The organism is Paenibacillus sp. GL_099_B (assembly GCF_057835695.1).
In genome coordinates this window covers 5,763,610-5,821,280 of the sequence record NZ_CM174430.1, presented here as the reverse complement: position 1 = coordinate 5,821,280, position 57,671 = coordinate 5,763,610, and the positions used below count along the sequence as shown (strand labels likewise).

The window sequence follows — 57,671 nt, the reverse complement described above, 5'->3', positions numbered from 1 at the left end:
CTGCTGCTGCTGGCTGTTGTATATATCGTTGCCCTGCGTATCCCTCTGAAACATCGGGTTTCATGGGACCGTCTCATTCAGGTGGAGCAGGGCCAGGCTGGACGAGTGATGCGCACGCTGGGATGGTTCGTAGATGTGCCTTCATCAGGCCAAAGAGTAAGTTCTCGCCGCTGGCTCAGCAAATGGGGGAGTGGCCTCCCGTGGAATGCAGGGAAAGCCTATCGCTATCTGATCACCAAAACGTTCATCCGAACTGAAGTGTTCTCTATCGTAGTGCGCTTGGTCGTACTGGGTATGTTGCTGTCCTGGTGGACGGCAGGCAGTTATTTCGGTATTGGTGTATACCTGTTCTTCCTGCTGCTTGTGGGTGTGCAACTGGGTGCACTGCGTCGCAGTCATGGTGAATCGTTCTGGATTATGATTTATCCCATCTCGGGAGAGAGTCGTCGTTCCCAGGTGCTGGGGTTCATCTCAAATCTGCATGCACTGACTGCCTTGCTCATGTGGCTGCCGATGCTGGTTGCGGGATGGAATGGACTGAGCATGACCGGAGCAGCACTGGTCCTTGGTGTGCTGGTCATTTACTTGATGCGACGTTCTCAGGGCAACAAGTGGTTGAAGGAAGAAGAGGATGAATGAACGGTCGAGCGTCTGACTAGTTAACGTTCAATGGCAACGCCGACTAGGGACGCTTGCGTAACATAACAAAAGAAGGGTATTCCGAGCTGTATCCCGGAATACCCTTCTTTGTGCTACAGTCAGCTTACCTTGTTCCGACTCCTGGTGAGGACGTATGAACTAACAGAGGAACGATTTTGTGATAATGACGAGCAAGATGAACAGAACGAGAATGGCACCTGTATTTGTAAATCCTCCTCCGTAACCGCCGCATCCATAACCGCCTCTTGTTTCTTCAACTACTCCAGACATGGTCATTCCCCTTTCAAGTGGTGTTGGGCACGCCCTTGCGTACATCGTATATTATGTGCTTTGGGGATAGGCTGATTGGGCCGTTGCCCGGTAGAGCCTGAAAATCATCGTTTTGGGCATTTGCCCGTCAAGATAGCCGTGTACGTTTTCAAAGCGGAACACAAAATACCCCTTTATATCGAGAGACATTCATCACGATACAAAGGGGGTCATATTTGTCAGGAAACGAATGCAAGTCCGCTCCCTGACTTATTTATTTGGATAAGCATTACTGTATATAAATTAAGTTGTCTGTAGATCCAAAACTCCACGATAGATCGTATCGAACAGATCTTCCAGTCCGGATTCTTCAATACAGGAGAAGGCAATCCGAAGATCAGCCTCACCCAGAGCAATGGTACCGACGCCGTATTTCTGTAGCAAATGGGTCCGGAGTTGCTCTGCGCCCACATCCTTCAGCTTCAGACACATAAAGTAACCGGAGTTGAACGGATAGTAATCCCATACCTCACCGTATTTATCGCTATCGAGGATGGCTTTTACTTTGTTGGCGCGGCCTTTCATGATTTCAAACTTTTCCAGCTTCTGTGCTTCGAACTCAGGTGCCTTCAGCGCATCCAGTACAAAAGTTTGGGAAGGATGCGGACCACTGGAGATGGTTGCCCGGATAATACCGAGTGTTTTTTGCTCCAGAGCATGGAGAACTGCAGCATCTTCATGGGCGTACGTGATGAATCCAACGCGGAAGCCCCATACGAATTCTTCCTTCGTGGCACCGTCAACTTTGACAGTCAACACACGTGGGTGGAGGTTCGCCAGTTTGCCAAACAGGGATTCGTGAATGGAATCTTCGAAAAAGAGACCAAAGTAGGCATCATCTGTCACAGCAACAACGTTCACACCAGCCTCAGCCGCTTGAAGAATCGTATCCACGATCGCATCTGCTTCTTCGGCTCCAGGCGTATAACCTGTCGGGTTGTTCGGGAAGTTCAACAGCACGATCGCTTTGCCTTTGTCCTTCTGCGCAAGCAACGCTTCGAGTAGGCCTGCACTGTTGAAGTTCAATTGATCATCGAACAGGGGATAATGAACTAACTCGCCGTGACGACGAATTCCGAAGGTCAGCTCGTAATTTTCCCAGTTTTTATCCGGATATATAATAGCGTCCCCTTCTTCGGCGAACAGGTCGGCTACGATACTCAGTCCATGAGTTAATGCATTAGTCACAATGGGATTACCAAACGTTTTACCTTCAAGGGAAGGTGTCTCCTTCAGCATCTTGTCTCTCCATACGGTCCGCAACTCAGGCTTTCCTGCAGGCGGAGCGTAAGGGTACAAATCCTTCGGTTGGTATGCGGACAGCTTATCCTGAATAACAGCTAAGTGCATTGGCACACCGCCCTCAAGAGCAATACCAATCGTAGCATTGTAGGTTTTGGCCAGACTTGCTGCTTCAGCAGACTGACTCAAGATACCTTCTTTTGGAAAATAGATTTCTTTGCCGAGCTGCGACAGCATGGAGTAGACGTGACTGCTGCCTGCCTGAATACTTTCGTTCAACTGTTCAGCCAGTGGATTCATTCTTTTCATCCTTCCAAGTCTTTGGGATTCAACTGCCTAACATTATAACACCTTGCCTTGCCCCCGTCACGGAAATTACGCATAATGACAGTTTTATCACTTCACCGCGTTGTTGCAGGTGTTTTTGAGTTAGGTTAATGTCACTTTTCTCGTTTGATTATACTATGGAAAATGAACGTTATTTCTGATGAAAAGGACAATATTTCCGCATCATTTCGGCAGTTTCCGCATCTCGTCCTTCGTTACGCTGTTCCAGTTCGCCGCTAATATGATCAAAGCGTTCGGACGAGAGGTTCTGTCCAAATTTGAACTTGGCACTCATTCGTTCAGGAACAATGCGGACCACTGCAACGGCTTTGAGATTACCTTTATAGCGGGGATCAGCTGCATCAATGGGGATATATCCGCCCTGCGGCTGGAGTTTCTCCATGAAGCGTTGCAGAACCTTGCCCTTGATGTCCAAATCCTGAATCGGCTCTGCCTGACCGAATGCCATTACACTTTTGAAAAAAGAGGTTGCCGGACAAGCTAACTCCGGATCACTGAAATAAGATGGAATCAGGGAAAACTCTTCTGCCACGGTAAAACTGACAGAGGAATCCTGCTTGATCTGCTTCATCTTCTCTCCGGCAAGACTGCCGTGGAAATAAAAACAACCATCCATATATACGAAGTTTAGCGGTGTCACCCGTGGCTGCCCATCCGGACTGACCGTTCCCAGGAAACCAAAGGAGCATTGGTCCAGAAATGTTATCATTTCCTGCTCTTCATCTACATTGAATTCTTTTCTTCTCATCGTTGTTCCCCCTTGAAAGGCATGTGGATTAGATCGCTGTACTTTAGCCATAACAATAGAACCTACATTGACATATAAAAAGATCCAATTTACATTCACTTTAATAGACCAATTTTTCAGAAAAAGAGGTGCATGATGGAATTGTGGCTGCCTATGGATTCATACGAGCTTCAACACCGCTACAAATACGAGGCATTGTACCATGCTTTGCGTGATGCCATTCATGCTGGGACGCTGGTTGGAGGCACAAGACTGCCTTCCACCCGAGAGCTGGCACGTCAATATGAAATGTCACGCGGCTCCGTAGCCCAGGTATATGACATGCTGCTCGCCGATGGTTATGTGCGGGCACATAGGGGAAGAGGAACTTTTGTTTCGGACACCATAACAGCGCAGGAACATGCGGAACAGGAGGCAATCATTCAACTTTCTCCATGGGGAGAGCGGGTGAGTAAGCTGAATATCCAGAATCAAAAGGAGAAACTGTCAGCCCTTGACCGGGAGCAAAGGGTCATCAACTTCCATGTACAGCGTATGCCAGCCGAGCATTTCCCACAAGCGGAATGGAAAAGTGCGCTGGCCGCTGTTCATCGGAGCGGATCGCATGAACGAAGTGGTGCTGCCGGAGACCCTGAACTGCGTGAGGCCATCGCATCACATCTGAGGTGGACACGGGGCATCCAGGCTGAGGCATCACAGATTGTGCTGTTTAGTGGTTCCATGCAGGGCATCACTTTGCTGGCACAGCTGCTTATCCCTGAGGGGGCCGCTGTCGTATTGGAAAATCCGGGATATCAGGGAATTGCTCATGCCGTTAAGTCCTGTGGAGGAAAGATTATTCCAGCGGAAGTAGATACCGGGGGGATTATTCCGCAGTCCTGGGAAGCACAGACGTTATTTGTGACACCAACCCGCCAGTTTCCTACAGGAGCTGTTCTAGGTCTGGACAGACGGAGAGCCATACTTGAATGGGCCTCGGAGCGAAATGCCGTCATTATTGAAGATGATTATGATAGTGAATTTCGCTGGGGAGGTAGGCCGATTGAACCGCTCAAAGTACTCGATCGTGAACAACGGGTCATCTATGTCGGATCGTTCTCACAAACGATGGTTGCATCCTTCCGGCTTGGTTATGCGGTTCTGCCACCCAGTCTGGTGCAGCCACTGATCGCTGCAAAAGCACTATACGAACCCGTACCTCCTGCCCTTCTGGAGCAGCGTGCACTTGCGAAGTTTATGGCCCGAGGAGGGTATTTGCGCCATCTAAGAAGGTTAACCCGTCTCTACGGGGAACGGCATGCTTATTTTGTCAATGAGATGAAGCGGGAATTACCGGAACCCTTCATCATGCAGCCTGGGGATGCTGGATTGCATATTTATGCTGCATGGAAAGGGAATATCGACAGTTACGAGCGGTTCAAGGCACTGGCTCAGGAAGAAGGTGTCGTATTCCGCGATGCGGTGCGTTATCGGCTGACTCCTGGTCCTCCGGCTGTGTGTTTTGGCTTTGCACATCTGGAGAAGGAGGAGATTCAAGAGGGGATAAGGCGAATGAGGTTAGCATGGGAGAAGTGCACATTTTCGTTTCGGTGAATTCCGCTGTATAATGGAATAAGGCGTTTCGCTCCAGCAGGAGCAGAAATCATATATAGACACATATCGCATCATTATTGATGCAGTATGCAAAAGAGATTAACTTTCAAGGGGGAGTGGCGACATGCTGCAGGCATCGCCGTCATCTTTTGTTATTTTGCCCGCCGTCGCCAAAATTGTCTGCGAACCGGGATGGAAGTGGCAGAAGCGGGAAAAACCGATGCAAAACTATGACTTATTTTATGTATGGAGTGGTGAAGGGACCGTTGTGCTGAATGACCGGTCGTATGAAGTTGGCAAGGGTAGTTGTTTTCTGTTCAGGCCAGGCGATCATCCTACTGCAACACATAATAAGCAAAAACCGTTGGTACTTACGTATATTCATTTTGATGTAGATATACCCGTTAATGATGTTCCCCAGTCCTATCGTGAGGTACTGGAAACGGTGGAATTTGAGCACTTGCTGGCTCGGTATGTAAGACTGTTCCTATCCGATGTATATGGGCGGGATGAAGAGAGCCGGCTGATTCTGAAACAGTTGATGATTCATTTGCTACGTGCAGATACAGAAGCTCCTGTGGAGAAAAAGGTGAGCAACCAGTTGTCTGATGTCATCCAGGAGGTTGCTAACTATGTTCGTCAACATCCGGGGATAACACATCGCGTGGAAGACCTCGCTGCAAGGGCTGGATTATCGCCTCGATACTTCTCGATCAAGTTCAAGGAATTGATTGGTTCGTCCGTGCAATCCTATATCATCCGCATGCGCATTGAGCGGGCTGAGCATCTGTTGGTGCATACCGGCATGAATGTAACCGAAGTGGCAGATGCCCTTGGGTACCGCGATATCTTTTTCTTCAGTCGTCAGTTCAAGCAGTACACCGGCAAAAGTCCGTCGGAGATCCGTTAGGGCCTCTCTGTCCGGTAGAATATGGCAACGTTTCAATTCTGGGAAGCGGGGGTAAGTATGTAGCATTCCAGACGATCGAAAGGGGGAACTTGTGATGAACGGAAAACGTCGGGTCCGCAACCGGGGATGCTCTATCAGGGGCTTTAATATTTTCCGGAACCGTCTGCGCCGCTCCAAACCGGCAGAGGAAATGCAGGACGTATGGTTTTAAGGAACGGTCAGAAAACCAATATGACGAAGCTTAGCTTCGTATTGCATGTATAAATGGAATGGGAACGGTAATCATCCTGACTTCTACATAGCTCTGAAGCGGATAATCGGATTCTCTGATCGGCAAAAGGTACTCATAGCCTGGACACTTTACCCTAAAAAGGTGTTCCGGCTGTGAGTACCTTTTTATATTTTTTTATATAGGTCAAAGTTCTGTGTAATCTCTTTCTTGAGATCTGAAATTAAAAAAGATGACTCCTGTTATTCAGGAATCATCTGCGCATTGCTCAATGGATTGGTTTTAACCGACCGAGCAATTCTCCCATTTTGACGGAGTCGCCAGGCTGCAAGCCTGGGTCCGGTTCGAATGTGCCGCTCTGTGTTAACAGTACGACGGTGGAACCGAATTCAAAATATGCGAGATCATCGCCTTGTGCCCATGAACTTACATCCGTACCAGCGTACTGTATGCTGCTCACATTCATTGCGCCTACTTTCACGACAGCAACTTCTCCATAATCATGAGCAATATACGTAATGAGCCGTTCGTTCCGACTCAGCACCGATTTCATATGGGTCAGACCAAAATCATTTACGGGATAAACCTTGCCCTTAATATGCTCACTCTCAATGCGGCGACCGCTAACAGGCGCGTGAATGCGGTGGTAGTCGCGTGGGCTGAGATACAGGACAAAGGCATAACCGTGCTTGTACTTCTCCAGATGTGGTGAGTGGTTTAATAATTCAGCAAGTGTATAATTTTGTCCCTTAACATTCAGGAGCGTTCCAGCAGATACAGGACCGGCTGCCGTGATTTTGGCATCTACCGGACTGATCAGTGCATGTTCTGAAAGTTCAAGCGGGCGCATGCCCGGTTTAAGTTTACGGGTAAAGAAATCATTCAAAGAACGATATTCCTTCCAGTCTTTCTCAGCTTCCTGAACAGGGATGTCGTAGGTCCGGACAAAATAAGGGATAAATGCCTTGCTTCCCCGGCTCTTGGAGAAGGCTCCCACAGTCCGGGAGATCCATTTGCGAGAAGAAAGCTCGGTCATTAACCGCAACAGCGTTTTTGCCATGAATATCCCCCTTAGGGTTAGTGCGAACTTCAAGGCCGGCAGGACCGGCCGTTCTGCATAATATTGACACAGAATGCCCACGAAATCAATATAGGCCACGATCATACGTCTGGGGTTGCCGCGGTATGCGCGAATTCTGCTCCAGCAGGAGACGTCCGTAAGCCATGGGTTGCCGGTAGCTGGCTTTCCAATGCTCCTTCATCCCGGCCTTGCGGAAACCGTAGCGCTGATCCCTTCCGTTGCATTCGATAAAATAAATCTGGCCCTTCTCTGTTATGCCCAGATCAAGTCCAAGGTCCGCAAGATGTGGCAGGCTCGAAGCCAGAGTCCGTGCGATTCGGAGTCCGACAGACCGGATTCTGGCCTCCAGTTCAAGTACATGCCAGTCTGTTGTCTCCAAGTCAACGGCTTCAGCCAGCGTCAGGACTTTGCTGCCTTGGGCGATATTCGTGACAAACGTATGAGCCGGAGCCACCTTGGCGAATATGCCCGTGATCCCCCACAAACCGTCACTTCCACGTTGCACAGATACCCGCAGATCTACGGGTCTTCCTTGATAACGAACCAGAGGTATACGCTCTTCAATGAGATAGGCATGACGGAAAATACGGCGCAGGGTGGCTGATGGCAGTTGTCCCTTACTCAGTCGAAAGGTGGCCCATCCCTTACGTGAAGTCCTTGTCTCACATGTCAGTTTCCATTGACCATCCTTTTGGAAAATCCGCATGATGCCGTGACCGATGCTTCCGCTGCATGGCTTGATCACCAGATCATCGTAATGTTCCATCATATATGCCAAAGACTCAGGTGTAGCTTTGACCGCGCGGGGGAGATGTTGCCTGAGACCGGGGTCCTGATAAAGCATCTCGTGAATGTGGTCTTTGCGGTATCGATTACGTACATTGTATACCTGTATGCCCTGCAACAGCAGTTTGGTCACCTGATGCTGCTCCGTACGGCGAAGCTGGAGAGCCCGGTTATGAATAACGGAGGGCAATGGCATCCTTTGACGAACGTATATGCCCTCTTTTTTTACATAAGCAAAACAGGTTTTGTTGTCCGAATCCACATCCTCCAGCCGCAAAAAACAAGGGGTTAATCCATAACAGGCCGCTGCCTGTTCATAATTCGCGAGTGATTCCTGACCCGTCCTTCCAGCCGGTATCCCCCGGTACATGCGTGAATCGAACATAATGCCGATCGTTTCTTGTAGCATGACCGTTCCTCCTTCAATGTTATCGCGACCATGGATCATCCATTCATGGAATGCCGGCCTGTCACCGCATGATGGACATCACGATAACGTAGACCGGAATCATGATGCATCGATATGCACCGACATGTTCTTGTTAGCCTTCCGCTTCCGTTCAATCCAGATAGAGGCGGGTTTTACAGTGCGGATTGGAAGTCATTTTACGGATTTATACGAAATGCTTATGGAGTATCGTATGACATTGCTGGATCAAGGGCGTGGACAGCCGCCTTTCATCTATAGCCGGGCACAGCCTATTTCGCCATGGACAGGTACATCATTCGCATGTTGACTCCTACATTCATCCAATGTTATCAGCAAAAGTCGTGATTTGAAGTGGCAGATGCCTATATCGAAGCATATGATGCCGGAGACGAACGTCAGAGGAAGGAGCTAGCTGCATGAGTAAAAAAGGCAATAAGAAGGTTCCTACGCCGAAACTGCGGCATGTGAGTCCCAAATTTAAGGAACTGGAACTGACCAATCGACGGTCAGATACAATGAACTCAGGTTTCACTCTGAATAGGGAAGAACGCTTGAATACAAATAAACGAGTTTCGAGGGCCATTCAGGCATCAGAAGATTTCCTATCCGAATCAACGGAACTACCTGCTACAACGAACGAGCTGGAAGACCTAGAGATCGTAGACAAAATCATCAAGCCGGAACCCGTAGAGTCTGATAGCAAGGAAGTCGAGACGCAAGATAGCCCGGAAAAGCAGATTCAGGTCAGCAGCGTGGCTCCGCTTGCTCTGGAAGAAGAGCAGGGCATCAACAAACAGGAGACAGTAAGCAAGGACCGGCTGCAGATCCTGAACCAGAACCAGATGCCGGGTCATACCGGACACTATATCTACACGGATGACTTGAGTGAATTTGCTGTTACGGAGAGCAAACTGGCTCCGTTCTCTGTGGACGCTTCCAAGCTGAAACCGGATGCGGTCGGCAGTGAAGCATTGCAGGATTATGCGGTGACCAGCATTCACATTGCAGACGGGGCAATTGTTTCCGCGAAACTTGCGGAAGCGTCTGTATCCGAGGAGCACCTGATTGACGGCTCCGTGTCCGGTCACAAAATACGAAATGCTTCTATTGCTGGTGAGAAAATCAGAGATGGCAGCATTACTTCTCAGAAGCTTGGCAACCAGGTAATCGATTCAGCCAAAATTGCCGACGGTTCCATCGGCACAAGACATCTCAGCCGCATGCTGGTTACGGAAGAATTAATCAAGAATCATTCTGTAACTGGAGACAAGATCGCGATTAGCGGCGTGGATACAAGGCATCTCACGGGAGGAGCTGTGCATACCTCCAAACTGGCTGACGATGCGGTGACTACATCCAAAATTCGTGAAGGTGCTGTCACAGGCAGCAAAATCGAAGAACTATCCATCGAGTCTCACCATATTCAGGCAGGTGCTGTTAAACAGACACATCTGGCAGAAGGGGCTGTCGGTCGTTCACAACTATCTAATGGCAGTATTGGAAGTGACCAGATTGAGGATGGTTCCATACAAACAAGACATTTAGCTGAGGGTTCGCTAAGTGGAAGACATCTACTGGACGGTTCAATCGGTTCAAGCCAGATTCGCGCTCATGCAGTTGGCAAGGAGCAGATTGGCAATGGAGAAGTGGGCAGTGAGCATTTGACGGAAGGTGCAGTAACCAGCAGCAAACTGGCAGACCAGTCTGTTGGAACAGCAAAATTGCTGGAACAGTCAATTACGGCCTCCAAGATCTCTGATCAGAGCGTCATTTCTTCCAAAATTGCGGATGAAGCCGTACAGGGTAAACATCTTGCCAAAGGGTCTATTCGTGCGGAACACATTGCGAATCGTGGAATCACGCCGGTACATGTGGACAATTCCGCAATTCACTCCATTCACATTGCAAGTGGAAGCATCGAGGCAACCCATCTATCTACTGGAAGTGTGTCCGGAGATGCTCTCGCAGATGGCGTGGTGTCTGAGCGGCATCTTGCAGAGTCGGCCGTAGGTACGTATGAATTGCAGGAGGCTGCCGTTACAGACGTTAAGCTCGCGGATGGAAGTGTGACAACAGAAAAACTTGGAACGGCATCGGTTAGCAGCAGAGTGCTTGCCCCGGGAAGTGTCATATCCTCGCATCTTGCGAGCGGTGGAGTCACAGGTACACATCTGGCTCCAGGCAGCGTGGGATCCGAGGCCCTGAGACCTTATGCAGTGAAATCGGAGCACCTGACAGAACATGCCGTAGGTGTACCTCATCTTCAGCCGGGCAGTGTTGAAACGGACGCTATTGCACGGGCGGCGGTCACAGCAGACAAATTGGCTCCTGGTAGTGTAACTTCAGTCCAGCTGGCTGGTGGGTCCATTTTTCCGCCACATCTGGCAGATCATGCGGTTACCTCCCCCAAGCTCTCACCAGAGAGTGTTGCTACAGATAAACTGGCGGATTTTGCTGTCACGTCAGCTAAATTGGCAGACGGCAGCGTAACTTCTTCCAAGATTATGGCAGAAAGCATTAACGCCAAACATATTCCAGCAGGAACCATTCGCGGTTATCACCTGAAGCAGCATGCCGTTTCACTGGAACATTTGTCGGAGGAAATACGTTCACCAGAATTATTCGCCGATGGCAGTATTACTGGCAACAAACTGCGGCATGGGTCCGTAACTGCGGATCATTTGACAGCAGACTCGGTATCCGGGACAGAATTACAACAGGCTGCTGTAGGTAGCGAGCACTTGCAGCCATCCGTTGTGCAATCCGTCCATCTGGTTGAAGGAAGCGTGAAGTCTGAGCATTTGGGAGCTCAAGTAGTGAGCTCACAGCATCTGAAGGCAGATATCATTCATGAGGAGCATATTGCTGAACAGGTGGTCACATCCCATCACTTGGCACCTGGATCTGTCGAAACAGACCATCTGGCACCTTTATCAATTACAGCGGCTCATCTTCAGCCAGGTTTGATCAGTGGTTTGCATCTTCAGGCAGAGTCGACAAGTGCTGTTCACCTGCAGCAAGGAGCTGTACATTCTCGTCATATTCAAGATGGTGAGATTCTTCCTCATCATATCCATGAACGCAGCATCGGAACGTCTCATCTGGAAGAAGAAGCGGTAAGTACGATTATATTACAGGATGAGTCTGTAACACGCTCCAAACTGGCGAGTGGTAGTGTTGATGGCAGCAAATTAGCCGCAGGCACAGTATCGGCTACCCACATTGCAGACGAAAGTGTGCAAACCCGCCATATCCAAGAAGGAGCAATTCTTGCTGATCATATTCAAGAGTGCAGCATTGGCTCAATTCATCTGGATGAGGAGTCAGTAAGTGCGGTTCATTTGCAAAATGGATCTGTAACGAGTGACAAACTGGCGGACGGCAGTATAAACGGCAGTAAATTGCTCGAAGGTACGGTATCGGGGATCCATATCGCATCCGAAAGCGTGCAATCCGGGCATATTCAGGAAGGGTCCATCCATGCTGACCATATTCAGGAGCGAAGCATAGGCACAACCCATCTGGAAGAGGAAGCAGTAAGTGCGATTCACCTGCAAAATGGGTCCGTCATAAGTGCCAAACTCGCCGACGGCAGTGTAAACGGCAGCAAGTTGCTCGAAGATGCGGTGTCAGGGGTCCATATCGCGTCCGAAAGTGTGCAGTCCCGCCATATCCAGGAAGGAGCGATCCTTGCTGACCATATTCAAGAGCGGAGCATAGGCACATTTCATTTGGAAGAGGACGCAGTAAGTGCCATTCATCTGCAAAATGGATCTGTAACAAGTGCCAAGTTAGCCGACGGCAGTGTAAACGGCAGCAAGTTGCTTGAAGGAGTGGTATCGGATATCCACATTGCAGACGATAGTGTGCAATCCCGTCATATTCAGGAGGGAGCAATCCTTGCTGGTCATATTCAAGAGCGCAGCATAGGCACAGCCCATTTGGAAGAGGAGTCGGTAAGTGCAATCCATTTACAAAATGGATCTGTTACGAGTGCCAAACTTGCGGACGGCAGTATAAACGGCAGCAAGTTACTCGAAGGTACGGTATCCGGGATTCATATCGCATCGGAAAGTGTGCAATCCGGGCATATTCAGGCGGGAGCCATTCATGCTGATCATATTCAGGAGCGGAGCATAGGCACATCCCATTTGGAAGAGGAAGCAGTAAGTGCGGTTCATCTGCAAAATGGGTCCGTAACGATTGCTAAACTGGCCGACGGTAGCATAAACGGCAGCAAATTGCTCGAAGATGCTGTATCGGGGATTCATATCGCATCGGAAAGTGTGCAAACTCGCCATATCCAGGAAGGAGCGATCCTTGCTGACCATATTCAGGAGCACAGCATAGGCACATCCCATCTGGAAGAGGAAGCAATAAGTGCAATTCATCTGCAAAATGGGTCTGTAACGAGTGCCAAACTGGTCGATGGCAGTGTGAGCAGCAGCAAATTGCTTGAAGATGCGGTGTCGGATGTCCATATTGCAAATGGAAGTGTGCAATCCCGTCATATCCAAGAGAGAGCGATTCATGCTGACCATATTCAAGAGCGCAGCATTGGGATCTCCCACCTCAAAGCGGAATCGGTAAGTGCGATTCACCTGCACAATGGTTCCATAACAAGTGCCAAACTGGCCGACAGCAGTGTAAACGGCAATAAATTGCTTGAAGGTGCGGTATCGGCTGTCCACATGGCAGACAAAAGTGTGCAATCTCGGCATATTCAAGATGGAACGATTCTTGCTGATCATATTCAAGAACGCAGTATTCGCACAACCCATCTGGAAGAGGAATCGGTAAGTGGGATCCATCTGCAAAATGGGTCCGTCACAAGTGCCAAATTGGCAGATGGTAGCGTGAACGGCAGCAAACTGAGTGAACAAAGTATTACCTCTAATCACTTGAATGCGGGCATTGTAGGTCCGGCGCATTTGAGCGAAGAGATATGGAATGCGATTCGTCAGTTCAGTGGAGAAACGCTGGGGCAGCTGGCAGCTATCAAAAGACAAGAGGCATTGCTTCAAGCAGAAAGTGAGGCTGTACAGCTATCACAGCAAGCAATCGTCGAGGCACTGCCGAGTGCTGGTCTGGAGGAAACACAGATTCACCAGACATCGAATCAGGAGCTGGGGGAACAGCAAGAGCAGCTGGGTCAGACGGAGCAGTGGATAGAGTCATTGGCAGATTCATTGACGACAGATGATACAGCTCAGACTAATCCGTCTTATATCGAACAGCCACAAGAGACTGGCAATATTGTAGAGTATAAGCTCGACCCTCAATCGGTTACGCAGGAACATTTGTGTGATGAAGCGGTGGGTAGCAATCAGCTGCAATCCGGAGCCGTTCAGGCCAAACATCTGGCATTCCAGCCTGTACGGAGTGTCAGCCGTCAGCCTGTCGTGCAGCAGTTCGGTATGGAGGCCTTTATATTGCCTGAGAATGAACAGAGCGTGGAAGTAACGGTAGCCTTTGAAGAGTCGTTTATATCAGAGCATTATGTGATTGTAGCCATGTGTAATGATCGGGGATTCCAGGTATCACTCCTCTCCCAGAGTGAGGATGAAGCCGTGCTGGAAGTGTCACGTACTGCAAGCTCCACACACACCTACGGACTGTTGTCATGGATTGCCGCTGGGCCTTCTGTGTAAAAGTGCGAGATCATGTGTCTTCATTCAAGATAACTGTAGAGGAATGATTTCACATGTTTAAATAGACAAAAGCGGTTCCCGGATATGTCCGGGACACCGCTTTTTTTCATATATAAGCTTGATCCGTTCGGACGATGAGGGGTGCCTGAACGATTGAATATGAGTTCAACAACGAATAATTCTTACAGTCCTACAGCTTGATAAGCTTTGGTAATTGCAGTAGCTTCAGCAGAAGTTGCTCCGTACAGATCTTTAGCGGCTTGGATTGTCGCTGTTTTGGCAGCAGCGAATTTGGATGTAGGCGTCAGATAGTTCACAAGTGTGCTGTAGAAAATCTGAATGGCTTTATCACGCCCGATTCCTGTTACAGTCACACCATTATGTGTGCCCCCTTGGGCTGCAAGATAGTAGGCTTTGTTGATGATACCGCTGTTGATATGAACACCACCGTTGTCGGATGTTCCGGTATAACGATCACTGTATTTGTCAGGTTGTCCATAGAGTGTAGGGTTGGACAAGGAGCGCAGTGCATCACCTGCAATGTTAGGAGTGTAGACATCGTCGCCAAGCAACCAGTTTTTGCTTTGAATCGTATTTCCGAAAATATCAGCGAAGGCTTCATTTAATGCGCCTGGCTCATTGCGGTACTCCAGATTGGCTGTATACTCAATGACACCGTGTGTCAATTCGTGGCCTACTACATCCAGATCGCCAGATAGGGAGCGGAAAGTCGTTCCATCACCGTCACCAAATACAATCTGTACTCCGTTCCAGAAGGCATTATTGTAGTTGGAGCCGTAATGCACCGTGGATTTAATTAGCAAACCGTTGCCATTAATACCGTTGCGGTTGAATTTGCTTTTGTAGAAATCATACGTGGCAGCAGCATGGGCGTGAGCATCTACGCCGGCACGATCAGTCCATACGTTATCTGAATCTGTCAGGAGTGTACCTGGAATGGAGGAACGATTGTTTGCAGTGTAAGTTTCAATGCCATTGCCGCGAGTGGTATCTTTCAGTTGGAAGGTACTGCCGGATTGGGTGGTTGTAAGGGTTTTGGTATCACCAAGTACACCTGTACCTGTTCCTGTTGCGAAATTGATGAGGTCATATTGAGATACGATACTGCCGTCAACGGCATTCACGAAATATTTGGTACGTAACGGGGCGGGGTCCAGCACATTGACTTCGGTAATGTAAACAAGGTAGGTTTGGCCATCTTCCTCATTGTGGTAAATGTTCAGTTCCGCTTCAGGGGTTTTCTGTGGTTCGCCAAGCTCTCCAACGCGGGAAGTGGCTTCTTCGGATGCAATCTTGATCGCATCTTCTGCGCTGATTTCAGCGACACCGTCATTAGGGATAGCTTGTTCTTCAATTGGTGGGAGATCTCCAAGTGCGGACGAAACCTGGCCAGTTTTGTCTAAGTGGATCGTTTGCTCGGCACCGTACACTGGAATTCCTTTAATGTACTGTTTCAGGCGGAAGTGTCGTACACCAGAGGTATCCGTAGTTCTTTTAATAATTTTGAGTTGGGATTTCACGTCGGAATTCAGGAATTGTTCCTGTTGTCCAAGGAAATTGAAGATTGTTTCGTCAGAGCCGCTGTTCAACTGGATACCCTCCTCAGAGGCATAAGGGGCCTGCAATGGAATGGACTGATCAGACAATGGAGCTGCAGCAGCAGAAGATACGGAAGCGAGCAAAAGAGCTCCTCCAAGAATTGTTGGCATAACTTTAGCAAATTTCATAGTAAACTCTCCCATTCTCAATATGATTTTTTTGGATAACACATGATTATGCCAATCTCGGCTGGAGTTCCGTCTGCAACTTGGGCAGCGCGGAGAGTGGGGCTGAATCTGAAACGTGGAATATGACAAGAAACGATAATGAACAAAGTCGGCAGAGCCTGTATGTTTGTGGTAGGACTTGTCAAAGGAGTACCGTTTATTCGGTTCAGCCATGAGGCTTAATCGTTTATTGTGGTTCCTCTCTCAGAAGCCAGGGGTCTTGTCCACTTGCGAAGCAGAAGATGTTCTTACGGAGCCGGGCTGTTCGTTCCGGGTTCACATAATAAAGCCTGAATTACGTATTGAACGGCATCACTCCTCTCAAGGTACATGCAACAGAGCAAAAACGGTCTCCTGTATCATCTTGTATGCATAAATTAACCTAAGGTCAATTAACAGGAATAAAAAAAGGGATTTTAAGGAACATTTGTTCCTTGTTAGGATTTTTTTGTCAATCCATTGCTTGCAACGTATATTATCACAATGTAAAAGTTTGGAAAAGATGCAATTTTAAATTTTTTTTAAAATTGTGTCTGAAGTAGGGGAGCCGTAGCATATTTCGCATTTTTTGACGAATCATGTCTAAATAAATGGATTGACTGATCCTGGTAGCAGACAGAACCTGCTCAGTTCAAGGACATACGCCGTTTCCACTGCTCCATGAATACATAGAATAACGTGTACTCCCTTTGCATGGCATTGATGTACACCCGGGAGGTGACTGTGTTGCAAAAACGCGGCAATACAGCTTTTTATGCAGCCAAATCGAAGCTGGTACAAAGAAAAGCGCAATTAAAGAAGCGTCGTTTGAAATCTGCTTACAAAAAGGGTACAAAGGCCTACAAGTACGTGATTCCACCCGTGGAGCAAACGGAATTGCCAGCATTCGGAGCTGAGCATGCGATGAGAGAGACACTCGCACAAGGTTCGACGGACTCGCATAACCCACTGCTTTCGGTCATTATACCTGCCATGAATGAAGAGCGAACCATTGGTGCAGTCGTCCGTCAGGCGCTGCGGATATGCCGTGATGCTGAAGTGCTTGTTATTGTGAATGGTTCCACGGATGGGACGGCAGCAGCGGCAAAAAGGGCGGGGGCACAGGTACTTCGTTATGCCGAGGCTTTGGGACATGATGGAGGCAGAAGAATCGGTGCAGCGGCAGCTCGTGGCAGGGTGCTGTTGTTCACGGATGCAGACATTCCAATTCCGGCAGAACATCTCGCGCCTTATGTGCGAGCGATTCTGGATGGGACGGATGTGGCGCTTAATGATTATAACGGACCGGTGGTGCGTATCCCTGTTCACCCTGTGGTAGAAGCCAAACATGTGCTGAACAGCATGCTTGCTAGACCTGATCTGCAAGGAGCTTCCATGACAGCCATTCCGCATGCATTAAGTCGCAGGGCACTTGAAGTGATTGGTACGGACACACTGGAGATTCCACCGTTGGCACATGCAAAGGCGGTTACCAGCGGGTTAAAGGTGCGTGCCGTTCATCATGTGCCTGTAGGTAAAATGAACGCAGTTCGAGTCAAGAAACGAAAAGGACCGGACCCGCTCAGTCAAGTGGTATGGAATGATCATCTGACAGCGATCAGGTGGATAACCGATACGCTTGGACCACGCGGAGGACATTCCGATCTGCAGCGTGTTCGTAGCCTGACGAGGTGAGCATGTTGCCTAAAACAAGCAAGAAACCTCGTCAAAAGATAGAACATGCTGGAGGTGAGGAAATGAAGGAGCGTTCAGGGCGTATCCGTCGTCAACGGACAGCAGGCAGACAAACAACACGGAACAGAGCCAGAACAATGGGCAGGAAGAGTCTGATTAAATCGCCGCTAAAGAGTTCGACAGCGAGCAGGTCGGCTACGAACAGCTCCGTATTGCATGAAGCATTCCGCGCAGGGCAACGGGCAGGACGCAAGGCGTTTGAAAATGAGCAATCGATTGAACAACATGCACGTTCAACATGGCAGGAGCATGAGGCTGCGATCTCAGTGGAGCTAAGGGGATATTCTGCTGCAATGCACGCAGGGAAAGCATTCATGCAGGGTTATGCTCATGCTGCAGGGCGTTCATTAAATATCATTCCACTTGCCCTGAGAAAACCTGCCGCTGCAGTCGTCTGTGCATGCAATGAGGAACTTACGCTGGGGCAAGTGCTTGTACAACTGAAACGGTTACCCCTGACGGATATCGTTGTGGTATTGAATGGAACAACGGACAACAGTCTGACACAGGTGCTTGAACAGCCTGGTATCACGCTGGTCTATGAACCTGATCGGGCGGGACATGATGTGGGCCGCGCCTTGGGGGCCAAGATGACGGAGGCAGAGACCCTTCTCTTTGTGGATGGGGATATGGTCGTCCCGGCGGAGCAACTCGCCCCGTTTCTGTATGCGGTCGACCGGGGAGATGATGTGGCGCTGAACAATCTTTCATCCCTGTTGCCTCCATTTGCTCGTCAGGATGAAGTGAGCCGCATCAAGGCATATCTCAACCGCGTGCTTAATCGTTCGGATCTGGGTTCTAATTCGTTGACGGCCGTACCTCATGCCCTTTCGCGTAATATGATCCAGATCGTAAAACCGGAGGCGCTGGCCGTTCCTCCCAAGGCGCAAAGTCTAGCCATCCAGCACGGATTGAAAGTGACTGCACCCAGTCAGGTGGATGTCATTCGTTCCAATCGCCTGCGTTCCACCAATACGGGCAGCGGCAACGAAGTCGCCAGATTGATCATTGGCGATCATCTGGAGGCGATTGCAAGCTGGCTGGATATGGGCGGCAATAAGTCACAAGCCCGATCCATATCCCGTGCTGAAGTGGCCTACAGGAGGAACGCCAGATGACACTGACGAGTATTATTATTCCGACGTACAATGGGTTGGATCTGCTGAAGCCATGTATCGATGCCATTCGAAAATATACCGATCATCATACATCTTATGAAATCATCGTTGTGGATAATGGCTCGGTTGATGGAACGGCAGCGTATTGTGCCCAGGAACGAATTCGCTTTGTCCGGTTACCGGAGAATCGGGGTTTCCCGGCGGCTTGCAATGCCGGGCTCCGCGCAGCCTGTGGTGATGAGCTGTTGCTGCTGAATAATGATGTTACAGTTACCACCCGCTGGCTCGATAATCTGCGGGCAGCACTCTACAGTGATGTAAACATTGGTATTACAGGTCCGGTGACCAACTATGCAAGTGGTATCCAGCAGGTGGAGCTTGAGTTCCGGGACATGGAACATTTTCAGGAACTGGCTGCTGCCAACAATATAGTCGATTCTTCCAGATGGAAGGAAGTCAGACGGATCGTCGGCTTATGTATGCTCATACGGCGAAGTGTGATGGAGGACATTGGTGTGCTTGACGAAGTCTATTCGCCGGGACACTATGAAGATGACGATTATTGCTACAGGGCCTGCCAGAAAGGGTATCGTTTGCTGGTATGCGGGGATGTCTTGGTACATCATCGCGGCAGCGCGAGTTTCCTAAAGACTGATCCTGTAGCATGGAAACAGTTGCTTGAGCGCAATCGATCCATTTTTATCAACAAATGGCATGTCGATCCCCTTAAATATATTGAGACATCCGATGAAGGAGGGATAGTGGAATGAAAGGTGTAATTCTTGCTGGCGGAACAGGAACACGACTGTATCCTCTCACCCGGCTGATTAACAAGCATCTGATTCCAGTCGGCAAGCATCCGATGATTATGTATGGCATCGACAGACTCCGCCAGGCAGGCATTGAAGAGATATTGATAGTGATCAACAAACATTCCGCTGGGTTATACACGGAGTATTTGGGTGGTGGAGCAGATCATGGCGTCAAGCTGACGTATCGGATTCAGGAAAAGGCAGGCGGGATTGCCGAAGCATTGGATCTGGCGACATCGTTTATCCTTCCTGGAGAGAAATTCGTTGTGCTGCTGGGAGACAATCTGTTTAGCGACGATTTGAAGCCTTATGTGGACCGGTATATGCAGCAGCCTGCGGGTACAGCTCGTGTTTTGCTCAAAGAAGTGGACGATGCACGGCGGTATGGGGTGCCGGTGTTTGATCCGCAGCATCCGGAACGAATCTCATACATTGAGGAAAAACCGAGTGATCCGAAGACCTCTTATTGTGTTACTGGCATATATATGTATGATGACCATGTATTCAACCTCATTCAGAACATTACACCTTCTGCACGCGGCGAACTCGAAATTACGGACGTGAACAATCATTATGCAGCAGCTGGAGGACTGGAATACGATATTTTGCAAAAATATTGGAGTGATGCCGGGACGTTCCAATCGCTTCAGGAAGCAGCCATCCGCATGAAGGGTCAACTGCCCTAAAATATATGCGCCTGATGCTGCCGCTGTGAGAGGTCCCATGAGAGCAGAACAACCTGCGCCGGAGCCGGAAGAATGCTCCGGCGCTTTGTGCAGCGGCGACACTCCTCGCGCATGCCAAGGGAGGGAATGCCGTGAGAGTAGCAAAACGCAGCGACTTGGGTAGGAAGAAGATACTGGGCGGTCATGCCGGCTCCTTGTACGTATCTGTGGGAGTGCAGCCCAAAGCAAGTTCGAATCACGAATGGGGAAACCAAGGCGCGAAGCAGGGGAATGTGGAACTCGCAGGAATAGAGCGCAAGCTTCTTGCAGAACCGAAAGGCAAAGCCAGCGGGCGCACCGGCGCAAGACGTGGTGCGAGCGCTGGAGCACGAACCAAAACGGGAGCGAAAACAGGCGAAGGGCGTGGCATTGCAGGCACCCGCGTGAAAGCAGGCGAGCGTACAGGCGTGAGCCGTGGCCGTAAAGGGGCGCGAGCCAAAATGGGCAAGCGCGCAGCTGCAGGCCGCGGGCATGCTGCGCCGCGGGGCGCCCGCGCCAAACAGCGCACGGCTGCGCAGCGTGCGCCCGGGCCAGCACCGCAGCAAGCGACACACCGGCACGGTGGTGTCGCGCCCGCGGGGCGGGAAAGCGCTGCGGCGCATGCTGGCAGCGCAGGGGCACTACCGCCTGCGCAGCCGGCAGCAGCGCCCGAGAGCGGCTACGCCGAGGGCTTCCGCGACGGCGTGTTCGCGGGCGGGGAGGCGCTGGTGGCGCAGCACATCCCGCCTGATCATATTCTGCCTGCCGTGGCGGCGGCAGATCTGATCGAGGCGGGATTTCGCCAATATGCGCCCACCCTTACCCGGCTGGCCAGCCCTCATGAGATGGCTGGCCACATCCAGGGGGCACTGGATGCGCAGCGCCCCCTGTCCGTCGTTCGCCTCGGAGATGGCGAACTGCTGACCCTGGCAGCTGACACGGTTCTGCCCGGCGAACAAGTGCAGGAGCTGGCACCGTTTCTGCCCTATGCAGGGGTGCCACGCTCCACCCCGGACATCCGTGCTACGCTCGCGGAAGCCATTCGGGGCGCCGATTGGGTAGGTGTCCCCATCTCGCGTGCGCCCACCTTTCAGGGACTGTTATTTCCAGTAATGCGGCATTTCGGCATTGACTGGTCCCGTCTGAATCTGACCAGTTCCACGATTAACTACAGCCTGCATCATTCGGGTCTGTTGTTGCCTGTGGTACAGGGGCGCCGGGTGCTGCTGATTGGAAGCCAAGCTGCAGAGCTCGGGGCCTTGTTGAACGGTCGCGGGGTACAAGTGACAGGCATCATAGGAACAGTGGATGGGGTTGCGGATATCCCGAGAGTGATGCAGCAGACTGCGGAGCATTCGTTCGATATCGCTCTTGTAGCAGCGGGAATTCCGGCCGTCATTCTGTGCCGCCGAATCGCTGGTGAGCTGGGGCGGGTTGCCATAGATTTTGGACATTTGGCTGACAAATTGGTTACAGGAGAGCTTCATCTCTAATGGACGATCTGGTGTGACGTTCCATCGTAACGCGCATTTGGAAGAGGGGAAATGGAGGAAGCAACATGAGCACATCAGGCAGACGTTCAAAACAGCGGAAAGCATCGTCATCCGAAACCGTTGTTTTGCACTCAGCTCGAAGCCGTAGTGGGAGGAAGATTAGACGCCAAGGCTCAGGTAAACGGGCAGCCAAGAACGCAAAACTGTATAAGCAGGGCTACCATAAAGGCTATGATGAGGGCGTGCGACAGGGGGAAAGCTCATTCGGGCTGGTATTTGAGGGCGTAAGCATTATTATTCCGACGTACAACCAGCGCAAATATGTGCTGCAATGTGTTTCCAGTATTGAAAAGCATACACCGGCCCCCTTTGAAATTATCGTTGTGGATAACGCGTCAAAGGATGGCACGGTGGAAGCCATGCTTCGCAAAGGTGGCATGGTAAGGGTCGCTGCGCTGGATAAGAATCGCGGTTTTGCCGGCGGTGTCAATCATGGACTGATGATGGCGAGGGGTCGACATATCGTGGTGCTGAACAACGATACACTGGTCACCCCGGGCTGGCTGGAAAACATGATGACCTGTCTTGACAGTCATCCCGAGATGGGAGTCGTGGGTCCGGTTACGAATTACATTGGCGGAGATCAGCAGATTGAAGTCCCGTACAGGGAAGTGGAGGATATGTGGTCTTTTGCTGCCCGACATAATCGTCCGGATGCCACGAAACATCGGGAGACCGAAAGGCTGGTCGGATTTTGCTGGCTATTCTCACGGGAATTGCTGGAGCGGGTAGGTTATCTTGATGAAGGTTACGCCGTGGGCAATTTTGAAGATGACGACTGGATCATCCGGGTGAAGCTGGCGGGATACAGGCTGGGGGTAGCCGGGGATGCCTTCATACATCACTACGGAAGTGTAAGCATGAAGGGGCTGGGAGAACAGGATTATGAAGTCGTGAATAAGGATAACGAACAGTTTTATACACAAAAATGGGGAGATCCTCATGCGCTGGTTGCCGATACTTCCCGGCTCTCGCTGCATGCCAAGGTGTCGACCAGTCAGCAGGAAAACAAGACGCCCCAGGGCAAGTCAGACTCCCCTGATCTGCGACAGCGCATTTCCACCAAGGGCAGCAGCGATGTAACACATAAGCTGAGACGCAGCACGGACTTTTACCCGGAGGGCTGTTTCATCTCTGATATCAAGGGCGATGTTTATCGATTGATGCGTGGACAGCGACGCAAGCTGAACATCCCCGTTCCACGCGGCATTTCTCCCGTTCTGGTTGCGAAACCGGATCTGCTCGGGGTACCTGCAGGTGAGCCACTGATATCTGCGGGTGAGGTACAGGGCTGGCCCCTGGAAAGAAGTCATGTTCATGCTCAACCCGTTCAAAGCAACCGCGATGCGCTGGAGGAAGGCATGATTGTTGCCGCGACGAATGAGCGGGATATATGGTACCAGATTAGTGGCAGTAAACGCAGGAGGTTTGCAACCCCTTATGCTGCGGAACGGTGGGGAGTGCAATCCGGGCATATCGTTCATGTATCTGCGAACCAATTGCGTACGATTGAAGAAGGCTGGCCCATTATTGCTCCTCCCCAGCTCTTGAACGAAGATTTGTAATGACCGGGTTCGGCTGCCTTGTATATCGGCACGACAGAATGATGCGGAATGTGATGTACAGCGTATCGTAACGCTATACATCTTTCCGCATCCGAACTTTACATATATCGCGAATCATGAAATGTAACGATTGAAAGATTAACGATTTACTTTTACACGAGCATTATGCATAAACCCCAACAGCGTTTGCCAAACAAGTCTTTAACATGATTAGGGATACGTTCAAAGATTAAAGGAGCTCTTGAAGAGCTCTTTTCAAATTTTAAATTTAATCTTTCTATGTTCTTATAGGTTTATTCTATTGGAAGATCCATTGACGCTTGAAGAGGTGAGGAGTACATTTATAGCCATAATTCTTATTTAACAGATAGGAATTAATGGTCTGGGTGGTGATCCATCCCTGATCTGACAATGAAACAATCAGGAGGTATGCCGATGTCTTCTACATCGAAAAAAGTAGTGCTTTGGAGCAAAACAGGCTGTCATTTCTGCGGGGAGGTTAAGGCATTCCTAACGGCCCGCAACCAGCCTTTTGAGAACATCGAAGTGCAAGGCAACGATGTGCTGAGGGACGTGCTTGAAGCCAAATATGGCATTCGACATGTACCAGTCATTGAGGTGGGTGGAGACGGCAAGTATGAAGCATTGCTGGAGCCTGATTTGGAGAAACTGGCGGAACTTCTCGCCCAGCCCGATGAAGCAGCAGTCTGACCGGACGTGGCGGATCTCTTGATAAAGCAGTTTCCGGCTGCTAAAGGCTGTCATATCAGTGTGCAGCAGTCGGAGACTTTTATAAGCTCTAATCCATCCTCTTATTTAGATATCCAATCCTTATATAGAAAAGTTCTATAAGCAACGCTGTTGACCGATGTGCGGGGCAGTGATAAGATTTGTGAAATTAAAGCTGACCAAACTCATAGGAATAGTTAACTTTTGAATTTTCTTCTTTCGTTATCCGTATCAGATCGGACTTTAGAAATTTCTTGATATATCCTAATCCAAGGAAGGCGGAATGTAATATGACGGCTCAGCGCAGTTTGAAATTTGGAGCGATTGTCCACGGTGTCGGAGGCAGCATGACGACTTGGAGACACCCGGAGATTCAATCGGATGCCAGTGTGAATTTTGAATTTTACAAACGCCAGACGTTGAAGGCAGAAGAAGGCAAATTCGATCTCGTTTTTATCGCTGACGGTCTTTATATTACCGAGAAATCCATACCTCACTTCTTGAATCGATTTGAGCCAATCAGCTTGTTGTCCGCCCTGGCCGCCATTACGTCACGGATTGGTCTGGTTGGAACACTCTCCACCTCCTATAGTGATCCATTCACAGTTGCCAGACAGTTCGGTTCCCTTGATCTGATTAGTAACGGCCGCGCTGGCTGGAATGTGGTTACATCCCCGCTTGAAGGTTCAGCCAAAAACTACAGCAAAAGTAACCATCCTACCCACCCGGAACGTTACCGGATTGCAACCGAATATTTACAGGTGACCAAGGGCTTGTGGGATTCGTGGGAAGACGATGCCTTTGTAAGAGACAAAGAAAGCGGCGTTTTCTTCGATCCATCCAAGCTGCACACACTCAATCATGAAGGAGAGTTCTTCTCCGTACAGGGCCCACTTAACATTGCACGTTCAAAGCAGGGGCAGCCGGTTATTTTCCAGGCAGGTTCTTCAGAAGATGGCAAGACCCTTGCTGCCAAAGAAGCGGATGCTGTTTTTACAGGGCATGATTCTATTGAGGATGCTCAGGCCTTCTACAAAGATGTCAAAACCCGCGCAACAACCTACGGACGTTCCACACAGGATATCGTCATTTTGCCAGGGATCAATCCAATCATTGGACGGACAGAAGAAGAAGCAGAACAGAAATATCAGGAGATTGCCAGCCTGGTCACTATCGATAAAGCGCTGGACTACCTGGGACGTTTCTTCGAGCATCATGACTTCTCCCAATATCCGCTGGATGAACCATTCCCTGAATTGAATGGCATTGGAAGCAACAGCTTCCGCAGTGGTACGGACAAAATCAAGCGGGATGCCAAAGAGCAAGGATTGACGCTGCGTGAAGTAGCCCTGCGGGCAGCAACACCGAAGAGCAAATTCCTTGGCACACCGGAGCAGGTGGCTGACAAGATCCAGGAATGGTTCAAAGCCGAAGCGGCGGATGGTTTCATTATTCATTCCGAACTGCCAAGTGGATTGGCCGATTTCGTAGAACTGGTTGTTCCGATTCTGCAAGAGCGTGGTATCTATCGCACCGAATACGAGCATGACACATTGCGTGGCAATCTCGGTGTGCAAATTCCCGTGAATCGTTACACGGCTGCCCGGGAGCAAGTGGGAACCGAGGCTTAAGAAACTGTGAAGCTGAAATTCGGCACAGTCAAGGAATGAGGCGTCTGGATAAGCTATTCAGATTGCATATGCGGAAAGTGCCGAATGATGCTGTAAAACCAAGTTAACGGATAGGTTATGTTGATAAAAACCTATAATTCATTAAATCATTAATTCAATGAATCAATGACACCTGTATACACAGAGGGGGAAGCTATATGAACAGGTCTATCTCATGGATGAAATATATGGCATTGGCGGCAGTATTGGTGCTGGTATTATCCGGTTGCGGAGCGGCAGGTAACTCGAACAGTGCAGTTCAGGCTTCCGGTGGGGAGCAGGCGGCTGGGCAAGCAGAAGGTGGGAACCTGACCTACGCACTCGCCACATCGCCGGATACGCTGGACCCGCATCGAAGTGGCCTTGCCGTGACCGTACGTGCGATCCGAACGATCTATGACAATCTGGTGGTACAGCTGCCGGATGGTTCCATCAAACCTTGGCTTGCCAAGGAGTGGAGTGTATCGGAGGATGGCAAAAGTTATACGTTCAAACTGCGTGAAGATGTGAAGTTCCATGATGGCACACCATTTAACGCGGATGCCGTGAAGTTCAATCTGGATCGGGTGATCGATCCGGCCACCAAAGCCGCCAATTCCCTTGCCCTGATTAGACCTTATAGCTCCTCGGAAGTTATTGATGAATACACCATCAAGGTGAATCTGGAACAACCTTCGCAAGCCTTTCTCGGCAACTTGAGTCAGGCCCTGCTGGGGATCGTATCTCCTACAGCCGCCAAAAAGTATGGCGATCAACTGGGTAAAAATCCGGTAGGGACCGGTCCGTATACCTTTGTGAAATGGGATGAAAATGCGGATGTCGTTGTCGCCAAAAACAAGGATTACAACTGGGCTCCCGAAACCGTTGAAAATGAAGGTGCCCCTCATATTGATACGATTACGTTCAAAATTGTACCGGAAGAAGCAACACGCATCGGCAGTGTACAGAGTAAGCAGGTACTTGCCGCCGAGACCGTTCCGCCGCAAAATATTGCTGCCCTGAAGAACGATCCGAACCAGCAATTGCTGCAGGCCAATACCGTTGGTTTGCCATATACCCTCTTCTTCAATCTGCGCAAAGCGCCTTGGGATGATGTGAAAGTCAGACAGGCGGTGCAATCTGCAGTTGATGTGGAATCCATCGTGAAGACACTGTATCTGGGCAACTACGAACGCGCGTGGTCTGCACTGTCTCCGGGAATCCTCGGTTATAATGCTTCTCTGGAAGGAAGTATCAATCCGGATATCAACAAGGCCAATCAGCTGCTTGATGAGCAAGGTTGGGTCAAGGGAGCAGACGGCATTCGTGAAAAAGATGGTAAGAAGCTGACCCTGCATTATGTGGACGGTTCGCCGAATCGGGAGAAACGTAACGACATTGCAGCGATTATTCAGCAGCAGCTCAAGCAGGTGGGTATAGCAGTTGAGGTTGAAATTACGAAGGACGTTGCTACGGTCATCTATCAGAACTGGGATTATGATCTCTATGGCAACAGCCAGGTCAATTCTGATCCGAATGCGCTCTATGCCTTCTATCATACGAGTGCAGAAGGTGAACGTCCGACATTATCCGGTTTATCTGATCCGAAGATCGATAAACTGCTCGAACAGGGAGCGGTGGAGACTGATCCGGATAAACGCGTGGATATCTATAATCAGATTCAGCAATATCTGATCGAGCAGGCTGTAATTCTACCGATCTATGTGTTCCCTTATACAGTGGCTGCATCCAAGTCGGTGCAGGGTATCAAGTTTGATTCACTCGGGTATCCGTTGTTCAATGATGTTCGGATTCAGCCATAAAACGTACCGTCAATTATGCAGACTGGAAGGAGACGACCCGGTATGGTTCAAACGATACTGACAAGACTTGCTACATCGCTTCTGGTTATTTTGGGAGCTTCGGTGTTGGTGTACTGCATCATGTATCTGCTGCCGGGTGATCCGGTCCTGCTTATGCTGGACCCGTCATCGGCAACACCGGAGATGATTCAGAACCTGCGGGTTCAGCTGGGTCTGGATCAGCCGTTTTACATCCAGTTTGCCAACTATTTCGGAGACATGCTGCGTGGGGATTTCGGCAAATCAATGATTAATTCCGACCCGGTGCTGCCCAAAATATTGGAACATTTCCCCGCCACACTGGCGTTGACCGCGCTCAGCTCAATCATTGCGATAACCATTGGCATTACGCTCGGCGTACTGTCTGCCATTCATCGTAATGGCGTGATTGATTTTATCGCCCGGCTCGTTGGATTGTTTGGCATCTCCATGCCAACCTTCTGGACCGGCATTCTGTTGATCCTGTTGTTCTCGGTCCAGCTCGGCTGGTTCCCGGCGATGGGTTCCGACGGATTCAGCTCTTTGGTGCTTCCTGCTGCAACACTAGGCCTCGTCGGTGCGGGTTTCATCGTACGTATGGTGCGTAACAGCATGCTGGAAGTGGTGAACGAACCGTTTATCGTAGCATTGCGAGCAAAAGGTCTTTCACAGCGAACCATCATGTACGGTCATGCGCTGCGTAATGCGCTGATTCCTGCGGTGACGGTCATCGGCATGTTGATTGGTGATCTTCTCGCAGGAACCGTCGTGGTGGAGACGGTCTTCTCCAGGCAGGGTATCGGCAGAATTATCGCGGATGCGTTGATGGCCAAAGACCTGCCTGTTGTGCAGGGCGTAGTCTTTTTCACAGCGATTATCTATGTAGTGTTGAATTTACTGGTGGATATCTCTTATGCGTACATTGATCCCAGAGTTAGGCGTGCAGTCCGAACGTGAGGACGGATGGAACAGTCTGAAACATCTGAACGCGTAGTGAGGAAGGAGGAGTCTTATGAGCATGAAACCATTGGTGGGTGATGAAAAAGGTTGGACGGCCAGAACAGGGCGTTTACGCCTCTGGAGTCGCCGTCCCCTGCGTCACCGCGTCTCATTCGCGGTATCCCGTTTATTCTTTTATGCAGCTTTGCTGGTCGTGGTGTTTACCGTCACTTGTGCAATCGTGCCGGGATGGATTGCTCCTTATGATCCAACTCAGATGATGACGGATGCCATCCTGCAGGCTCCCTCTGCTGCGCACCTGTTTGGGACAGATTATTTTGGCAGGGATATCTTCAGTGTGGTTGTGCATGGCAGCAGGGATTCACTGCTGATTGGATTTGCCTCGGTGCTGGTGGGTGGTCTTGTGGGCAGTGCCCTTGGCATTATTGCCGGCTATGCAGGAGGTATTTTGGATACAATCACCATGCGGGCCGTCGATATTCTGATGGCTGTTCCGGGCGTGTTACTGGCATTATCCGTCGCGGCAGCGTTGGGGCCTGGACTACTTAACATTGCACTGGCTGTTGCGGTATCCTCCATTCCGGGGTATGCACGGGTGATGCGTGGGCAGGTCATGTCCGTTAAAGGTTTGCCTTTTATTACAGCTACACGTTCACTTGGGGGCTCCAATGCCCGTATTTTCTGGAAGCATGTACTGCCTCATTCGTTGTCACCGTTGCTGGTTATGGCGACGCTGGGCGTGGGCACCTCCATTCTGACAGGCTCCGGGCTCAGCTTTCTCGGACTTGGCGTGTTGAAGGAAATTCCGGACTGGGGAGCGTTGCTCTCGCAAGGGAGAGGTTATCTGACGGTTGCCTGGTGGATCTGTACCTTCCCGGGACTCGCAATTACCATGTTTGTACTGGCGGTTAATCTGATTGGAGACGATATTCGCGATCGGTTGGACCCCAAAGTAAATGGAGCGGCTTGACCGCTATTCCAAGGAGGAATCATGATGTCACATGTCGTTATTATTGCCGGATCGCCTTCCAAACGTTCGCGTCTGACAGGCCTTACGGATTACAGCAGCAATAAATTAAGAGTGGCAGGCATTACCGTTGAGGTGATTCATGTAGTCGACCTGCCAGCGGAAGATCTAGTGCAGGCCAAGTTTGATAGCTCATTCATTCGTGATGCACTCGCTGTTGTCGAAGCCGCGGATGCAGTTATCGTGGCTACACCGGTATACAAAGCATCGTACTCAGGCGTGCTGAAGTTGTTCCTGGATCTGATTCCACAGGAAGGACTGCGGGGCAAGCTGGCTCTTCCATTAGTCATCGGCGGCTCGATTGCCCATCTGCTCGCCATCGATTATGCATTGAAGCCTGTTCTGGCAGCACTTGGCGGAAGACATATTCTCGGTGGAGTATACGCGGTTGATCAGGGAATTGATCGGCTTGATGACGGAAAATATGTGCTCTCGGCGGATATTACTGCACGATTGGATCGTTCCCTGGAAGAATTGATATTGACTCTGGAAAAGAATGGTATTACGATATCATAAAACCAAGTAAATTCATTGGATAAATAGATATAAAAATTGAACTATACAGTTACACAAGAACGTAGAGGACAGAAAAAACCTGAAGAAGCGGAGCTAAAAGCTTTCTGAAAGAAAGCTGCATCGGAAGCATACGCTTCGCCTTTATCCCCGGATTTTCCCCTTTGAAAAAGGGATGAAAAAAATCTGGGGATAACAGCGATCGGAAGGTTGTTCTGTCATCGGAGTGGCAAGTGTAAATCTTCTTCGTTCAATTTGTAATTCGGGGGGCGCTTATGAATATTGAGAACATTGAAGCATTTGTATACATCAATCATTACGGAAGCTTCAATAAGGCTGCCGAGGTACTCTTTTTGTCCCAACCTTCTGTCACCGCTCGTATTCAGTCCCTTGAACGTGAACTCGGCTGCAAATTGTTTGACCGTCTTGGCAAACAGATTGTGCTCACGGAAGAGGGGAGAAAATTCCTTCCCTACGCCCAGCAGGTGCTGCAAGTGATTCAGAAGGGCAGACAGAAGATCCAGCAACGCCGTACGACGCCCGATGCACTACGACTCGGTAGTACGGTATCCGTATCCAACTATGTCATTCCCGACTTTCTGCCCAAAATCAAGGAAGCTTACCCTGAGGTCAGCATTAAGCTGACGACAGCAACGACAGACCAATTGATCGCCAAGCTGCTCAGTCAAGAGATTGATCTGGCGTTTGTTCGCAAGGTCATGCACCCGGCGATTCGTACGGTTGCTTTTTATGAAGATCCAATTCAGCTTTACGTTTACAAGGGACATCCGTTTATAGAACGTGGGCATGTCAGTATGGAAGCCATCCGGAATGAGCGACTGGTCTTTTTCGAATGTGGTTCACTGGACTGGCTGCGTATTCACCGGGCTTTTGACTCGCTGGAACATCCGCCGGATATTACATATCACGTTGATCATTCGGAAACGGCGAAGAAACTGGTTATGCAGGGGGCAGGCATCGCATTTCTTCCTGGGTTAACGGTGCAGAAGGAAGTACGGGAGCAGGAACTGTTCCCCATTCAGGTGCACGAGGTTGCAGGTGTATCATTGCAGATCAGCGTCGTTACGTTAAAAGAAGAACATTCGCCTTTTGCAGAGCCTTTCGGGGAACTGCTACGGCAGCTATAGAGACTCATTAAGGAAGTAAGGAAGGATTTAAAAAGTCAGGTTCGGCATGATCGAAGGAGGAGAATATGATGGGTATTCGTGTTGGCATATTGGATCAAACCCCGATCTATGAAGGGGAGACGCCGATTGATGCTTTTCGGCATACGATTGAATTGGTACAGCGGGCTGAACAGCTTGGATTTCATCGTTTCTGGGTATCGGAACATCATGATTCAGGCCATGTTGCCGGCTCCTCACCGGAAGTACTCATCTCCCACTTGCTGGCCCATACGGAGCGGATTCGTCTCGGTTCTGGCGGGGTGATGCTTCAACATTATAGTCCCTACAAAGTGGCCGAGAACTTCAATGTGCTCTCTGCGCTTGGCCCAGGGAGAATCGATCTTGGTATTGGGCGTGCTCCGGGGGGATTGCCCCGTTCCACACAGGCACTACAACAAGGGATTCAGGAGGCCGCTTCACTTAAGGAGAAAATCAATCAGGTGAAGCAGTTCATCCATAATGAACCGCATGAAGATGAAACACATCCTTTGGCCGGCTTGAGCGCTGCGCCAGTATCCCAAATCCCGGCCGAGCTCTACGTGCTTGGGGCAAGTATCGATAGCGCAGGCATGGCGGCAGAATTGGGACTGCCTTATGTATTTTCACTGTTTATTAATAGCAACACGGAGGTTGCTCTGGAGGCTTTGCGTATTTACCGGGAACAATTCGACCGCTCACATGGACGGGAGCCGTATGCCATCCTCGCTATATCATTAATTGTGGCGGAGAGTGCGGAAGAAGCCGAAGGACTGGCAAGTGAACATATGCTGGTCAAGATCCATCTGGAGAATGGCAAGGTATTGACGGTTGGTTCCGTTGAGCAGGCGGAAGAATTCGGACGGCAATCGAACGAGAAGTATCGGATCGAGATTCTGGAGCCAAGTGTGACGAGAGGTACGAAGGACACGGTTGTTCCGACTCTGGCGAAGTTCCAGCACGATTTTGCCGTGGATGAACTGATTGTTACTACAGCCACACGTGATTTTGCCAAGCGTATTCGTTCATTTGAACTGTTGCGGGAGGCGCTGGATGAGCAGGGACTGGGCGAATTCGCGAATGAGTCGACACCTGCGCAAGCGGTGATCGGTTAGGCATATACATGGTATAGAGCATACCTGCTGAAGCGAAGTGACCCGTGTATTATATTAATCCATCTTACATGGCACATACGATGATAAAAGGAGGCAATATCGTGAGCAGTGATCTGAAACAGCCTGAGCAACAGGCAGAGCAAGAAGAACAGAGCCGCAAGCATGAAATTTACGTTGGGCAGGATGAAGAATTCGCAGAGCACTTAACCGCGATTCGGCGACATTTGCATCGTAACCCCGAGCTATCCGGAGAGGAACGGGAAACGACAGAAGCCATTCGAGGCTGGCTGGTGGAGGAAGGGGTACGGATTGCAGATGAATATTCGCTGCGAACGGGCCTTATTGCTGAAATTGGGCAGGGCAATGGCCCAATAGTGGCCTTGCGCGCAGATATTGATGCCCTGCCGATCCAGGAAGAAACGAAGCTGGAGTATGCCTCGCAAATCGCTGGCCGAATGCACGCTTGTGGTCATGATGCACACACCGCCATTCTGATCGGTGCTGCACGATTGTTGAAACAGCGTGAGTCCCGGCTGCAAGGGAAAGTTCGGTTGATTTTCCAGCCTTCGGAGGAGAAGGCGACGGGGGCACGGCAGGTTATTCAGAGCGGAGCGCTATCGGAAGTTCAGTCTATTTTTGGTTTGCATAACAAACCGGATCTGCAGGTTGGTACGGTAGGTATCCGTGAAGGAGCGCTGCTCGCAGCGGCAGATGGTTTTGTGGTTAAAGTGGAGGGGGTCGGAACCCATGCGGCAGTGCCTGAAGCGGGCATTGACCCGATTGTGGTTGCATCTCATATTGTGACTGCATTACAGGCCATCGTGAGTCGTAATGTCGGAGCACAGGAGAGCGCCGTGATCAGTGTGACCAAAATTCACAGCGGCACCGCCTGGAACGTGATTCCAGAAGAAGCGATATTGGACGGCACCGTGCGTACTTTTGACGAGAAGGTTCGTGCCCGGATTCGCGAGCGTTTCAACCAGGTGGTTGCTGGAGTAGCAGCAGCCTACGGGACACAGGCTACCGTGCGCTGGATTCAGGGACCACCTGCCGTGGTCAATGATGCGTCATTGGTTGCAGCGGCGGAGCAGGTCGTGAGCGAGGTTGGGTTGAACAGTATCCGACCGATACCTTCCCCGGCTGGCGAAGATTTTTCCTTTTATCAAAAGGAAGTCCCAGGTCTGTTCCTCTTCCTCGGAACGTCAGGCCCACACGAATGGCATCATCCTGCATTCGATGTTGACGAACGGGCGCTGCCGCTTGGCGCACATCTCCTGGCAGCGCTGGCTGAACAGTCACTGCAGAAGTTGCAGTCAAACGGAGAATAAGCGATAACTGCTACGTAAATGCGCGAATAATGAATAAACTGGTACAATAGCGAATGGACGCAAAAAACGGTGACCTCAAACAGGTGACCGTTTTTGCTATTCCCGTATTTTTAATTTAGTAGTTGTAGTTCAGCTGAACCGTTGGTTGCACTGGGGATGTATCGGGGAACGATCGTGGAGGAGCTTGAACGTAATCGTCTCTCGGATGCAAAGAATGAATATGCAAAAGCATTGCTGGCATCCGTGATGCCTTTTAGTCGTCGTTGATGTACCTCTAATAGCAAACGTTGAGATAAATAGAGCTGACGTAAATACGTCATCTCTGTTCCCGTTTAAACACAAAATTACAGTCATAATGCTCTCTTTTGGATATGGAAATATTTGTTGACGCCGTCAAATGGGATGTGCTATATTTTTCTCGACCTTTAATCGTAATGATTACTATTATAATTATTTTATATAAATTAACTACACATTTACACAAGAACGTAGAGGACAGAAATAACCTGAAGAAGCGGAGCTAAAAGCTTTCTGAAAGAAAGCTGCATCGGAAGCATACACCTCGCCTTTATCCCCGGATTTTCCCCTTTGAAAAAGGGAATCAAAAAAATCTGGGGATAACAGCGATCGGAAGGTTGTTCTGTCATCGGAGTGGCAAGTGTAAATATTCTTTATTTCAATTTAGCTAAGTGAGCTCAGGCTTAATTCCATCACAAGAATAGGAGTAGCGGCCGCGATGAAACAGGAGATTGATTTTATCAAGTTTAATCCCACTCAAAATATGACGGTTCTGGTGAAGACGAATCATCCTGCTGAGACATATCCACACATCGCCGCCCAAATTATGTCCTATGACAACGTATACGCCGAACAAGTGGGATTCATTGGCGGAGCGATAAAACCGGAGGCGGCTGCCCATTTGGAAATGGCCGGTGGAGAGTTCTGCGGGAATGCCTGCATGGCTTTGGCTGCGTATATCACGTCCGAGAACGAGTTGAAATCCACTGATTTCACAGAAATCGTCTTGGAAGTTTCCGGGACAGATCAATTAATCAGATGTCAGGTGAAGCAGCAGCAGAATGAATATTTTTGCCAAGTCACGATGCCCATACCTGAGCAGATTGAACAACGAACCGTCAAGTATGAGGGAATCGATATGGATATGGTGATCGTTCGGTATCGGGAATTCATCCATATCGTCATCGAAGTGGAAGCGTTTGATGAAACGATGAGAAAGAGGGCTCAAGCGCTGGCGCGATTATTAGGCTTAACCTTGGGGGATAAGCTGATTGGCATTTTATTATACAAATCCCAATCGGAGGAGCTGGCACCGCTCATATTTGTCCCACAGCTAGATAGTCTGATCTGGGAAAGGGGGTGCGGTTCAGGTACAGCCTCGGTGGGAGCCTATCTGGCATGGAGCAGGCAAAAGGAAATCGTTCAGCATATCAAGCAGCCTGGTGGTGCGATTAAAGTGATGGCTGAGTGGAATGGAGAAGAGCTTGAGCGAATTACGATCGAAGGATCTGTTGGAATCGTGGCCCAGGGCAAAGCCTTTATAGATGCATGACCATGACGAGTTATAGGAGGAAAAGGAATGGAGACATTGATTGATTTTCAAACATGCTTGAGTGAATTTTCCGGGAAATTCGATGAGTTGACAGGCAGATATGATCATACGGTTCAGCACAGCTCAGAGCTGGAGGCTTTAATTGATGACTATTCCACGTTTATAACGGACAAGGAGAATGAACGAATCTGGGAACAGCTCGATCATCAGGAATCAGGCAGCATGCATCAACTTGTCCTTGATCTACGAGACAAATCTGCACGGTGTGTGGCGGTCATGGAGAAATATCGGGCATTGAAGCTGCAAGACGGAGATGTGGAAATCGCGGATTATTTCAGAAATATAGAAGAATGTATTGAAAAAGAGTTTGGCAGCTTTCATGTCACCTCGGATTCCAAAGTGCTGCTGGTAGGCTCCGGGTCCTTTCCCATGACGCCTTTGTTTATCGCCAAGCGAACAGAGGCAGAGGTAGTTGGCATCGATATTGACGCAGAAGCCATTACACTCGGGCAGAAGGTTGTGGAGAAGCTGGGTGCGGGCTTGAACATCCATTTGGAGCAAACATTGGTGCAGGACCTTGCTTTTACGAGAAAAGCAACACATATCATTTTCAGTTCCACCGTTGCCAATAAATATGATCTCCTCGATCAATTGCATGTATTGACGAATGAACATGTGGTGGTGGCGATGAGGTACGGTAACCAGTTAAAGTCGTTGTTCAACTATCCGATGAGAGAGACCGACAGCAGCAAGTGGAAAATGGTCGACAATATTCTTCGTCCGGATGATGTGTTCGATATTGCGTTATACCAAAAAGCATAGCTCGCTTGAGCTTGGGAAAGAGAGGTCCATATGAGCGAATTTCAACGAGTTCTGTTGCTCGGAACAGGCCCTGCATCCATTCAGCTGGCAGTAACGCTCAAAAAGCAATTCAATTGCACCGTAGGAATGGTGGGAAGAGAATCGGTACGCTCAGAATCTTTTTTTGAAGCAGTTCGGCAAAGTGACGGATTCATTGGAGCAAGCATTCAAAATGAAAAGCATCGACCATTGGCAGGTGAATGCTTCATCGATCGGGTGTTTAAGGGATATGAGACGATTGAAGGCGAATGGGATACACTCATTTTCGCTGTGACAACGGATGCTTATGTCGATGTATTGAAACAAATGAAGGATAACTTCATCAAACAAGTGAAATGCATTATTTTGGTCTCTCCAACCTTTGGCTCCAACATGCTGGTAAGCCATTATGTGGGGCAGCTGCATGCGGATACGGAAGTGATCAGCTTCTCTACCTATCTGGGGGATACTCGATGGATGAACGACCAACCGTCCAATCATGTCATTACAACAGGAGTCAAGAAAAAGGTCTATATCGGTTCTACTTCAACTCCTTCTGAACATGTGGACAGACTGTGCAAGATGTACGAGCAATTGGGCATTGCGCTGGAAGTTATGTCTTCTCCAATCGAGGCAGAAACGAGAAATATATCTTTATATGTGCACCCGCCACTGTTCATGAATGACTTCTCATTGGATGCCATCTTCGGAGCGTCAGACACTCGGAAATATGTATATAAAATCTACCCCGAAGGTCCTGTAACCCAATATTTGATTCGGGACATGTGGACACAGTGGAACGAAATTATGACGATTACGGATAGGCTCTGTATCCAGGGTGTCAATCTGCTTCAGTTCATGACGGATGATAATTATCCGGTACGATTGGAGAGTTTATCACGCCACGATATAGAGAATTTCAATCAGTTGCAAGACATTCATCAAGAGTATTTATTATACATACGATACACCTCGTTGTTGATTGATCCCTTTTCGGAGCCCAACCCGGAGGGCAAGTATTTTGACTTTTCGGCCGTTCCCTTCAGGAAGATGTTTGTCAATCAGGATGGAGCGTTGGACATTCCCAGAATGCCCAAGGAGGATTATTACCGCATCAAAATCATTCAGGGCATTGCAAGACATTTGCAGGTAAGCTGCCCAACCATCGATTCGTTTATTGACACCTATGAGGGGAAGATTCAAGAAGTCGCTCGCGCTCACCCGGATCAGGATCTATCCGATGCATTTGTCCTTCAATCCTTCGATGAGGACATTCGGATGATCTGCGCAGGGCTGGCGAACAGCAAGGTTTAATTACATCTCAATCTATACAAGTGAACCTGAATTTTACATCATAACGGAGAGTGCAGAACCAATCTGAAGAAGCGAAGCGTGCGCCTTTATCCCCGGATTTTTCCTTCTATATAAGGGAATCAAAAAAATCTGGGGATAAGAGCGATCGGAAGATGGTACTGCAATCGGAGTAGCACGATGTAACATTTTCTAAGTGAACTTGTATATATCTTTCATGATCAGGGGGAAAAGTTGTGAAAAAGGGTAGTGCTTTGGGTTTAATGTTGCTGTTATTGTCTGTCATTACCGTGCTCGCAGGATGTGGGCAAGATAGGGGGACAACAACGGAGTCAGCGAATAGCGAGGTCAAGTCTGAACTCATTTATGCATCCGCCAAGGATATTAATGATATGAATCCTCATTTATACACCGGTTCTATGCCCGCACAAGGGATGGTTTACGAATCCCTGGTTGAAAACACGGTCGATGGAATCAAGCCATTACTGGCAGAATCATGGGAGATTGCCGAAGACGGGAAAACGTATACGTTTCATTTGCGACAGGATGTGAAATTCCATGATGGTGAACCGTTTAACGCCGAGGCGGTCAAACAAAATATCGATGCGGTTCAGGCGAACGCCGAAAAACATGCCTGGATTAAGCTGTCTACCAAAATCGTAAGTACAAAAGTCATGGATGAATACACATTCGAACTGGTGCTTTCCGATCCCTATTATCCAGCTCTGGTGGAGCTGTCCATGACCAGACCGTATGTATTTATATCACCCAAAGATTTTACGAATGGTGGCACAAAGGACGGGGTAAGCGGCTATCACGGCACAGGACCCTACAAGCTGACAGGACATAAAATCGATGAGAATGCAACGTTCGAAGCCAATGCAGATTACTGGGGCGGCGCACCTGAGATCCAAAAAATCACGTCCAAGGTTCTCCCGGCAGGGGAAACGACATTACTGGCATTACAGAAGGGCGAAATCAACTTTATATTCACCGATGATCGGGGTGCCGACAGCATTGATGTTGAAGCCATGAATCAATTGGCTGACTCGGGTGATTTTCAAGTGGTCCGAAGTGAAGCGATGAATACGAATATGATCGTAGCCAATAGCAGCAAAGTGGATAACCCTGTTCACGAAACGGCAGTTCGTGAAGCGATATGGTTTGCCATTGATCGGGAAACGATCAGCAATGACATTTTTAACGGAACTCAGACCGTAGCGGACACCTTATTCTCGTCAAATGTTAACTACGCCCATGTTGAATTGAAGAAGCGGGAGTATAATCCCGAGACCTCGAAAGAGCTTTTGGAGAAAGCAGGTTGGACACTCACAAACGGTAAGGCAGTAAGAACGAAGAATGGCCAGTCATTAGCTCTGACATTGTATTATGACAGCAATTCATCTTCGCAAAAAACACAGTCGGAATTGATCCAGCATGCCTTAAAAAGATTGGGCATTCAGCTGGAGATTGTCGGTGAGGAATCCACTTCCATCGCGAACAGAAGGGCAACCGGGGAATATGATCTGCTGTTTAATCAAACCTGGGGACTGGCGTACGATCCACAGAGCACCATCTCTGCGTTCACTTCGGATTCCGCCTATAAACATACAACAAGCGGCATAACCCAGGCGGATGAACTATATAAGAAAATTGATAAAGTTATGGTTTCTACAGATGAGTCATCCCGCCAATCCCTGTACGCCGATATTATGAAAATTGTCCATGATGAAGCCGTGTTTATTCCTATTACCAATGGGCGAGTAACTGTCGTGGCTCCCAAAAACCTGGACGGAATCTCATTCAAACAGACTCAATATGAGTTGCCATTTGAGCAAATGAATTTTAAATAGAGCGGGGATGGATATGGGAAGTTATATAGTCAAACGGATATTGCTCGCCATACCCTTGCTGTTCGTCATTTCATTGATAACGTTTGTACTCATTAATCTTTCGCCCCTGGACCCCGCGGTAGTTGTATTACAGGCACAGGAGGTTCCTCAGATCACGGATGAATTAATCGCCCAAACGAATGAAGCATTGGGGTTCGATAAACCGTTCGTCATTCAGTATGTGAATTGGTTGATTGCCTGTATGCAGTTTGACTTTGGCAGCTCGTATGTATCCGGTGAACCGGTGTGGTCCCTGGTTGGTCCTGCATTCCTGAACACATTAAAATTAACGCTGGTATCATCGGTGTTCATTATTGGATTCTCCATCCTGTTGGGTGTGATCTGTGCCATGAGAGAAGGGAAAGCCGTTGATAAATCGGTCAGAGGCCTCTCGTTTATCCTGACCGCAATGCCATCTTACTGGCTCGCAGCCATCATGATCTGGACTTTTTCCGTCAAGCTGGACTTGTTGCCTACGAGCGGAATGGATTCGTTTAAAAGCTACATTCTGCCGGTGATTGTGATTACGGTGAGTTATACAGGCATTTATTTTAGAACAGTCCGGAGTTCGATGTTAAGCAACATGAATGAGGATTACGTGCTCTATGGAAGGGCAAGCGGCTTAAGTGAGCGGAAGGTGACCCTGCATATTTTACGAAATTCGCTGCAAGTGGCGGTATCCATATTTTGCATGGCGATCCCCATCGTGCTCGGCAGCACCGTCGTGATTGAGAATGTGTTTGCCTGGCCGGGACTTGGGAGGTTGAGCGTGAGGTCCATCCTCAATCGGGATTTCCCGATTATTCAGGCGTATGTTCTTATTTTGGCCGTAACATTTGTGCTGTTTAATACGATTTCTGACGTGATCAATGCGGCGATGAATCCCAGATTAAGAAAGGATCTCTAATGCGATTATTAAGAAATTTGAGCAAAGACAAGCTTGCGATGACATCGCTCGCTGTCATTGTGATCATTATTGCTGCGGGCATATGTGCCCCGTTGTGTGCACCCCATGATCCGGAGGAAGTAAATATGAAGCTTCGATATGCTTCCTCCTCCTGGACCTATTGGCTAGGAAATGATCACTTGGGCAGATGTGTGTTATCCAGACTCATTTATGGTATTCGTCCCAGTGTGCTATGGGTTTTGGTAGCCTTGATGATATCTGTGCTGGTCGGAGCTGTCGTCGGATTTATCGCGGGATACTTCAAGGGGAAGATAGATGCCTGGATCATGAGACTTTGTGATGTCATGCTGTCTTTCCCGGGATACGTCATGACACTGGCAGTGGTCGGCATTTTGGGTGCGGGACTTGAACATATTCTGATTGCGTTTGTGGTCATGAAATGGGCGTGGTTTGCCCGCGTTATTCGAACATCCGTGATGCAGTTCTCTGAGATGGAGTATGTGAGATTCGCCAAAGCCTCTGGCATTAGCAGCTTTAGAATTATAACCAAGCATATTGTTCAGGTTACATTTGCCGATGTTGCGGTAATTGCCAGTGGTTCCATGTGTTCGATGATGCTGCAGATCTCGGGACTTTCCTTTCTGGGTTTGGGAATCCAGGCCCCTCATGCCGAATGGGGGATGATGTTGAATGAGACAAGGGAAGTCATGTTCTCCAGACCGGAGTTAATGCTGGCACCTGGACTTGCCATTGTGATTGTCGTATCGGCCTTTAATTTTTTATCGGATGCGCTTCAGGTCGCTTTGGACCCCAAATTAATGACTTCCCAAGGTAAGCTTCGTAAAAAAGAGGTGGGAAAGGCCGTTTATGAATATAGTAGAGGTTAAACATTTGAAGATCTGGGATGCCAATACGGACAAGGTCATTATTCATAACAGTTCATTTCAGGTCAAACAGGGAAGCTGTCTGGCCATTGTCGGAGAAAGCGGAAGTGGCAAGTCCGTCACATGCAGGTCCATTATGCGTTTGAATAAACCCTGGATTCGCCAATCCGGAACGATTCTCTTCAAAGGCGAGGACATGAACCAGCTTTCTGAACAAGAGATGAGACGAAGAAGAGGCAAAAAACTGTGCATGATTCTGCAAAATGGCATGAGAGCATTTGACCCTTCTTGTGTAATCGGTGTCCATATCCGGGAGACGCTACAGACGCATTTCGACTGGAATAGCAAAGAGAGCGAACGGAAGATCATTAGCGCCATGGAAAGCGTCATGTTAAAGAATCCGCAGGAAATCTTGAATCAATATCCACATCAGCTATCAGGTGGCATGTTGCAGCGAATTATGATTGCATTGGCACTCGTGTTGGAGCCGGATCTGATCATTGCGGATGAACCCACAACAGCATTGGATACGATCTCTCAATATGAAGTGGTTGAACAATTGATTCTACTACGCGAACGAATGGGTTGTTCCATGCTGTTTATATCCCATGACCTCGGTGTGGTCCAGAAGATTGCAGATGAAGTGATGGTCATGAAAGACGGTGCCATTGTCGAAAGTGGGCACATTCGGTCTGTTTTTACGAAGCCGAAGCATGCCTATACTCAATATTTGGTTTCCACCCGGTTGGAGCTGAGCAATCATTTCAGGAAATTGATGCAGGGAGGGGATATAGATGCTCAAGGTGGATGGGATAGAAAAGTCCTATAAACAAGGCGGATTATTCTCCAAACAAAGGCAGCTGGTGTTGAAAAAAGTTGCATTTGAATGCCAGCATGGCGAATGTCTCGGCATCATCGGCGAAAGTGGGAGCGGCAAGTCGACATTAGGTCGTCTGATTCTGGGCATCGAGAAGCCTGATCACGGGCGTATTTTATTTGAGGGGAAAAGCGTGAATGAACGCCGCGTGAGAAGGGGCAGCATCAGTGCCGTATTTCAAAATTATACGTCCTCCATTAATCCATTTCTCACGGTGGAAGAAGCCATTATGGAGCCTTTGAAGGCTCATAAAAAAGTGGAAGCGGATATGCAAAGCAAGGTGGATACGTTGTTGCATCAAGTGGGATTAGACTCGTCCTACAGGCTCAAATATCCGCATGAACTATCCGGTGGAGAGGCTCAGAGAGTATGTATTGCGAGAGCCATATCTACTGAACCCCGATGCATTGTATTCGATGAATCCATCAGTTCTCTGGACGTGTCTGTGCAGATTCAGGTGCTGCGATTGTTAAAAGAATTGAAGCAATTCTATCAGATGAGCTACGTGTTCATTACGCATGATATTCAGGCAGCAGCCTATATTTGCGACAGGGTTATTATTTTCAGGGACGGTCAGATTGAGGAAATGGTGCCTATTGAGCAGCTGAAGGATGTTCAGTCCGATTATGCCAGGAAATTATTAACCTATTTAATTACGTTTCAGGGGGAGGACCAGGGATGAGTGGAGCGATGTCATGGCCGTTTCTGCGTTTGTACATCCTGGTTCTTCTGTATTTTAGTGCAAATGCAATTCTTAATGTCATTATTCCTTTACAGGGTGAATCCTTAGGGGCGAGCAGTACAACCATTGGGCTGATTATGGGCGCCTATATGTTTACAACTATGTTTTTCAGGCCATGGGCAGGTCATATCATTCAAAAGCGCGGACCAATCAAAGTACTTCGTTTTATTCTGATTATTAATGGTTTTGCCCTGATTTTATATACGTTTACGGGGCTTGGAGGCTATCTGGTCGCTCGTATTTTACAGGGGGTATCAACGGCTTTCTTTTCCATGGCTCTGCAAATTGGCATTATTGATGCTCTGCCGGAGAAAGACCGTTCCCAGGGAATTTCCTATTATTCGTTGTTCAGTTATATTCCTGGCATTGTGGGTCCTGTCCTCGCGTTAGGGATCTGGCAGACAGGCGGTATGGAATATTTTACAGTCGTTCTGATCGGTATGGCCGTCTGTACAGGCGTCTTCGGGTATACCGCCAAGATGGACAAGGGCAAGGAGCAACATGCTGCTGGAAATCCATCGGAGCAGAACGTAAGCATGTTTCAATCCTTTCGTCAGTTGGTGCAAAATCCATTCTTGTTTAGATGCAGTGTACTGATGCTAAGTGCTTCCGTTGTATTCGGTGCCATAACGACCTTTATTCCCCTGTACGCCAGTCAATTGCCAAGCGGCAATGCGGGTGTCTATCTGATGCTTCAGGCAGGAACCGTTGTGCTCGCCCGGATGTTGTTACGTAAAAAAATCCCCTCCGATGGCAGGTGGCATGCTCCTTTTATCATGGGAACGATGCTGCTGTTGGCAGTAGCCGCACTATGTGTAAGCTGGGCAAACACGGGAGGAGCTGTCCTTTTGTATCTAGGGGCCATCTTGATGGGTATCGCTCAATCCATTCTCTATCCAACGTTAACCACCTATTTATCCTTTGTGCTGCCACAGTTGAATCGGAATGTGTTAATCGGTTTATTTATTGCGACAGCAGATCTGGGTGTATCTTTGGGCGGTGTGCTGATGGGACCGATCGCTGATCTATCCTCCTATTCGTTTATGTACATGATTTGTGCTATCCTAGGGGCGGTAATGATAGCTTTTGCCTATGAACGAAGAAAACCAGTCACAGATATGTCTGTGGGTTAACTGCCATATAAATTGAACTAAAGAATGTTTACACTTGCCACTCCGATGACAGAACAACCTTCCGATCGCTGTTATCCCCAGATTTTTTTGATATCCTTTTCAGAAGGGAAAATCCGGGGATAAAGGCGAACGCTCCGCTTCTTCAGGTTTTTTCAGTCCTCTCCGTTCTCGTGTAAAAGTTTAGTTCAATCTATATAGAAGAAAGTGGGGTAACGGTTTGAGGTCTTCTGTGACGGCGAACGGCACATTAAATCCGGTATCCTTTTCGTTTATCCGGTTTTATCTGTTGGCCTTTTTATTTTTTGCCGCGAATTCGGCTTTGACGATTATTCTGCCTTTGCGGAGTGAAGCAGCAGGATTGAACCAGGCCGAGATTGGACTGATGATGGGGGCGTACATGTTTACATGTATGCTTCTAAGGCCTTTTGCAGCGCAGCTTCTGGGGCGTTACGGTCCGCTCATGGTAATGAAATGGTTATTGGTTTTGCATGCCGCAACGTTGCTGTTGTTTGTTGTGTTTGGTGTGGAAACATATATGTGGCTGCGGGCGCTGCAAGGTGTAGCCACGGCCTTTTTTTCCATGACGATGCAGACTGGCATTGTGGAAAAGCTGGAGGATAAGGACCGGGCTCAGGGATTGTCCATGTATACCCTTTTTACGATGGTCCCGTCTCTGGTCATTCCCATACTCGCCATCCAAATCTGGGAAAATGCCAGCGATATCTGGTTTACTATGCTGATGATCGGTTTGGCGGCTCTTCCGCTCCTGATCGGCTATAACGTAGACTTGCCTCGAAGCACGGTACAGAATAAATCGTATACGCTCGGGGATATGGTGCGGTCATTCGGCGGCATCTGGCGCAGCACACCACTGTTGATCAGCAGCGTAGTTATGCTGTTTGCATCATGTGTATTTGGAGCCACGGCGACCTTTCTTCCGCTGTATATGGCATCGAACGGGAAGGCGAGCGCAGGGGTATTTTTAACAATCCAGGGACTGGTCGTCATCTTGTGCAGATTCATTCTGCGTAAAAAAATCCCTTCCGACGGCAGTTGGAATACATGGCTGATGGCGGGGGTTCTGTTATGCGCGGCACTGGGAACCCAGTTGCTCGCTCTGTCGGAGACGATCGGTCCGTTGGTTTACCTGTCTGCGGTTTTCAGTGGTTTTGCCGTGGCATTGCTGTACCTGACATTAACCTTTGTCATTTGTGCTGCCGGCCGATTCCAGATATGTACTGATGGGTATTTTCATGTCCTCGTATGATCTGGGCTTCTCCCTTGGCGGGCTTGCGATGGGACTAATTGTACAAATAAGCTCGTATTCCACCATGTTTACGATCTGCACGCTGCTATCCGTTGCAGCCATGATTCTCGTCGTGGCTTTCAGGCAACGAATGGAAGCAGGTAATAGGGTTAAATCTGTGGTGGCAACCTGATTGTATGGCATCTATAAGAAAAAAGTTAAAGGTGTATGGACTGACTTTTCTGGAGACGTATCATTATGATGCAAAGCTACAGGAGGCAGGTCATATGCCTTTTTTTGCTGAGGTTATTCGATTTTTCATTAAAAATGATTTGACAACATCGCTCAACAGGATTATAGTCATTGTTGTTAATCGTAATGATTACTATTAAGGTCAGGGACATATGGACCACAACCATAAGGAGTAGATACACATGACACAAAAGCAGGTTCCGGTAACTGTTCTTAGCGGTTACCTCGGTTCAGGTAAAACAACCGTTCTTAATCACGTACTGCACAATCGGCAGGGGCTCAAGGTCGCGGTCATCGTTAATGACATGAGTGAGGTGAACATCGATGCCGCTTTGGTGAAGGGTGAAGCGACATTGTCGCGTACTGAAGAAAAGCTGGTAGAGCTGTCCAATGGCTGCATCTGCTGCACTTTGCGGGATGATCTGATGCAGGAGATTGAGAAGCTAGTGAACGAAGGCAGGTTTGATTATATCCTGATTGAATCGACAGGTATCAGTGAACCTGTGCCGGTGGCACAGACCTTTACATATGCCGACGAGGAGTCGGGTATTGATCTGACAAACCTGGCAAAGCTGGATTGTCTGGTAACCGTCGTTGATGCCCATCGATTCTGGCATGATTTTGCCTCAGGGCAGAGCCTGCTGGATCGGAACCAGGCTACAGGTGAGGAAGATACCCGCGATGTTGTGGACCTGCTGATTGACCAGATCGAGACCTGTGATGTCCTGTTGCTGAACAAATGTGATCTGGTCGATGACGTGAAGCTGAACAAGCTTGAAGCTGTCATCCGCAAGCTTCAGCCTAACGCCAAAATCATTCGGACTGTGAACGGACAGGTCAACCCGTCTGAAATTTTAAATACAAGTCTCTTCGACTTCGAGAAAGCGAGCATGTCTGCCGGATGGATTCAGGAGCTGGAGAAGGAATCACATACACCGGAGACCGAGGAATACGGTATTGGTTCCTTCGTGTATCGTCGTCGAAAACCATTCCATCCTTCTCGTCTGGCTGAATTCATGAGCTATTGGCCGGAAGAAGTGGTGCGTGCAAAAGGGCTGGTTTGGCTCGCGGCAGAAGGGGATGTGGCTGCAAGTCTGAGTCAGGCGGGATCGTCGATTCAGTTTGGCCCTGCTGGACATTGGGTTGCGGCACTGCCGGAAGCGGACAAGGAAGAAATTTTGCGTACGGAGCCAGATGTGCTGGAAAAGTGGGATGCGCAGTGGGGAGACCGTCAGACCGAGCTGGTCATGATCGGGATTGAAATGGAGCGCGCCATCATTGAAGACGAACTTGACCAATGTCTGCTCAGTGATGAAGAAATGCAGGCCGACTGGGGGCATTTCGACAATCCTCTGCCTTGGCCAGTTGAAGTCGTATAAAAATAAATTTATAAAAGGAGCTGTAATCCATGGCTAAAAAATCAAAAGTGGTACGTGAAAAACAACGTCAGGTAATCGTAGCCAAATATGCGGAGATACGCCGGGAACTGAAAGAAAAAGGGGATTATGAAGCACTGCAGAAGCTGCCGCGCAATGCTTCTCCGACTCGATTGAAAAATCGTTGTGAACTGACAGGCCGCCCGAGAGGATATTTGCGCAAGTTCAAGGTATCGCGGATTGTGTTCCGTGAGCTGGCTCATCAAGGGCAAATTCCGGGCGTCACGAAGTCAAGCTGGTAAGACGTATGCATGATTCATTTGATTATGATTGTGTAATTGTGGGAGGGGGGCCAGCCGGAATCGGCATGGCCTCTGTCCTGCAAGATTTGGGAATGCCTCGTTTTACCGTGTTGGAACGGAGTGAGGTGGGGGCAACTTTTCTGGCGTGGCCGGAGGAAATGCGTCTGATCACCCCTTCGTTCACAAGCAATGCCTATGGCATGATGGATCTGAACGCCGTGGCTTTGAATACGTCTCCGGCGTACACACTGGGGACAGAACATCCTACAGGGTTGGAGTATGCGAAGTATTTGCAGGTGGTGAGCCAGTTTAAGAAATTGCCTGTGCAAACGGGGGTAGACGTTTCGGAGGTTATTCCGGAGGAGAATGGCTTCCGGGTCGTGACATCCAATGGACAACTGCGCACACGCTATGTCATCTGGGCAGCAGGTGAATTTCAATATCCGAGACTGGACCTGTTTCCTGGTGCCGAGTATGGTGTGCACAGCAGTTTATTTTCCAGCTGGACGGCGGTTCAGGGAGAAGAATGTGTCATCGTTGGTGGCTATGAGAGCGGTGTGGATGCAGCCATTCATCTGAGTAAACTGGGGAAAAACATAACGGTAATCGACCGAAACGGACGAGGACTCGCCAAAGGCAGCAGTGATCCAAGTGTGGAACTAAGTCCCTATACGAAGGATCGCCTGCGCGCGGCGATGATGGATAAGCGAATACACATGATGCAAGGTTATGAGGTCAAGTGGATTGAACCGGATGAACCGGGCGGTTATGTCCTCTATTGCGAGAACGATTCCGGAGAGTCCCACTTGCTTAAGACGCGTCAGGCACCTGTTCTTGCGACTGGGTTCCGCAGCAGTTTGCACCTGATTGAGAATCTGGTCGAGCGCAACAAGGAAGGTCAGCTGCAATTGGGAGCGATGGATGAATCGACGATTGCCCCAGGACTGTTCATTACCGGACCACAGGTCATACATGCTCAACTCCAATTTTGCTTCATTTATAAATTCAGACAGCGCTTTGCGGTTGTGGCCAAGGCCATGGGTGAGAGACTCGGGTTGGATCTGACTCCGCTGGAAACCTATCGCAAAGAAGGCATGTTTCTTGATGATCTGTCCTGCTGCGGTGAAGACTGCACATGCTGAGTTCGGTTCTGGAACAACCCGAAGAACTTCGTAAAGTGGTACTGGTTGGCTTCGAATCCGCAGGCAAATCGGCTCTGTTTCGGGGACTTACGGGCAGAGATACAGGCGAGGAATCCAATGTTCGGGGCTCCACGGTGACCGTCCGCAGGGCGGAGTTGCTTGAGCACCAGCTTGAGCTGCTTGATACACCTGGAATCCGGATGAAGGATGACAGTGTCACGACCATGCTGACGTTAAAACAGCTCGCAGCCGGTGACACAGTGATCTTGGTCATCCGCGGCACAGATGTGGTGCAGGAACTGCCTTTACTACTGGGCATGCTGGATGTCACAGGCAAAAATGCTGTATTGGTGCTTACGTTTGCCGACAAATGCGGTCCCGGATTATCGGCTCAAGTTGACTATTACCGTAAAGGTCTGGGCATTTCCGTTCTGCCGATCAATACAAGGGAAATGGATGTAAACGCCCAAGACCTGATATGTCGGGCGATTGTTTCTGCCAGACCCATGAAGAAGCATCTGGAGCTCGCATCACCTCCTGAATCCCCTGTGATCGAACCGCAGACAACGATGTTTGAGCATACGGTTTGGGGACGTTTTGTGGCTTTGGCTGCACTGGTATTATTATTTGCAGTTCCGGTGTATGTGGCCTATCTGTTCTCCGGCTGGATACAACCGCTCGCAGATGCCTGGATTCTTGAACCACTCCATCGCATGACTGTGGGATTATGGAACCCGCTACAGGCGATAATGCTCGGAGATTACGGCATGATTAGTCTGGGATTGTATTCGTTTATATGGGCATTTCCGGTCGTATTCCTGATTGGGGTCAGTGTGGCGGTGACGGAGGAGAGTGGACTGAAAGACCGGATTACCGACTCGCTGGATGGGTGGATGCGCAAAATCGGCTTGAACGGTAAGGATCTGATTCCGGTCCTCAGTGGTTTTGGATGCAATGTCGTGGCTGTGTTCCAGAGCCGTACATGCAGCTCCTGTACACGAAAGGCCTGTGTTTCAATGATCTCCTTCGGTGCTGCATGCAGCTACCAGATTGGAGCTTCTCTATCCATATTCAGTTCGGGCGGCAAGCCATGGCTGTTCTTTCCTTATATGCTTGTACTGGTACTTGCGGGCGCACTTCATACTCGTCTGTGGAATCGAAATCGGCTGGATGACACGCTCACGCTCCCATTACATGCCAACCGTACATTTCTGCAAAAGCCATCATGGCTTTCCGTAAGCTGGCGCGTTCGGTCTGTAATGAAACAGTTTCTTGTGCAGGCGATGCCTATTTTCATCGGTATTTGTGTGGTGGCTACGTTGCTGGAGCAGACGGGGGTGTTGACTGTCCTGACTGGCGCATTGACGCCGGCACTTGCGATCTTTCATCTGCCGGGCGATGCTGCGGGCGGCATTTTGTTTTCCATTTTGCGAAAAGACGGGTTGTTGGTGCTAAATCAGAATCAGGGTTCCTTCGTTGAAGACTTGAGCGGCGGGCAGCTATTTATTCTTGTGTACCTGGCCTCCACGTTAACGGCATGTCTTGTGACAATGTGGACCATTCGCAAGGAGTTGGGAGCAGCCTTTGCCGCACAACTGACAGGCAGACAGCTCGTAACGTCACTAGGCAGCGCACTTGTACTGTCATGGGTGTGGAACTGGATTGCATAACGATGTTGACGAAAGGGTGTGATCTCCATGTTGGACTCGTTTACCATTCGGAGAATTCAATCGGTGATGAACGGTTATATCCATGAGAAGGTCCCGGCACCACTGCGCACCATGGTGAAATTAACGTATGAGATGAATGACAATGAACTAATTTTGACCGAGGAAAGGCCCGCTGAACAACCGTATCAGTGGGACAAGATGCATATTGCCCGATTTTACTGGGAAGAGAATCAGTGGAAGGTATATGCCAAAGACGAACACAGTAGCTGGAATGTGGTAGACGTTATTGAGCCTTGTCCTGATTTTGAAGATCTGCTGGAGCAGGTTGAGCGGGACGATGCGGGTCTGTTCTGGCGCTGAACCCACGGCGTTTAACGGAAATATGTGATGGAGGGAGGGTTTGTAATGCAAAAGGTACAACAGAATAACAGGATTAGCCGAGTAGTGAGCGATTCTTTTATCATGCCGGATAAAGCCGAGCGTTTGCGGTTATTTGGCTCCGTTGATTCGATACAGGGAGATAAACCTGTACGGAAAGAAGAGATGAAAGATTTGCAGAATAGCAAAAATGATTTTCTGTTTGAGCTGCAACAAGTCGGTATTGATCAGGTGAAGTATCCCCTGGATGTCATTTCGGCCAAAGATCCCGTTCGATTGTCCAGCATCGGAACGTTCCGGCTAACGACTTCGCTGGATCGCGAATCGAAAGGCATTAACATGAGCCGCTTGATGGAGCAGCTTCAGCACAGTCGCGGTGAAGGGCTGAGTGACCGGATTCCGGATCTGATTGCGCTGACGCAACAGATGGCCGAACAGATGAATCAGCCGAAGGCAGAGCTGAAAGTGACCTATCCCTGGTTCTACGAACGAAGTGCCCCCGTAACCGGTTTGTCTGGACTAAATTATTCTTTGGCTACGGTGCATGTCATCTGGGAAGCTGAAAAATCCCCTGTTCTAAGAACAGGTTTACATATACAGGTCACGACGTTGTGCCCATGTTCGAAGGAAATCAGCGAATATAGTGCACACAACCAGCGGGGGTTATTGCGTATTCAGGTGCAAGCCAACCCGGGAGAAGCGTTGCCGGGCTACTGGAAGGAAGAACTGCTGAATGTGGCCGAATCCAATGCAAGCAGCTGTCTTTACCCCATACTCAAAAGGCCTGATGAGAAACGGGTCACAGAACGTGCATATGAGAACCCTCGGTTTGTGGAAGATATCGTCAGGCTGGTGGCGGCAGATCTGTATGAGAAGCACTGGGTAAATAAATTTAAGGTAGACTGCAAGAACGAAGAGTCCATTCATCAACATGATGCCGTAGCTCGTATCGTATATGACAAGTCGAGATAACGATAGCGTGATGGCTATGGGGTCATTTTATATCACTTTACAATATGAAGAAAAACAGAAGAACAACCGTCAGAGCTTCAGCGGCGATTCTTCTGTTTTTTCTGTGATCCCATGAGCAATCCAGGTGCCATTGCGCTAGACTTCGTACAAAATTTCACCCGTTCGGGATACATCATACCCCTCAAATGATTGAAGTTCGTGCCTGAATTCCGGTGATTGCAGAATGCGCAGTACCGATTCGGTCCACGCTTCGTTACCTTGTTTCTTCAGCATTACCAGATCATAACGTTCCTGAACAAGTGGAATAAAATCAACCTGACCGACAAGTCGTGCAGCCTTCTCGCTGCCGATCCCTACATCGGCTTCACCGGAACTGACCTTGGCAGCTACACCCATATGACTAGTTTCTTCCACGTCATACCCAATCAGATGGGAAGCAGGGATGCCATGTAGACGCAATTGTTCATCCAGCAATACACGTGCACCCGAACCTTTCTCCCGGTTAGCCAATCGCAGCTCAGGCTGCTTCAGATCTGTCCAGTTCTGCAAGCCGCGCGGGTTACCGCGTTGTACGTACAGCCCGGCAGGCCGTGTCAGCAGATTGACGACCACATACGACCAGCCAATCAGGATTTTGCGAATGTAGGGCAGATTATATTCTCCTGTATCTCCATCAAGCAGATGGGTACTGACCAGATCGGACTCCCCGCGATACATAGAGATCAAGCCATCGAGACTGCCCATGAAAGAACGCAGCGGACGAATATCCCGTGTTTGTTTCTCCATATATCGCATGAGAATATCGAGGCTGACATCTTGTCCCGTAATGACCAGATGACGGGCCGAATGGGCTGACGAAGTGTTGACCGTCATGGAAGTTGAAGCTGGGAATGTCCCTCTGGATAGAGGAGAAGCATTTGCAGCGGGATGAACGGCATGATTGGTCGGATCGGTTCCCATCCCGGAATAAGATTCAGAGGGGTGAACTGAATCCACAGCGGCCCGGTGCGCTGGCGATTGAAGCTGCTTGGAGCGCTGTTTATAAGCCTCCAGATCGGTGGCATCAACTCGCATTTGTTTGCCGACGCGATAAGCGACGAGGTCTCCTTTTTTGATTAGATCGTAGACCGTCAGTTTGGATATTTTGAGTAGCTTGGATATTTCTTCGGTGGTATAGGATTGCTCCTCAGTCATCAGTGAAGATCCTCCTTCAAGGTGCAGATCATAACTATATAACCTCAACTAATGAATATTTACACTGGCACTCCGATGACAGAACAATCTTCCGATCGCTGTTATCCCCAGATTTCTTTGATCCCTTTATGAAAAGGGGAAATCCGGGGATAAAGGCGAACGCTTCGCTTCTTCAGATTATTTCTGTCCTCTCCGTTATGGTGTAAATGTTAGTTGAACATATATATTCAGATTTTAAACTATATTCGTTCATCAACGCTCAACAACCCGGATAAACGCTGGGGTCTCTTGTACTATACCATTAACAGCCAGAGGGGATAAACTCGCCCACCACAATTCAGCTATCGATGGCTTGCCCTTCAACGGGTGTGTCAAAGACTACCTTCCTATTTCAATCATCTTATGTATAATGAAATATAATTAATTATATCTAGTTATAACTAAACATAACATCGGGGGAGAAGTAGATGAAAAAGAGTATTGGATATGTGTTGGGGAGTATGTCACTTGGACTGGCTCTCGTATTGGCCGGTTGCGGTGCAAGTACGGACAGTAAAGATACATCCACAGCAATGGAACAAACGGGTTCAACACCAACGACATCAGGTGAGAGTTCAACGTCTGGGGCAACAGATCCTCAGGAAAAGGTGGAGCTAACGATCTCTGCGGCAGCCAGTCTCACAGATGCCATGAAGGAAATTGAAACGAATTTTGAAGCCGCGAATCCCAATGTGGAGCTTAACTTCAACTTTGGTGCATCCGGTGCATTGCAACAACAGATTGAACAAGGCGCGCCAGCAGATGTTTTTGTCTCGGCTGCGACCAAAAATATGAATGCGCTCGTGGATGAGAAGTTGATTGCATCCGGTGATCAGAAGAATTTGCTGCAAAATTCATTGGTAGCCATCATTCCAGCGGATAGTTCAGATACCGTAACAAGCGAGAAGGATCTGACGGCTGATTCTATCAAGACCGTAGCGATTGGTATACCGGAAAGTGTGCCTGCAGGAACCTATGCGAAGGAAGCACTGACCAATGCCAAACTGTGGGATCAGTTGGAAGGTAAGCTTGTACAGGGCAAGGATGTCAGACAGGTTCTGCAGTATGTAGAAACAGGCAATGCGGATGCGGGTTTTGTGTACAAAACGGACGCACTCACTTCTGATCAGGTGAAAATTGCATTTGAAGTAGACAAAAACAGCTATACACCTGCCAATTATCCAGTAGGGATTATTGAAGATACGAAGCACCGGACAGAAGCAGAACAATTCTACACGTATTTGCAAACGCCTGAAGTGCTTGACGTATTTGCCAAGTACGGGTTCTCCATTCCGGAATGAATGTGAGCGCAATAGACTGGGCGGTATTCTGGCCACCGGTTCGTCTTTCCCTTCAGGTTGCGCTGCTGTCCAGTGTGATCGCAGCAGTGTTTGGCATCGCTGTGGCCTGGAAGATGTCGCGTACCTCGTTCCGTGGGAAAATTTTTCTGGAAACGGCATTTATGCTCCCACTGGTGCTTCCGCCGACCGTGGTCGGCTTTATATTGCTCGTGTTACTGGGTCGTAAGAGCCTGCTCGGACGGTGGATTGAAGCCATCTTCTCCGCACCTGTAATTTTCTCCTGGTGGGCTGCCGTGATTGCTTCTGTGGTGGTTGCTTTCCCATTGGTATATCAGACGATGAAATCCGGTTTTAGCGGGATAGATAAGGATCTGGAAGATGCAGGCCGCTCTATAGGAGCGAATGAATGGCAGGTATTTCGTTATATCTCGCTTCCGCTTGCGGGGAGAGCATTGATGACGGCTTTCATCCTGGGTTTCGCTCGTGCACTGGGGGAGTTCGGGGCCACACTCATGATCGCAGGTAATATTCCGGGCAAAACGCAAACTGTACCCACTGCGATCTATGTTGCTGTGGATTCGGGCAATCAGACGATGGCCTGGATGTGGACCGGCTCAATTATCCTCATTTCGTTTATCATGCTGCTCTTAACCAGACAGCCGCGCGACGGGAAGGCATAATTTGGGCCATTTAAAGTGAAAGTGATAAGGATTAGAATTTAAAAACCCGCTCAAGGAATCTTTCCTCGGAGCGGGTTTTCATTTACACAGGCCGCGTATATCGTATATCATGTATGTTTACGTTCATCCAAGCCGCTATTTGTTCAGCCTGTTTGAACAGAAGGCGTCTTATAACGGGAAGGATCGAGCGTTTTGACCATAAATACAATCTCTTCCTGCCGTTCAGGTGTCTGTACCGTTTTGTGATGAAAAGGTTCATATCCCCGCCGTTCATACATGGGAGCAAGCCAGGGATGGCGGGTCGCCGTTGCCAGAAATACGGCAGGGGCATCAAGCTTTTGCAGAATGATATGTTGCTCTACCCAATCCAGTAGTTTGGAGCCATAACCCTGGCTTTTATGGGCCGGACTTACCGCGAACCAGCGGATGAAAGGATAAGGACTGATGGCTTGCCGCTGTACATCTTCGGCTCGATCAAGGGTAACCGTGGCAATGATTTCTCCCCCTTTTTCAAGAATATAGCATTCATGCTGTACAATATTATTCTGTATGACTTCCAGTGTAGCGTGTCCGGCTGGAAAAGGAATGTTCAGGGCCCGTATCGTCTCATAGGCATCCACGGTAACAGCCTGCAATTGTTCGGCATCTTTAAGCGTAGCCAATCGGTATTGTTCGGTCATGGTCGATCAATCCCCTCTATAGAAATTAACTATTCCAACCTGTTAAGTTGGTTTAATATTTTGGAGTTATTTTATCATGAATTTCATAGTTGGAACATAATTCTCGAATCAGATCTGTCTATAAGTCCATCGAAAGCTTCTATATGTAAAAATGACAAAACTTTTTCCAATTTTACTCGTTTCAGGACTCGCCTAAAGCATGCTCTATCCTGTAAAATAGAACTAACTGATTCCAGCCAAGAACTGAAATAAGGAGAGACGACTAATGAATACGAAACCTGATTGCGGTATATCGTTGCAAATCGACGACTATCTGGATCTTTTGCATTTTGCCATCCAAATCGAGGATCAGGAATGGCAGCAGTCCCTTATCCACCAGCTCAAAATATTTCAGCCGGAAGCGGAGCAGCGCACACCTGAAGAAGAATTATGGATGAGATTTGATTATATCAACAGTAAACTGACAGGTCTCTGCCACCAGATTCACGCGGCCCATTCAACGGATGAACGCAAGAAGTTTGAAGAACGAATTGGACTATTGCAACTGCAGCGTATAGAAGTAGCTCGTAAAATTAAATGGGCTAGTCGCAGATAGATGCGTATTTGAATTTAAAGTGATCTGGAATTGAAGAAGCGATCCCCAGCCCAGTTGGAGGATCGCTTCTTTTGGTTTACTTTTGGATCATATAACTGATGAAGCATAGAGAAGTTCTATAACGTTATCAGGATGTCCTATTAACATATATATTGCCTGGGCATGACATACGGTGCTATTCTTTGTTCAACCTAATTCCGACTATACAAGTGTGAATGGTTAGTTAAATCAAAGATGAGGATTAGGAGTACACATCATATTGGCTGAAATGACAGCCTGTGGAGGAGATCGGGAATGGTTAATCAATGGGGGATTCAGAAATTCCGGACAGCATTGCTGTTCATTACTATGTTGGCGGTACTGGCGGGTTGCAGCTCAGGCAATGCATCGAATGAATCGGATACCGCATCTGCGTCCGGTCAAGATAAAGTGAAGAAGATCATTGTGGGTACAGGCACTCAATTTCCGAATGTTTGCTTTATTGATGAGAATGGCAAGCTGACGGGATACGATGTAGAACTGATCCGCGAGATTGATAAACGATTGCCTGAATATGAATTCGAGTTTAGTACGATGGAATTCAAAAATCTGCTTCTCAGTCTTGAAACGAAGAAAATAGACCTGATCGCACACCAGATGGAAGTGAATGAAGAGAGACAGGCCAAATTCCTCTTTAATGACGAGGCATATAACATTTTTCCTAATAAAATCGTTGTGAGCGAGAAAAACCAGGATGTAAAGTCCATCGAAGATCTGAAAGGTAAAAAACTGATTGTTGGCGCTACGAGTAATGCGGCTGTACTGGCTGAGAAATGGAATGCAGCGAATGGTAATGCCGTTGACATTGTGTATTCCGGAGCAGGGGAAGATACGAATACCCAGATCAAAACAGGCCGGGTGGATGCAACCATCAGCACACAGTTTGCCATCGATTATCAGAACAAAGTGGTGGATGCACAGTTAAAGACTGTAGGAGAGGCTCTGTCCAACTCCAAAGTGTATTTCATTCTGAACAAGGATGAGGAAGAGCTCAAAACGAAAATTGATGAAGCGCTCAAATCAATCAAGGAAGATGGAACATTGAGCAAATTGAGCACAGAGTGGCTGGGAGCCGATTACACAGTTGAGGAATAGTTCGTTGAGAAAGGTGAGCGACGGTTATGGGTAAATCATTCGATCTGTCATTGGTTCTGGATTTCGTCCCTGAACTGCTGCGATATTTGCATATTACACTGATTGTACTGGGCGGTTCCATTGTGCTCGGTCTGGTGGGCGGTGTGCTTCTGGCGGTTCCGAGGTTATACCGGATTCCGGTGCTGAGCCAGCTCGCGACCCTGTACGTCTCTTTCATGCGGGGCACACCGATTCTCATCAAGTTGTTTCTGGTCTATTACGGATTACCTGAATTGCTCAAGCCTATAGGGGTTGATCTGTCCAGGACCGATCCACTGGTATTCGTCATTGTGACTTATGCGCTAAGTGATGCAGCGTCCTTTGCTGAAATCTTTCGTGGAGCTGTACGCAGTGTGGACAAAGGGCAGACGGAAGCAGCTTATGCTGCGGGCTTGACCACGTTTCAGTCGTTTCGGCGCATTGTGGTTCCGCAGGCACTCATTGTTGCTTTTCCGAATATGGCGAATACGTTGATTGGCTCGTTAAAGGATACGTCACTTGCTTTTTCGATTGGGGTCATGGACATGGTGGGCAGGGGGCAAACGCTGATCTCGGCTACATCGCATGCACTTGAAGTGTATATCAGTCTGTCGATTGTCTACTATGTTATCGTGCTTGTACTTGAAAAAGGGTTTGCTCTAGCAGAACGCAGACTCCAGCGTCACGAACGTAAGAAAGAAGTCCGTGGGTCAGCGGTAAGAGCTGAACGCCTGAAACGAATAGCGGGGTGAGCGAATGTCTATTGATTTCAACTTTATCTACACATCTTTTTTCCAGATTCTAAAGGCATTACCACTAACACTCGTCATTACGATTGTACCGTTGATCGCAGGCTTTGGCGTTGGTCTAGTCACCGCTTTAATTCGAATCTATAAGGTTGCCTGGATCTACCGGATCGCTGATTTCTATGTCTCGTTTTTTCGGGGGACA

At 48.8% G+C, this 57,671-nt stretch carries 51 protein-coding genes (2 of these 51 only partly in view); 43 read left to right on the top strand and 8 right to left on the bottom strand.

Going from position 1 to position 57,671, the window contains the following annotated elements; all coding sequences use genetic code 11:
* Positions 1-639, top strand: the 3' portion of a protein-coding gene (locus AC3ITG_RS26420) for an ABC transporter permease (RefSeq protein ID WP_489251829.1). The gene continues 579 nt to the left of window position 1, outside the view; 639 of the gene's 1,218 nt are visible here — the last part of the coding sequence; its start codon lies beyond the left edge, outside the window; the stop codon is at positions 637-639.
* Between the two features lie 159 nt (positions 640-798).
* On the opposite strand, the gene AC3ITG_RS26415 is transcribed toward AC3ITG_RS26420, so the two are convergent.
* The 3 genes from AC3ITG_RS26415 to AC3ITG_RS26405 form a co-directional block, all read right to left on the bottom strand.
* The gene (locus AC3ITG_RS26415) at positions 799-930 is read right to left on the bottom strand and encodes a YjcZ family sporulation protein (RefSeq protein ID WP_236703600.1); all 132 of its coding nucleotides are present in this window, start codon (positions 928-930) and stop codon (positions 799-801) included.
* Positions 931-1,212: 282 nt separating this feature from the next.
* Positions 1,213-2,511 carry an aminotransferase class I/II-fold pyridoxal phosphate-dependent enzyme gene (locus AC3ITG_RS26410; RefSeq protein WP_489251828.1) on the bottom strand — a complete coding sequence of 433 codons (1,299 nt, stop codon included), beginning with the start codon at positions 2,509-2,511 and terminating at the stop codon, positions 1,213-1,215.
* A gap of 178 nt (positions 2,512-2,689) precedes the next feature.
* Entirely contained in the window at positions 2,690-3,307 is a 618-nt protein-coding gene (locus tag AC3ITG_RS26405) for a pyridoxamine 5'-phosphate oxidase family protein (protein ID WP_489251827.1), read from the bottom strand.
* Positions 3,308-3,439: 132 nt separating this feature from the next.
* On the opposite strand from AC3ITG_RS26405, the gene pdxR reads away from it, so the two are divergent.
* Entirely contained in the window at positions 3,440-4,900 is a 1,461-nt protein-coding gene (pdxR, locus tag AC3ITG_RS26400) for a MocR-like pyridoxine biosynthesis transcription factor PdxR (protein ID WP_489251826.1), read from the top strand.
* A gap of 124 nt (positions 4,901-5,024) precedes the next feature.
* Positions 5,025-5,810, top strand: a complete 786-nt coding sequence (locus AC3ITG_RS26395; protein ID WP_053783204.1) for a helix-turn-helix domain-containing protein — start codon at positions 5,025-5,027, stop codon at positions 5,808-5,810.
* A gap of 497 nt (positions 5,811-6,307) precedes the next feature.
* Here AC3ITG_RS26395 and asd read toward each other — a convergent pair whose 3' ends face one another.
* Together asd and AC3ITG_RS26385 are read right to left on the bottom strand one after the other, a co-directional pair.
* Positions 6,308-7,099, bottom strand: a complete 792-nt coding sequence (gene asd / locus AC3ITG_RS26390) for an archaetidylserine decarboxylase (protein WP_413373426.1) — start codon at positions 7,097-7,099, stop codon at positions 6,308-6,310.
* A gap of 85 nt (positions 7,100-7,184) precedes the next feature.
* Positions 7,185-8,315: a YheC/YheD family endospore coat-associated protein gene (locus AC3ITG_RS26385; protein ID WP_413373425.1), complete on the bottom strand. Its 1,131-nt coding sequence runs from the start codon at positions 8,313-8,315 to the stop codon at positions 7,185-7,187.
* 178 nt (positions 8,316-8,493) lie between these two features.
* Between AC3ITG_RS26385 and AC3ITG_RS26380 the strand changes: the two genes are divergently transcribed.
* The gene (locus AC3ITG_RS26380) at positions 8,494-8,643 is read left to right on the top strand and encodes a hypothetical protein (RefSeq protein WP_413373423.1); all 150 of its coding nucleotides are present in this window, start codon (positions 8,494-8,496) and stop codon (positions 8,641-8,643) included.
* 109 nt (positions 8,644-8,752) lie between these two features.
* Positions 8,753-13,987, top strand: coding sequence for a WIAG-tail domain (locus AC3ITG_RS26375; protein ID WP_489251825.1), 5,235 nt, complete (start codon positions 8,753-8,755; stop codon positions 13,985-13,987).
* Between the two features lie 182 nt (positions 13,988-14,169).
* Here AC3ITG_RS26375 and AC3ITG_RS26370 read toward each other — a convergent pair whose 3' ends face one another.
* Positions 14,170-15,735, bottom strand: a complete 1,566-nt coding sequence (locus tag AC3ITG_RS26370; protein WP_449010897.1) for a M4 family metallopeptidase — start codon at positions 15,733-15,735, stop codon at positions 14,170-14,172.
* Between the two features lie 762 nt (positions 15,736-16,497).
* On the opposite strand from AC3ITG_RS26370, the gene AC3ITG_RS26365 reads away from it, so the two are divergent.
* From AC3ITG_RS26365 to folE2, 32 genes are all read left to right on the top strand, one after another.
* Positions 16,498-17,448 (top strand): glycosyltransferase family 2 protein, encoded by a 951-nt coding sequence (locus AC3ITG_RS26365; RefSeq protein ID WP_345940807.1) that lies wholly within the window; start codon positions 16,498-16,500, stop codon positions 17,446-17,448.
* Positions 17,449-17,510: 62 nt separating this feature from the next.
* Positions 17,511-18,626: a glycosyltransferase family A protein gene (locus AC3ITG_RS26360; RefSeq protein WP_240343224.1), complete on the top strand. Its 1,116-nt coding sequence runs from the start codon at positions 17,511-17,513 to the stop codon at positions 18,624-18,626.
* A complete protein-coding gene (locus AC3ITG_RS26355; protein WP_163761080.1) occupies positions 18,623-19,396 on the top strand; it encodes a glycosyltransferase family 2 protein in 774 nt (257 codons plus the stop codon). The genes AC3ITG_RS26360 and AC3ITG_RS26355 overlap by 4 nt, the downstream gene beginning before the upstream one ends.
* On the top strand, positions 19,393-20,124 hold the full coding sequence (locus AC3ITG_RS26350) for a sugar phosphate nucleotidyltransferase (RefSeq protein ID WP_449010903.1): 732 nt from the start codon (positions 19,393-19,395) through the stop codon (positions 20,122-20,124). Before AC3ITG_RS26355 ends, AC3ITG_RS26350 begins: the two co-directional genes overlap by 4 nt.
* A gap of 746 nt (positions 20,125-20,870) precedes the next feature.
* Positions 20,871-21,635: a GT-D fold domain-containing protein gene (locus AC3ITG_RS26345; RefSeq protein WP_489251824.1), complete on the top strand. Its 765-nt coding sequence runs from the start codon at positions 20,871-20,873 to the stop codon at positions 21,633-21,635.
* Between the two features lie 65 nt (positions 21,636-21,700).
* A complete protein-coding gene (locus AC3ITG_RS26340) occupies positions 21,701-23,260 on the top strand; it encodes a glycosyltransferase family 2 protein (protein ID WP_489251823.1) in 1,560 nt (519 codons plus the stop codon).
* A gap of 435 nt (positions 23,261-23,695) precedes the next feature.
* Entirely contained in the window at positions 23,696-23,971 is a 276-nt protein-coding gene (locus tag AC3ITG_RS26335) for a glutaredoxin family protein (protein WP_063566643.1), read from the top strand.
* 308 nt (positions 23,972-24,279) lie between these two features.
* The gene (locus AC3ITG_RS26330; RefSeq protein ID WP_489251822.1) at positions 24,280-25,620 is read left to right on the top strand and encodes an LLM class flavin-dependent oxidoreductase; all 1,341 of its coding nucleotides are present in this window, start codon (positions 24,280-24,282) and stop codon (positions 25,618-25,620) included.
* Positions 25,621-25,817: 197 nt separating this feature from the next.
* Positions 25,818-27,461 carry an ABC transporter substrate-binding protein gene (locus tag AC3ITG_RS26325; RefSeq protein ID WP_413030311.1) on the top strand — a complete coding sequence of 548 codons (1,644 nt, stop codon included), beginning with the start codon at positions 25,818-25,820 and terminating at the stop codon, positions 27,459-27,461.
* Between the two features lie 42 nt (positions 27,462-27,503).
* Positions 27,504-28,436, top strand: a complete 933-nt coding sequence (locus tag AC3ITG_RS26320; protein ID WP_062324145.1) for an ABC transporter permease — start codon at positions 27,504-27,506, stop codon at positions 28,434-28,436.
* A gap of 55 nt (positions 28,437-28,491) precedes the next feature.
* Positions 28,492-29,409: an ABC transporter permease gene (locus AC3ITG_RS26315; protein ID WP_413030309.1), complete on the top strand. Its 918-nt coding sequence runs from the start codon at positions 28,492-28,494 to the stop codon at positions 29,407-29,409.
* A gap of 24 nt (positions 29,410-29,433) precedes the next feature.
* Positions 29,434-29,982: an NADPH-dependent FMN reductase gene (ssuE, locus tag AC3ITG_RS26310; RefSeq protein WP_413379810.1), complete on the top strand. Its 549-nt coding sequence runs from the start codon at positions 29,434-29,436 to the stop codon at positions 29,980-29,982.
* Between the two features lie 272 nt (positions 29,983-30,254).
* Positions 30,255-31,127 (top strand): LysR family transcriptional regulator, encoded by an 873-nt coding sequence (locus AC3ITG_RS26305; RefSeq protein WP_053783190.1) that lies wholly within the window; start codon positions 30,255-30,257, stop codon positions 31,125-31,127.
* A gap of 68 nt (positions 31,128-31,195) precedes the next feature.
* A complete protein-coding gene (locus AC3ITG_RS26300; RefSeq protein WP_489254534.1) occupies positions 31,196-32,257 on the top strand; it encodes an LLM class flavin-dependent oxidoreductase in 1,062 nt (353 codons plus the stop codon).
* A gap of 101 nt (positions 32,258-32,358) precedes the next feature.
* The gene (locus AC3ITG_RS26295; RefSeq protein WP_489251821.1) at positions 32,359-33,585 is read left to right on the top strand and encodes an amidohydrolase; all 1,227 of its coding nucleotides are present in this window, start codon (positions 32,359-32,361) and stop codon (positions 33,583-33,585) included.
* Between the two features lie 736 nt (positions 33,586-34,321).
* Positions 34,322-35,155, top strand: a complete 834-nt coding sequence (locus AC3ITG_RS26290; protein ID WP_489251820.1) for a histidine racemase CntK family protein — start codon at positions 34,322-34,324, stop codon at positions 35,153-35,155.
* Between the two features lie 27 nt (positions 35,156-35,182).
* Positions 35,183-35,977, top strand: a complete 795-nt coding sequence (locus AC3ITG_RS26285; protein ID WP_413373390.1) for a nicotianamine synthase family protein — start codon at positions 35,183-35,185, stop codon at positions 35,975-35,977.
* 30 nt (positions 35,978-36,007) lie between these two features.
* Complete coding sequence (locus tag AC3ITG_RS26280; RefSeq protein ID WP_489251819.1) at positions 36,008-37,309, top strand: opine metallophore biosynthesis dehydrogenase; 1,302 nt, start codon at positions 36,008-36,010, stop codon at positions 37,307-37,309.
* Between the two features lie 260 nt (positions 37,310-37,569).
* Complete coding sequence (cntA, locus tag AC3ITG_RS26275) at positions 37,570-39,159, top strand: staphylopine-dependent metal ABC transporter substrate-binding lipoprotein (RefSeq protein WP_489254533.1); 1,590 nt, start codon at positions 37,570-37,572, stop codon at positions 39,157-39,159.
* Positions 39,160-39,172: 13 nt separating this feature from the next.
* Positions 39,173-40,105 (top strand): nickel/cobalt ABC transporter permease, encoded by a 933-nt coding sequence (opp1B, locus tag AC3ITG_RS26270; RefSeq protein ID WP_489251818.1) that lies wholly within the window; start codon positions 39,173-39,175, stop codon positions 40,103-40,105.
* On the top strand, positions 40,105-40,992 hold the full coding sequence (gene cntC, locus AC3ITG_RS26265) for a staphylopine uptake ABC transporter permease subunit CntC (RefSeq protein WP_489251817.1): 888 nt from the start codon (positions 40,105-40,107) through the stop codon (positions 40,990-40,992). Before opp1B ends, cntC begins: the two co-directional genes overlap by 1 nt.
* The gene (gene cntD, locus AC3ITG_RS26260; protein ID WP_489251816.1) at positions 40,973-41,818 is read left to right on the top strand and encodes a staphylopine uptake ABC transporter ATP-binding protein CntD; all 846 of its coding nucleotides are present in this window, start codon (positions 40,973-40,975) and stop codon (positions 41,816-41,818) included. The genes cntC and cntD overlap by 20 nt, the downstream gene beginning before the upstream one ends.
* Positions 41,784-42,548: an ABC transporter ATP-binding protein gene (locus tag AC3ITG_RS26255; protein ID WP_489251815.1), complete on the top strand. Its 765-nt coding sequence runs from the start codon at positions 41,784-41,786 to the stop codon at positions 42,546-42,548. Before cntD ends, AC3ITG_RS26255 begins: the two co-directional genes overlap by 35 nt.
* Positions 42,545-43,741, top strand: a complete 1,197-nt coding sequence (cntE, locus tag AC3ITG_RS26250) for a staphylopine family metallophore export MFS transporter CntE (protein WP_413373380.1) — start codon at positions 42,545-42,547, stop codon at positions 43,739-43,741. The genes AC3ITG_RS26255 and cntE (AC3ITG_RS26250) overlap by 4 nt, the downstream gene beginning before the upstream one ends.
* Before the next feature lie 217 nt (positions 43,742-43,958).
* Positions 43,959-45,008 (top strand): staphylopine family metallophore export MFS transporter CntE, encoded by a 1,050-nt coding sequence (gene cntE / locus AC3ITG_RS26245; RefSeq protein ID WP_489251814.1) that lies wholly within the window; start codon positions 43,959-43,961, stop codon positions 45,006-45,008.
* On the top strand, positions 44,995-45,180 hold the full coding sequence (locus AC3ITG_RS26240) for a hypothetical protein (RefSeq protein WP_489251813.1): 186 nt from the start codon (positions 44,995-44,997) through the stop codon (positions 45,178-45,180). Before cntE (AC3ITG_RS26245) ends, AC3ITG_RS26240 begins: the two co-directional genes overlap by 14 nt.
* Positions 45,181-45,421: 241 nt before the next feature.
* Entirely contained in the window at positions 45,422-46,618 is a 1,197-nt protein-coding gene (locus tag AC3ITG_RS26235) for a GTP-binding protein (protein ID WP_489251812.1), read from the top strand.
* Between the two features lie 29 nt (positions 46,619-46,647).
* A complete protein-coding gene (gene rpsN / locus AC3ITG_RS26230; protein WP_413373377.1) occupies positions 46,648-46,917 on the top strand; it encodes a 30S ribosomal protein S14 in 270 nt (89 codons plus the stop codon).
* A 5-nt stretch (positions 46,918-46,922) separates the two neighbouring features.
* The gene (locus AC3ITG_RS26225; RefSeq protein ID WP_489251811.1) at positions 46,923-48,059 is read left to right on the top strand and encodes an NAD(P)/FAD-dependent oxidoreductase; all 1,137 of its coding nucleotides are present in this window, start codon (positions 46,923-46,925) and stop codon (positions 48,057-48,059) included.
* Positions 48,053-49,729: a nucleoside recognition domain-containing protein gene (locus AC3ITG_RS26220; protein WP_489251810.1), complete on the top strand. Its 1,677-nt coding sequence runs from the start codon at positions 48,053-48,055 to the stop codon at positions 49,727-49,729. Before AC3ITG_RS26225 ends, AC3ITG_RS26220 begins: the two co-directional genes overlap by 7 nt.
* Before the next feature lie 27 nt (positions 49,730-49,756).
* Positions 49,757-50,089, top strand: coding sequence for a DUF3024 domain-containing protein (locus AC3ITG_RS26215; protein WP_489251809.1), 333 nt, complete (start codon positions 49,757-49,759; stop codon positions 50,087-50,089).
* A gap of 45 nt (positions 50,090-50,134) precedes the next feature.
* Positions 50,135-51,079, top strand: a complete 945-nt coding sequence (gene folE2, locus AC3ITG_RS26210) for a GTP cyclohydrolase FolE2 (RefSeq protein ID WP_489251808.1) — start codon at positions 50,135-50,137, stop codon at positions 51,077-51,079.
* 135 nt (positions 51,080-51,214) lie between these two features.
* Here the strand turns inward: folE2 and AC3ITG_RS26205 are convergent, their stop codons facing one another.
* Positions 51,215-52,273 (bottom strand): helix-turn-helix transcriptional regulator, encoded by a 1,059-nt coding sequence (locus AC3ITG_RS26205; protein WP_489251807.1) that lies wholly within the window; start codon positions 52,271-52,273, stop codon positions 51,215-51,217.
* A 467-nt stretch (positions 52,274-52,740) separates the two neighbouring features.
* Here AC3ITG_RS26205 and modA point away from each other — a divergent pair, with 467 nt between their 5' ends.
* Both modA and modB read left to right on the top strand, forming a co-directional pair.
* Positions 52,741-53,613 (top strand): molybdate ABC transporter substrate-binding protein, encoded by an 873-nt coding sequence (modA, locus tag AC3ITG_RS26200; protein ID WP_489251806.1) that lies wholly within the window; start codon positions 52,741-52,743, stop codon positions 53,611-53,613.
* A complete protein-coding gene (gene modB, locus AC3ITG_RS26195; RefSeq protein ID WP_489251805.1) occupies positions 53,610-54,293 on the top strand; it encodes a molybdate ABC transporter permease subunit in 684 nt (227 codons plus the stop codon). The genes modA and modB overlap by 4 nt, the downstream gene beginning before the upstream one ends.
* 143 nt (positions 54,294-54,436) lie before the next feature.
* Here modB and AC3ITG_RS26190 read toward each other — a convergent pair whose 3' ends face one another.
* A complete protein-coding gene (locus tag AC3ITG_RS26190; RefSeq protein WP_489251804.1) occupies positions 54,437-54,973 on the bottom strand; it encodes a GNAT family N-acetyltransferase in 537 nt (178 codons plus the stop codon).
* A 265-nt stretch (positions 54,974-55,238) separates the two neighbouring features.
* On the opposite strand from AC3ITG_RS26190, the gene AC3ITG_RS26185 reads away from it, so the two are divergent.
* The 4 genes from AC3ITG_RS26185 to AC3ITG_RS26170 form a co-directional block, all read left to right on the top strand.
* On the top strand, positions 55,239-55,568 hold the full coding sequence (locus tag AC3ITG_RS26185) for a hypothetical protein (RefSeq protein WP_063566659.1): 330 nt from the start codon (positions 55,239-55,241) through the stop codon (positions 55,566-55,568).
* 294 nt (positions 55,569-55,862) lie between these two features.
* Positions 55,863-56,702 carry a transporter substrate-binding domain-containing protein gene (locus AC3ITG_RS26180; protein WP_413373369.1) on the top strand — a complete coding sequence of 280 codons (840 nt, stop codon included), beginning with the start codon at positions 55,863-55,865 and terminating at the stop codon, positions 56,700-56,702.
* 26 nt (positions 56,703-56,728) lie between these two features.
* On the top strand, positions 56,729-57,472 hold the full coding sequence (locus AC3ITG_RS26175; protein ID WP_489251803.1) for an amino acid ABC transporter permease: 744 nt from the start codon (positions 56,729-56,731) through the stop codon (positions 57,470-57,472).
* 4 nt (positions 57,473-57,476) lie between these two features.
* Positions 57,477-57,671: the 5' portion of an amino acid ABC transporter permease gene (locus AC3ITG_RS26170; protein WP_489251802.1), read on the top strand. Its footprint extends 516 nt past the window's final position; only the first 195 of its 711 coding nucleotides appear in the window; the start codon lies at positions 57,477-57,479; its stop codon lies off the right edge, out of view.

Coding starts and splice junctions, on each gene's coding strand:
- AC3ITG_RS26180 (WP_413373369.1), top strand. CDS start 55,863: ATGGTTAATCAATGGGGGATTCAGAAATTCCGGACAGCATTGCTGTTC.
- AC3ITG_RS26175 (WP_489251803.1), top strand. CDS start 56,729: ATGGGTAAATCATTCGATCTGTCATTGGTTCTGGATTTCGTCCCTGAA.
- AC3ITG_RS26300 (WP_489254534.1), top strand. CDS start 31,196: ATGGGTATTCGTGTTGGCATATTGGATCAAACCCCGATCTATGAAGGG.
- AC3ITG_RS26305 (WP_053783190.1), top strand. CDS start 30,255: ATGAATATTGAGAACATTGAAGCATTTGTATACATCAATCATTACGGA.
- AC3ITG_RS26325 (WP_413030311.1), top strand. CDS start 25,818: ATGAACAGGTCTATCTCATGGATGAAATATATGGCATTGGCGGCAGTA.
- AC3ITG_RS26290 (WP_489251820.1), top strand. CDS start 34,322: ATGAAACAGGAGATTGATTTTATCAAGTTTAATCCCACTCAAAATATG.
- rpsN (WP_413373377.1), top strand. CDS start 46,648: ATGGCTAAAAAATCAAAAGTGGTACGTGAAAAACAACGTCAGGTAATC.
- modA (WP_489251806.1), top strand. CDS start 52,741: ATGAAAAAGAGTATTGGATATGTGTTGGGGAGTATGTCACTTGGACTG.
- AC3ITG_RS26255 (WP_489251815.1), top strand. CDS start 41,784: ATGCTCAAGGTGGATGGGATAGAAAAGTCCTATAAACAAGGCGGATTA.
- AC3ITG_RS26410 (WP_489251828.1), bottom strand. CDS start 2,511: ATGAATCCACTGGCTGAACAGTTGAACGAAAGTATTCAGGCAGGCAGC.
- opp1B (WP_489251818.1), top strand. CDS start 39,173: ATGGGAAGTTATATAGTCAAACGGATATTGCTCGCCATACCCTTGCTG.
- AC3ITG_RS26320 (WP_062324145.1), top strand. CDS start 27,504: ATGGTTCAAACGATACTGACAAGACTTGCTACATCGCTTCTGGTTATT.
- AC3ITG_RS26285 (WP_413373390.1), top strand. CDS start 35,183: ATGGAGACATTGATTGATTTTCAAACATGCTTGAGTGAATTTTCCGGG.
- asd (WP_413373426.1), bottom strand. CDS start 7,099: ATGGCAAAAACGCTGTTGCGGTTAATGACCGAGCTTTCTTCTCGCAAA.
- cntC (WP_489251817.1), top strand. CDS start 40,105: ATGCGATTATTAAGAAATTTGAGCAAAGACAAGCTTGCGATGACATCG.
- AC3ITG_RS26375 (WP_489251825.1), top strand. CDS start 8,753: ATGAGTAAAAAAGGCAATAAGAAGGTTCCTACGCCGAAACTGCGGCAT.
- AC3ITG_RS26360 (WP_240343224.1), top strand. CDS start 17,511: ATGAAGGAGCGTTCAGGGCGTATCCGTCGTCAACGGACAGCAGGCAGA.
- AC3ITG_RS26225 (WP_489251811.1), top strand. CDS start 46,923: ATGCATGATTCATTTGATTATGATTGTGTAATTGTGGGAGGGGGGCCA.
- AC3ITG_RS26370 (WP_449010897.1), bottom strand. CDS start 15,735: ATGAAATTTGCTAAAGTTATGCCAACAATTCTTGGAGGAGCTCTTTTG.
- AC3ITG_RS26350 (WP_449010903.1), top strand. CDS start 19,393: ATGAAAGGTGTAATTCTTGCTGGCGGAACAGGAACACGACTGTATCCT.
- AC3ITG_RS26185 (WP_063566659.1), top strand. CDS start 55,239: ATGAATACGAAACCTGATTGCGGTATATCGTTGCAAATCGACGACTAT.
- AC3ITG_RS26335 (WP_063566643.1), top strand. CDS start 23,696: ATGTCTTCTACATCGAAAAAAGTAGTGCTTTGGAGCAAAACAGGCTGT.
- AC3ITG_RS26315 (WP_413030309.1), top strand. CDS start 28,492: ATGAGCATGAAACCATTGGTGGGTGATGAAAAAGGTTGGACGGCCAGA.
- AC3ITG_RS26215 (WP_489251809.1), top strand. CDS start 49,757: ATGTTGGACTCGTTTACCATTCGGAGAATTCAATCGGTGATGAACGGT.
- AC3ITG_RS26235 (WP_489251812.1), top strand. CDS start 45,422: ATGACACAAAAGCAGGTTCCGGTAACTGTTCTTAGCGGTTACCTCGGT.
- AC3ITG_RS26415 (WP_236703600.1), bottom strand. CDS start 930: ATGTCTGGAGTAGTTGAAGAAACAAGAGGCGGTTATGGATGCGGCGGT.
- AC3ITG_RS26395 (WP_053783204.1), top strand. CDS start 5,025: ATGCTGCAGGCATCGCCGTCATCTTTTGTTATTTTGCCCGCCGTCGCC.
- AC3ITG_RS26205 (WP_489251807.1), bottom strand. CDS start 52,273: ATGACTGAGGAGCAATCCTATACCACCGAAGAAATATCCAAGCTACTC.
- pdxR (WP_489251826.1), top strand. CDS start 3,440: ATGATGGAATTGTGGCTGCCTATGGATTCATACGAGCTTCAACACCGC.
- AC3ITG_RS26340 (WP_489251823.1), top strand. CDS start 21,701: ATGAGCACATCAGGCAGACGTTCAAAACAGCGGAAAGCATCGTCATCC.
- AC3ITG_RS26280 (WP_489251819.1), top strand. CDS start 36,008: ATGAGCGAATTTCAACGAGTTCTGTTGCTCGGAACAGGCCCTGCATCC.
- AC3ITG_RS26220 (WP_489251810.1), top strand. CDS start 48,053: ATGCTGAGTTCGGTTCTGGAACAACCCGAAGAACTTCGTAAAGTGGTA.
- cntA (WP_489254533.1), top strand. CDS start 37,570: ATGTTGCTGTTATTGTCTGTCATTACCGTGCTCGCAGGATGTGGGCAA.
- folE2 (WP_489251808.1), top strand. CDS start 50,135: ATGCAAAAGGTACAACAGAATAACAGGATTAGCCGAGTAGTGAGCGAT.
- cntE (WP_413373380.1), top strand. CDS start 42,545: ATGAGTGGAGCGATGTCATGGCCGTTTCTGCGTTTGTACATCCTGGTT.
- AC3ITG_RS26355 (WP_163761080.1), top strand. CDS start 18,623: ATGACACTGACGAGTATTATTATTCCGACGTACAATGGGTTGGATCTG.
- AC3ITG_RS26385 (WP_413373425.1), bottom strand. CDS start 8,315: ATGCTACAAGAAACGATCGGCATTATGTTCGATTCACGCATGTACCGG.
- AC3ITG_RS26190 (WP_489251804.1), bottom strand. CDS start 54,973: ATGACCGAACAATACCGATTGGCTACGCTTAAAGATGCCGAACAATTG.
- AC3ITG_RS26330 (WP_489251822.1), top strand. CDS start 24,280: ATGACGGCTCAGCGCAGTTTGAAATTTGGAGCGATTGTCCACGGTGTC.
- cntD (WP_489251816.1), top strand. CDS start 40,973: ATGAATATAGTAGAGGTTAAACATTTGAAGATCTGGGATGCCAATACG.
- modB (WP_489251805.1), top strand. CDS start 53,610: ATGAATGTGAGCGCAATAGACTGGGCGGTATTCTGGCCACCGGTTCGT.
- AC3ITG_RS26405 (WP_489251827.1), bottom strand. CDS start 3,307: ATGAGAAGAAAAGAATTCAATGTAGATGAAGAGCAGGAAATGATAACA.
- ssuE (WP_413379810.1), top strand. CDS start 29,434: ATGTCACATGTCGTTATTATTGCCGGATCGCCTTCCAAACGTTCGCGT.
- AC3ITG_RS26240 (WP_489251813.1), top strand. CDS start 44,995: ATGTCCTCGTATGATCTGGGCTTCTCCCTTGGCGGGCTTGCGATGGGA.